61 protein-coding genes (2 of these 61 only partly in view) are annotated in these 53,968 nt (G+C 63.9%); 43 read left to right on the forward strand and 18 right to left on the reverse strand.

Features of this window, described 5'->3' with window-relative positions; translation table 11 throughout:
* The 7 genes from ASD12_RS12220 to ASD12_RS35880 form a co-directional block, all read left to right on the forward strand.
* Window positions 1-1,054: the 3' end of a 2-oxoglutarate dehydrogenase E1 component gene (locus ASD12_RS12220; protein ID WP_056585746.1), read on the forward strand. 1,934 nt of this gene lie to the left of the window's left edge; the window shows 1,054 of its 2,988 coding nt (coding positions 1,935-2,988); the start codon falls outside the window, past its left edge; it ends in the stop codon at window positions 1,052-1,054.
* A 49-nt stretch (window positions 1,055-1,103) separates the two neighbouring features.
* The gene (odhB, locus tag ASD12_RS12225; RefSeq protein ID WP_056585748.1) at window positions 1,104-2,390 is read left to right on the forward strand and encodes a 2-oxoglutarate dehydrogenase complex dihydrolipoyllysine-residue succinyltransferase; all 1,287 of its coding nucleotides are present in this window, start codon (window positions 1,104-1,106) and stop codon (window positions 2,388-2,390) included.
* Between the two features lie 58 nt (window positions 2,391-2,448).
* Window positions 2,449-2,967, forward strand: a complete 519-nt coding sequence (locus ASD12_RS12230; protein WP_056585750.1) for a hypothetical protein — start codon at window positions 2,449-2,451, stop codon at window positions 2,965-2,967.
* On the forward strand, window positions 2,964-3,719 hold the full coding sequence (locus ASD12_RS12235; RefSeq protein ID WP_056585752.1) for an SDR family oxidoreductase: 756 nt from the start codon (window positions 2,964-2,966) through the stop codon (window positions 3,717-3,719). Before ASD12_RS12230 ends, ASD12_RS12235 begins: the two co-directional genes overlap by 4 nt.
* A 24-nt stretch (window positions 3,720-3,743) precedes the next feature.
* Window positions 3,744-5,150: a dihydrolipoyl dehydrogenase gene (lpdA, locus tag ASD12_RS12240; protein ID WP_056585755.1), complete on the forward strand. Its 1,407-nt coding sequence runs from the start codon at window positions 3,744-3,746 to the stop codon at window positions 5,148-5,150.
* Window positions 5,151-5,782: 632 nt separating this feature from the next.
* Complete coding sequence (locus tag ASD12_RS35875) at window positions 5,783-6,208, forward strand: hypothetical protein (protein WP_320410785.1); 426 nt, start codon at window positions 5,783-5,785, stop codon at window positions 6,206-6,208.
* 20 nt (window positions 6,209-6,228) lie between these two features.
* On the forward strand, window positions 6,229-6,486 hold the full coding sequence (locus ASD12_RS35880; protein WP_320410784.1) for a DUF2867 domain-containing protein: 258 nt from the start codon (window positions 6,229-6,231) through the stop codon (window positions 6,484-6,486).
* 10 nt (window positions 6,487-6,496) lie between these two features.
* Here ASD12_RS35880 and ASD12_RS12250 read toward each other — a convergent pair whose 3' ends face one another.
* On the reverse strand, window positions 6,497-7,567 hold the full coding sequence (locus tag ASD12_RS12250; RefSeq protein WP_056585757.1) for a TraB/GumN family protein: 1,071 nt from the start codon (window positions 7,565-7,567) through the stop codon (window positions 6,497-6,499).
* Between the two features lie 61 nt (window positions 7,568-7,628).
* The gene (locus ASD12_RS12255; RefSeq protein ID WP_056585760.1) at window positions 7,629-8,567 is read right to left on the reverse strand and encodes a tyrosine recombinase XerC; all 939 of its coding nucleotides are present in this window, start codon (window positions 8,565-8,567) and stop codon (window positions 7,629-7,631) included.
* Window positions 8,568-8,696: 129 nt separating this feature from the next.
* On the opposite strand from ASD12_RS12255, the gene rimM reads away from it, so the two are divergent.
* Window positions 8,697-9,296 carry a ribosome maturation factor RimM gene (gene rimM / locus ASD12_RS12260; RefSeq protein WP_056585762.1) on the forward strand — a complete coding sequence of 200 codons (600 nt, stop codon included), beginning with the start codon at window positions 8,697-8,699 and terminating at the stop codon, window positions 9,294-9,296.
* Entirely contained in the window at window positions 9,293-9,994 is a 702-nt protein-coding gene (gene trmD, locus ASD12_RS12265) for a tRNA (guanosine(37)-N1)-methyltransferase TrmD (protein ID WP_056585764.1), read from the forward strand. Before rimM ends, trmD begins: the two co-directional genes overlap by 4 nt.
* Here the strand turns inward: trmD and ASD12_RS12270 are convergent.
* Window positions 9,976-10,728 (reverse strand): sulfite exporter TauE/SafE family protein, encoded by a 753-nt coding sequence (locus ASD12_RS12270; RefSeq protein ID WP_056585766.1) that lies wholly within the window; start codon window positions 10,726-10,728, stop codon window positions 9,976-9,978. The genes trmD and ASD12_RS12270 overlap by 19 nt on opposite strands.
* Before the next feature lie 328 nt (window positions 10,729-11,056).
* Between ASD12_RS12270 and rplS the strand changes: the two genes are divergently transcribed.
* From rplS to ASD12_RS12315, 9 genes are all read left to right on the forward strand, one after another.
* Complete coding sequence (rplS, locus tag ASD12_RS12275) at window positions 11,057-11,605, forward strand: 50S ribosomal protein L19 (protein ID WP_056585769.1); 549 nt, start codon at window positions 11,057-11,059, stop codon at window positions 11,603-11,605.
* A 139-nt stretch (window positions 11,606-11,744) separates the two neighbouring features.
* Window positions 11,745-12,179, forward strand: coding sequence for an organic hydroperoxide resistance protein (locus ASD12_RS12280; RefSeq protein ID WP_056585771.1), 435 nt, complete (start codon window positions 11,745-11,747; stop codon window positions 12,177-12,179).
* Window positions 12,176-12,676, forward strand: coding sequence for a MarR family transcriptional regulator (locus tag ASD12_RS12285; RefSeq protein WP_056585772.1), 501 nt, complete (start codon window positions 12,176-12,178; stop codon window positions 12,674-12,676). The genes ASD12_RS12280 and ASD12_RS12285 overlap by 4 nt, the downstream gene beginning before the upstream one ends.
* A gap of 176 nt (window positions 12,677-12,852) precedes the next feature.
* Window positions 12,853-13,650 (forward strand): transporter substrate-binding domain-containing protein, encoded by a 798-nt coding sequence (locus ASD12_RS12290; protein ID WP_056585774.1) that lies wholly within the window; start codon window positions 12,853-12,855, stop codon window positions 13,648-13,650.
* A 119-nt stretch (window positions 13,651-13,769) separates the two neighbouring features.
* Window positions 13,770-14,582, forward strand: coding sequence for an amino acid ABC transporter permease (locus tag ASD12_RS12295; protein ID WP_056585776.1), 813 nt, complete (start codon window positions 13,770-13,772; stop codon window positions 14,580-14,582).
* Between the two features lie 53 nt (window positions 14,583-14,635).
* Window positions 14,636-15,271, forward strand: coding sequence for a class I SAM-dependent methyltransferase (locus ASD12_RS12300; protein ID WP_056585778.1), 636 nt, complete (start codon window positions 14,636-14,638; stop codon window positions 15,269-15,271).
* 270 nt (window positions 15,272-15,541) lie between these two features.
* Window positions 15,542-16,951: a 3-isopropylmalate dehydratase large subunit gene (gene leuC, locus ASD12_RS12305; protein ID WP_056585783.1), complete on the forward strand. Its 1,410-nt coding sequence runs from the start codon at window positions 15,542-15,544 to the stop codon at window positions 16,949-16,951.
* Window positions 16,952-17,112: 161 nt separating this feature from the next.
* Window positions 17,113-18,309 (forward strand): GGDEF domain-containing protein, encoded by a 1,197-nt coding sequence (locus ASD12_RS12310; RefSeq protein ID WP_056585785.1) that lies wholly within the window; start codon window positions 17,113-17,115, stop codon window positions 18,307-18,309.
* Between the two features lie 76 nt (window positions 18,310-18,385).
* Window positions 18,386-19,594 carry a GGDEF domain-containing protein gene (locus ASD12_RS12315; RefSeq protein WP_056585787.1) on the forward strand — a complete coding sequence of 403 codons (1,209 nt, stop codon included), beginning with the start codon at window positions 18,386-18,388 and terminating at the stop codon, window positions 19,592-19,594.
* Here ASD12_RS12315 and ASD12_RS12320 read toward each other — a convergent pair.
* Complete coding sequence (locus ASD12_RS12320) at window positions 19,578-19,940, reverse strand: hypothetical protein (protein ID WP_056585788.1); 363 nt, start codon at window positions 19,938-19,940, stop codon at window positions 19,578-19,580. The genes ASD12_RS12315 and ASD12_RS12320 overlap by 17 nt on opposite strands.
* Before the next feature lie 260 nt (window positions 19,941-20,200).
* On the opposite strand from ASD12_RS12320, the gene ASD12_RS12325 reads away from it, so the two are divergent.
* The 9 genes from ASD12_RS12325 to ASD12_RS12365 all read left to right on the forward strand — a co-directional run bounded on the left by ASD12_RS12325 (window position 20,201) and on the right by ASD12_RS12365 (window position 28,050).
* Window positions 20,201-20,626 (forward strand): hypothetical protein, encoded by a 426-nt coding sequence (locus tag ASD12_RS12325; RefSeq protein WP_056585790.1) that lies wholly within the window; start codon window positions 20,201-20,203, stop codon window positions 20,624-20,626.
* 246 nt (window positions 20,627-20,872) lie between these two features.
* On the forward strand, window positions 20,873-21,292 hold the full coding sequence (sdhC, locus tag ASD12_RS12330; RefSeq protein WP_056585792.1) for a succinate dehydrogenase, cytochrome b556 subunit: 420 nt from the start codon (window positions 20,873-20,875) through the stop codon (window positions 21,290-21,292).
* A gap of 2 nt (window positions 21,293-21,294) precedes the next feature.
* On the forward strand, window positions 21,295-21,690 hold the full coding sequence (gene sdhD, locus ASD12_RS12335; RefSeq protein ID WP_056585795.1) for a succinate dehydrogenase, hydrophobic membrane anchor protein: 396 nt from the start codon (window positions 21,295-21,297) through the stop codon (window positions 21,688-21,690).
* A 1-nt stretch (window position 21,691) separates the two neighbouring features.
* On the forward strand, window positions 21,692-23,527 hold the full coding sequence (sdhA, locus tag ASD12_RS12340) for a succinate dehydrogenase flavoprotein subunit (protein WP_056585797.1): 1,836 nt from the start codon (window positions 21,692-21,694) through the stop codon (window positions 23,525-23,527).
* Between the two features lie 9 nt (window positions 23,528-23,536).
* On the forward strand, window positions 23,537-24,316 hold the full coding sequence (locus ASD12_RS12345; protein ID WP_056585799.1) for a succinate dehydrogenase iron-sulfur subunit: 780 nt from the start codon (window positions 23,537-23,539) through the stop codon (window positions 24,314-24,316).
* 241 nt (window positions 24,317-24,557) lie between these two features.
* Window positions 24,558-25,949 carry a PLP-dependent aminotransferase family protein gene (locus ASD12_RS12350; RefSeq protein WP_056585801.1) on the forward strand — a complete coding sequence of 464 codons (1,392 nt, stop codon included), beginning with the start codon at window positions 24,558-24,560 and terminating at the stop codon, window positions 25,947-25,949.
* Between the two features lie 158 nt (window positions 25,950-26,107).
* Window positions 26,108-26,542 (forward strand): DUF983 domain-containing protein, encoded by a 435-nt coding sequence (locus ASD12_RS12355; protein ID WP_056585803.1) that lies wholly within the window; start codon window positions 26,108-26,110, stop codon window positions 26,540-26,542.
* 66 nt (window positions 26,543-26,608) lie between these two features.
* A complete protein-coding gene (locus tag ASD12_RS12360) occupies window positions 26,609-27,424 on the forward strand; it encodes a nucleotidyltransferase domain-containing protein (protein WP_056585805.1) in 816 nt (271 codons plus the stop codon).
* Window positions 27,421-28,050, forward strand: a complete 630-nt coding sequence (locus ASD12_RS12365) for a DUF480 domain-containing protein (protein WP_056585807.1) — start codon at window positions 27,421-27,423, stop codon at window positions 28,048-28,050. Before ASD12_RS12360 ends, ASD12_RS12365 begins: the two co-directional genes overlap by 4 nt.
* 106 nt (window positions 28,051-28,156) lie before the next feature.
* Here the strand turns inward: ASD12_RS12365 and ASD12_RS12370 are convergent, their stop codons facing one another.
* On the reverse strand, window positions 28,157-28,582 hold the full coding sequence (locus ASD12_RS12370) for an OsmC family protein (protein ID WP_056585810.1): 426 nt from the start codon (window positions 28,580-28,582) through the stop codon (window positions 28,157-28,159).
* Window positions 28,583-28,819: 237 nt separating this feature from the next.
* On the opposite strand from ASD12_RS12370, the gene ASD12_RS12375 reads away from it, so the two are divergent.
* From ASD12_RS12375 to ASD12_RS12385, 3 genes are all read left to right on the forward strand, one after another.
* Window positions 28,820-29,047: a hypothetical protein gene (locus ASD12_RS12375; protein WP_056585811.1), complete on the forward strand. Its 228-nt coding sequence runs from the start codon at window positions 28,820-28,822 to the stop codon at window positions 29,045-29,047.
* Complete coding sequence (locus ASD12_RS12380; protein ID WP_056585813.1) at window positions 29,044-29,400, forward strand: YciI family protein; 357 nt, start codon at window positions 29,044-29,046, stop codon at window positions 29,398-29,400. Before ASD12_RS12375 ends, ASD12_RS12380 begins: the two co-directional genes overlap by 4 nt.
* Before the next feature lie 141 nt (window positions 29,401-29,541).
* A complete protein-coding gene (locus ASD12_RS12385; RefSeq protein ID WP_056586797.1) occupies window positions 29,542-30,069 on the forward strand; it encodes a hypothetical protein in 528 nt (175 codons plus the stop codon).
* A gap of 10 nt (window positions 30,070-30,079) precedes the next feature.
* Here ASD12_RS12385 and ASD12_RS12390 read toward each other — a convergent pair whose 3' ends face one another.
* Entirely contained in the window at window positions 30,080-31,357 is a 1,278-nt protein-coding gene (locus ASD12_RS12390) for a ubiquinone biosynthesis hydroxylase (protein WP_056586800.1), read from the reverse strand.
* A 99-nt stretch (window positions 31,358-31,456) separates the two neighbouring features.
* On the opposite strand from ASD12_RS12390, the gene tesB reads away from it, so the two are divergent.
* The 4 genes from tesB to ASD12_RS12410 all read left to right on the forward strand — a co-directional run bounded on the left by tesB (window position 31,457) and on the right by ASD12_RS12410 (window position 34,820).
* Window positions 31,457-32,332, forward strand: a complete 876-nt coding sequence (tesB, locus tag ASD12_RS12395; RefSeq protein WP_056585816.1) for an acyl-CoA thioesterase II — start codon at window positions 31,457-31,459, stop codon at window positions 32,330-32,332.
* 217 nt (window positions 32,333-32,549) lie between these two features.
* A complete protein-coding gene (locus tag ASD12_RS12400; RefSeq protein WP_056585818.1) occupies window positions 32,550-32,888 on the forward strand; it encodes a P-II family nitrogen regulator in 339 nt (112 codons plus the stop codon).
* Between the two features lie 205 nt (window positions 32,889-33,093).
* Window positions 33,094-34,275: an ammonium transporter gene (locus ASD12_RS12405; protein WP_244482843.1), complete on the forward strand. Its 1,182-nt coding sequence runs from the start codon at window positions 33,094-33,096 to the stop codon at window positions 34,273-34,275.
* 269 nt (window positions 34,276-34,544) lie between these two features.
* On the forward strand, window positions 34,545-34,820 hold the full coding sequence (locus ASD12_RS12410; protein ID WP_056585821.1) for a hypothetical protein: 276 nt from the start codon (window positions 34,545-34,547) through the stop codon (window positions 34,818-34,820).
* 126 nt (window positions 34,821-34,946) lie between these two features.
* Here ASD12_RS12410 and ASD12_RS12415 read toward each other — a convergent pair whose 3' ends face one another.
* The gene (locus tag ASD12_RS12415; protein WP_244482829.1) at window positions 34,947-35,282 is read right to left on the reverse strand and encodes a hypothetical protein; all 336 of its coding nucleotides are present in this window, start codon (window positions 35,280-35,282) and stop codon (window positions 34,947-34,949) included.
* A 201-nt stretch (window positions 35,283-35,483) separates the two neighbouring features.
* On the opposite strand from ASD12_RS12415, the gene ASD12_RS12420 reads away from it, so the two are divergent.
* The 3 genes from ASD12_RS12420 to ASD12_RS12430 all read left to right on the forward strand — a co-directional run bounded on the left by ASD12_RS12420 (window position 35,484) and on the right by ASD12_RS12430 (window position 39,956).
* Window positions 35,484-38,147 (forward strand): DNA translocase FtsK, encoded by a 2,664-nt coding sequence (locus ASD12_RS12420; RefSeq protein ID WP_056585823.1) that lies wholly within the window; start codon window positions 35,484-35,486, stop codon window positions 38,145-38,147.
* A gap of 151 nt (window positions 38,148-38,298) precedes the next feature.
* On the forward strand, window positions 38,299-38,982 hold the full coding sequence (locus tag ASD12_RS12425; RefSeq protein WP_056585825.1) for an outer membrane lipoprotein carrier protein LolA: 684 nt from the start codon (window positions 38,299-38,301) through the stop codon (window positions 38,980-38,982).
* Window positions 38,983-39,149: 167 nt separating this feature from the next.
* Window positions 39,150-39,956 carry an exodeoxyribonuclease III gene (locus ASD12_RS12430; protein WP_056585827.1) on the forward strand — a complete coding sequence of 269 codons (807 nt, stop codon included), beginning with the start codon at window positions 39,150-39,152 and terminating at the stop codon, window positions 39,954-39,956.
* 191 nt (window positions 39,957-40,147) lie between these two features.
* Here the strand turns inward: ASD12_RS12430 and ASD12_RS12435 are convergent, their stop codons facing one another.
* The 4 genes from ASD12_RS12435 to ASD12_RS12450 all read right to left on the reverse strand — a co-directional run bounded on the left by ASD12_RS12435 (window position 40,148) and on the right by ASD12_RS12450 (window position 43,126).
* A complete protein-coding gene (locus tag ASD12_RS12435) occupies window positions 40,148-41,242 on the reverse strand; it encodes a glycosyltransferase family 9 protein (RefSeq protein WP_082525395.1) in 1,095 nt (364 codons plus the stop codon).
* A gap of 104 nt (window positions 41,243-41,346) precedes the next feature.
* Window positions 41,347-41,811, reverse strand: coding sequence for a GNAT family N-acetyltransferase (locus ASD12_RS12440; protein WP_244482830.1), 465 nt, complete (start codon window positions 41,809-41,811; stop codon window positions 41,347-41,349).
* A gap of 55 nt (window positions 41,812-41,866) precedes the next feature.
* The gene (locus tag ASD12_RS12445) at window positions 41,867-42,322 is read right to left on the reverse strand and encodes a Crp/Fnr family transcriptional regulator (protein WP_056585833.1); all 456 of its coding nucleotides are present in this window, start codon (window positions 42,320-42,322) and stop codon (window positions 41,867-41,869) included.
* A 120-nt stretch (window positions 42,323-42,442) separates the two neighbouring features.
* The gene (locus ASD12_RS12450) at window positions 42,443-43,126 is read right to left on the reverse strand and encodes a response regulator transcription factor (protein WP_013528898.1); all 684 of its coding nucleotides are present in this window, start codon (window positions 43,124-43,126) and stop codon (window positions 42,443-42,445) included.
* Between the two features lie 165 nt (window positions 43,127-43,291).
* Here ASD12_RS12450 and ASD12_RS12455 point away from each other — a divergent pair, with 165 nt between their 5' ends.
* The gene (locus ASD12_RS12455; protein WP_056585836.1) at window positions 43,292-43,807 is read left to right on the forward strand and encodes a L,D-transpeptidase; all 516 of its coding nucleotides are present in this window, start codon (window positions 43,292-43,294) and stop codon (window positions 43,805-43,807) included.
* A 24-nt stretch (window positions 43,808-43,831) separates the two neighbouring features.
* On the opposite strand, the gene ASD12_RS12460 is transcribed toward ASD12_RS12455, so the two are convergent.
* A complete protein-coding gene (locus ASD12_RS12460; RefSeq protein ID WP_056585838.1) occupies window positions 43,832-44,092 on the reverse strand; it encodes a hypothetical protein in 261 nt (86 codons plus the stop codon).
* Between the two features lie 130 nt (window positions 44,093-44,222).
* On the opposite strand from ASD12_RS12460, the gene gcvA reads away from it, so the two are divergent.
* Window positions 44,223-45,143 (forward strand): transcriptional regulator GcvA, encoded by a 921-nt coding sequence (gene gcvA, locus ASD12_RS12465; RefSeq protein WP_056585840.1) that lies wholly within the window; start codon window positions 44,223-44,225, stop codon window positions 45,141-45,143.
* 16 nt (window positions 45,144-45,159) lie between these two features.
* Here gcvA and ASD12_RS12470 read toward each other — a convergent pair whose 3' ends face one another.
* The 6 genes from ASD12_RS12470 to tsaD all read right to left on the reverse strand — a co-directional run bounded on the left by ASD12_RS12470 (window position 45,160) and on the right by tsaD (window position 49,182).
* Window positions 45,160-45,513, reverse strand: coding sequence for a DUF1761 domain-containing protein (locus tag ASD12_RS12470; protein WP_056585842.1), 354 nt, complete (start codon window positions 45,511-45,513; stop codon window positions 45,160-45,162).
* 55 nt (window positions 45,514-45,568) lie between these two features.
* A complete protein-coding gene (locus ASD12_RS12475) occupies window positions 45,569-46,267 on the reverse strand; it encodes a methyltransferase (RefSeq protein WP_200951040.1) in 699 nt (232 codons plus the stop codon).
* Window positions 46,222-46,647, reverse strand: coding sequence for an EVE domain-containing protein (locus ASD12_RS12480; RefSeq protein WP_056585846.1), 426 nt, complete (start codon window positions 46,645-46,647; stop codon window positions 46,222-46,224). Before ASD12_RS12480 ends, ASD12_RS12475 begins: the two co-directional genes overlap by 46 nt.
* A 103-nt stretch (window positions 46,648-46,750) precedes the next feature.
* Window positions 46,751-47,047 (reverse strand): YciI-like protein, encoded by a 297-nt coding sequence (locus tag ASD12_RS12485; RefSeq protein WP_056585848.1) that lies wholly within the window; start codon window positions 47,045-47,047, stop codon window positions 46,751-46,753.
* 36 nt (window positions 47,048-47,083) lie between these two features.
* A complete protein-coding gene (locus ASD12_RS12490; RefSeq protein WP_056585850.1) occupies window positions 47,084-48,100 on the reverse strand; it encodes an NAD(P)H-dependent glycerol-3-phosphate dehydrogenase in 1,017 nt (338 codons plus the stop codon).
* Window positions 48,097-49,182 (reverse strand): tRNA (adenosine(37)-N6)-threonylcarbamoyltransferase complex transferase subunit TsaD, encoded by a 1,086-nt coding sequence (gene tsaD, locus ASD12_RS12495; protein ID WP_200951041.1) that lies wholly within the window; start codon window positions 49,180-49,182, stop codon window positions 48,097-48,099. The genes ASD12_RS12490 and tsaD overlap by 4 nt, the downstream gene beginning before the upstream one ends.
* Before the next feature lie 157 nt (window positions 49,183-49,339).
* On the opposite strand from tsaD, the gene hemC reads away from it, so the two are divergent.
* The 4 genes from hemC to ASD12_RS12515 form a co-directional block, all read left to right on the forward strand.
* Complete coding sequence (hemC, locus tag ASD12_RS12500) at window positions 49,340-50,266, forward strand: hydroxymethylbilane synthase (RefSeq protein ID WP_056585857.1); 927 nt, start codon at window positions 49,340-49,342, stop codon at window positions 50,264-50,266.
* A 2-nt stretch (window positions 50,267-50,268) separates the two neighbouring features.
* On the forward strand, window positions 50,269-50,985 hold the full coding sequence (locus ASD12_RS12505) for a uroporphyrinogen-III synthase (protein ID WP_056585859.1): 717 nt from the start codon (window positions 50,269-50,271) through the stop codon (window positions 50,983-50,985).
* 110 nt (window positions 50,986-51,095) lie between these two features.
* Window positions 51,096-52,580 (forward strand): COG4223 family protein, encoded by a 1,485-nt coding sequence (locus tag ASD12_RS12510; RefSeq protein ID WP_056585861.1) that lies wholly within the window; start codon window positions 51,096-51,098, stop codon window positions 52,578-52,580.
* Between the two features lie 10 nt (window positions 52,581-52,590).
* On the forward strand, window positions 52,591-53,968 hold the 5' portion of the coding sequence (locus ASD12_RS12515) for a heme biosynthesis protein HemY (RefSeq protein WP_056585865.1). The gene runs 224 nt beyond the window's last position; only the first 1,378 of its 1,602 coding nucleotides appear in the window; it begins with the start codon at window positions 52,591-52,593; its stop codon lies beyond the right edge, outside the window.

Here is a 53,968-nt window from a genome sequence, read left to right on the forward strand (position 1 = left end):
GGCCGAGGCGCTGGCCTTCGGCGCCATCCTGCTCGACGGCAATCCGATCCGCCTGTCGGGGCAGGATTCCGAACGCGGCACCTTCTCGCAGCGCCATTCCGTGCTCTACGACCAGCGCGACGAGACCCGCTACATCCCGCTCAACAATCTCTCGGCCGCTCAGGCCGGCTATGAAGTCATCAACTCGATGCTGTCGGAAGAGGCGGTGCTCGGCTTCGAGTATGGCTACAGCCTGGCCGAGCCGAAGGCACTGACACTGTGGGAAGCGCAGTTCGGCGACTTCGCCAACGGCGCCCAGGTGGTGTTCGACCAGTTCATCTCCAGCGGAGAACGCAAGTGGCTCAGAATGTCGGGCCTCGTCTGTCTCTTGCCGCATGGCTATGAAGGCCAGGGTCCGGAACATTCCTCGGCCCGGCTCGAACGCTTCCTGCAGCTTTGCGCCGAAGACAACATGCAAGTGGCCAACTGCACGACGCCGGCCAACTACTTCCACATCCTGCGCCGGCAGCTGAAGCGAGACTTCCGCAAGCCGCTGATCCTGATGACGCCGAAGTCGTTGCTGCGCCACAAGCGGGCGGTGTCGACGCTGCCGGAAATTTCGGGCGAAAGCTCGTTCCACCGTCTGCTGTGGGACGACGCCCAGCTGCTCCCCAACCAGGCGATCAAGCTCACCAAGGATTCAAAGATCCGCCGCGTCGTGCTGTGCTCGGGCAAGGTCTATTACGACCTTTACGAGGAGCGCGAGAAGCGCGGCATCAACGACATCTATCTGCTGCGCGTCGAACAGCTCTATCCGTTCCCGGCCAAGGCGCTGATCACCGAACTGTCGCGCTTCCGCAATGCCGAGATGGTCTGGTGCCAGGAGGAGCCCAAGAACATGGGCGCCTGGTCGTTCATCGACCCCTATCTGGAATGGGTGCTGGCGCATATCGACGCCAAGCATCAGCGGGTGCGCTACACTGGCCGTCCGGCGGCCGCCTCGCCGGCGACCGGACTGATGTCGAAGCATCTCGCCCAACTCGCCGCCTTGCTTGAAGACGCGCTTGGTGAATAGAACAGAACTCGGCTGACAAAACAGAACCGACAAGAAACGGACAGGCACAATGGCTACCGAAATCCGCGTTCCCACTCTCGGCGAATCCGTCACCGAAGCGACCATCGGCAAATGGTTCAAGAAGGTTGGCGACGCGATCGCCGCCGACGAGCCACTGGTCGAACTCGAGACCGACAAGGTGACGGTTGAAGTGCCCGCCGCCGCCGCGGGTATCCTTTCGGAGATCGCGGTCAAGGAAGGCGAGACTGTCGGCGTCGGCGCTTTGCTGGGGTCGATTTCGGCAGGTGGCGCGGCCGCCGCTCCCGCGACCAAGCCGCAAGCGGTATCGCAGGCCTCGTCGCCGGATGCGGCATCGACCGGCAAGCAGGCCGCGGCCGAGACCGCCAAGATTGCCGGCGACGCCGGCGCGGTCGAGCCGCGCAGCATGCCGCCGGCGCCAGCCGCGGCCAAGCTGATCGCCGAAAGCAATCTCTCGGTCGACCAGGTTTCCGGTTCCGGCAAGCGCGGCCAGGTGCTGAAGGGCGACGTGCTCGACGCCATCTCCAAGGGCGCGCCGTCGCAGCCGGCCGAGACGCCCAAAGCCGCGCCGGCACCTGCATCGGTTGCCGTCCGCGCACCGTCCTCGGGCGACGATGCGTCGCGCGAGGAGCGCGTGCGCATGACCAAATTGCGACAGACCATCGCGCGCCGCCTCAAGGAAGCGCAGTCGACCGCCGCCATGCTGACCACTTTCAACGAGGTCGACATGTCAGCGGTGATGGCGCTGCGGACCAAGTACAAGGACGTGTTCGAGAAGAAGCACGGCGTGAAGCTCGGCTTCATGGGCTTCTTCACCAAGGCCGTCACCCACGCGTTGAAGGAAATCCCCTCGGTCAATGCCGAGATCGACGGCACCGACATCATCTTCAAGAACTACGCCCATATCGGCGTCGCCGTCGGTACCGAAAAGGGCCTCGTCGTGCCGGTCGTGCGCGATGCCGACCAGATGTCGATCGCCGAGATCGAGAAGGACATCGGCCGGCTGGGCATCGCCGCGCGTGACGGCAAGCTGTCGGTCGCCGACATGCAGGGCGGGACGTTCACGATTTCCAACGGCGGCGTTTACGGCTCGCTGATGTCGACGCCGATCCTCAATGCGCCGCAGTCGGGCATTCTGGGCATGCACAAGATCCAGGACCGGCCTGTGGTGGTCGGCGGGCAGATCGTGATCCGGCCGATGATGTATCTGGCGCTCAGCTACGATCACCGCATCGTCGACGGCAAGGAAGCGGTGACCTTCCTGGTCCGCGTCAAGGAAAGCCTGGAGGATCCGGAGCGGCTGGTGCTCGATCTCTAAGGTTGGTGCTGATCCGGCTGTTGGAATGCGTGCCGGAAGAAGGGATCTGTGCGGCAGGATGACGACCCGTTCCCTTGGCTTTTCCAGGCTGCTTTCGACGGCATCGATCGTTGTTGGCGCGATGCTGGCCGCGACCGGCGCCTTTGCTGCCTGCCCGATCGAGCTTGCCGTCTATGGCGACGCCCAGAGCGGCAGCGAGATCGATTTCACGCCGACCGGCACCTCGGCGACCGTCACCAACACCTTCCGCATGATCCTCGACAACAATGTGGTGCTGAACGGCATCGTCATGTGGAACGAGGGCGTGTCGCGGCCGAACGGCGCGCTGATGTCCAAATGCCCCGAGGGCGACGTCACCGGCGAGGAGCTTGCCGCCTGTACGCCCTGGCACGGCGTCATCTACACGTCGGATGACAAGGGCAACATCGGGCTGCTGCCGGCCGAAGGCGTCGAGGCGCCGAAGATGCTGATCCTGCCGGACCTCGGCCCGTCGCTGCGGCAGTCCAGCGCCTATGGCGGCATCGGATTTTCGAAAGTGCCGTGGGATGTGTTTGCCTTGAAGGGATGCCAGGAATGAGCGGGACCCAAAAGGTGTTGCTGGTCACCGGCGGCAGCCGCGGCATCGGCGCCGCGATCTGCCGGCTCGGGTCGAAGGCAGGCTATCGCGTCGCGGTAAACTACGCTTCGAACCAGGACGCCGCCAATGCACTGGTCGCCGAGATCAAGGCCGCCGGGGGCGAGGCCTTTGCCGTCAAGGGCGATGTCGGCGCTGAGTCCGATGTCGTGGCCATGTTCGAGGCTGTCGACAGCGCCTATGGCCGGCTCGACGCCTTCGTCAACAATGCCGGCATCGTCGACGTCAAGGCGCGCGTCGACGAAATGGATGTCGCGCGGCTGGAGCGCATGATGCGCATCAATGTGGTCGGCTCGTTCCTCTGCGCCCGTGAGGCGGTGAAGCGCATGTCGACCCGTTATGGCGGGTCGGGCGGATCGATCGTCAACATCTCGTCGGCGGCAGCGACATTGGGCTCGCCGGGCGAGTATGTCGACTATGCCGCCTCCAAGGGCGCCATCGATACGTTCACCATCGGGCTCGCCCGCGAGGTGGCGCTGGAAGGCATCCGCGTCAATGCGGTGCGGCCAGGCATCATCGACACGGACATCCACGCCTCCGGCGGGCAGCCGGAGCGGGTAGAGCGGTTTCGCGACCTGCTGCCGATGAAAAGAGCGGGCAAGGCTGATGAAGTCGCGGGCGCGGTTCTCTATCTTCTCTCCGACGCCGCGTCCTATACGACGGGCGCGATCCTGAATGTAAGCGGCGGCCGCTGAGCCCCAATCAAGAAGGACAGTATCATGGCTTATGACGTCGTTATCATCGGATCGGGACCGGGCGGCTATGTTTGCGCCATCAAGGCAGCGCAACTCGGGCTAAAGGTTGCGGTGGTCGAGAAGAACGCGACCTTCGGCGGCACCTGCCTGAATATCGGCTGTATCCCGTCCAAGGCACTGCTCCATGCCTCCGAGATGTTCGCCGAGGCAAGCCATTCCTTCGACACACTCGGCGTCGAGATATCGGCACCGAAGCTGAACCTGAAGAAGATGATGGCGCATAAGGATGCGACGGTGTCGTCGAACGTCAACGGCGTCGCCTTCCTGTTCAAGAAGAACAAGATCGACGCGTTCCGCGGCGCCGGCAAGGTGATCGCCGCCGGCAAGGTCTCGGTGACCGGCGAGGACGGCAAGGTCGAGGAGATCGAGACCAAGAACATCGTCATCGCCACCGGCTCGGATGTCGCCGGCATTCCCGGCGTCAAGGTCGATATCGACGAGAAGGTGATCGTGTCGTCGACCGGCGCATTGTCGCTGGACAAGGTGCCTGGCCACCTGGTGGTGGTCGGCGGCGGTGTCATCGGGCTTGAACTCGGCTCGGTGTGGGCGCGGCTCGGCGCCAAGGTCACCGTGGTCGAGTTCCTCGACACCATCCTGGGCGGCATGGACGGCGAGGTCTCCAAGCAGTTCCAGCGGCTTTTGGGCAAACAGGGTTTCGAGTTCAAGCTCGGTGCCAAGGTCACCGGCGTCGCCAAGGCCAAGAAAGGTGCCGCCGTCACCTTCGAACCGGTCAAGGGCGGTGCCGCCGAAACGATCGAGGCCGATGCCGTGCTGATCGCGACCGGCCGCCGCGCCTATGCGGACAGTCTTGGCCTGAAGGAAGCCGGCGTCGAGGTCGACGAGCGCGGCCGGGTGAAGACCGACGGTCATCTCAGGACCAACGTCCCCGGCATCTTTGCCATCGGCGATGTCATCGCCGGGCCGATGCTGGCGCACAAGGCCGAGGACGAGGGCGTGGCGGTGGCGGAAACCATTGCCGGCCAGGCCGGCCATGTGAACTATGACGTCATTCCCAGCGTCGTCTACACCAGCCCGGAAATCGCCTCGGTGGGCAAGACCGAGGAAGAGCTGAAGAAGGCCGGCATCGACTACAAGGCGGGAAAGTTCCCGTTCAGCGCCAATGGCCGGGCGCGCGCCATGCTGCACACCGACGGCTTTGTGAAGATCCTCGCCGACAAGACGAGCGACCGCGTGCTCGGCGTGCATATCGTCGGCTTCGGTGCCGGCGAGATGATCCACGAGGCGGCGGTGCTGATGGAGTTCGGCGGTTCGTCCGAGGATCTCGCCCGCACCTGCCACGCGCATCCGACGATGTCGGAAGCGGTGAAGGAGGCGGCGCTGGCGACGTTCTTCAAGCCAATCCACATCTAAAGCCCTTTCATAAACTCCGGCGGCCATCTGGCGAGGTTTTGCCCGCTTTCACAGCGCCGCGCGTCTCTCTTGGACGCGCAAAGGACGCTGTGACACTTTTTGATTGGCGCATGATCCTTTCCGAAAATCGGACTGATTTTCGGGGTCATGCGCGGCTCACGGACCCAAATGTCCGCTGCGCTCCGGTTCTCGAAAACCACACCAGCTGACTCACCGGAGCGAGTTTCTGGAAGGCCTTTCAGGGGACATTGCCCAAAACAAAACGGCCCGCTTTTCGGCGGGCCGTTCGTATTTGATATCGAGCCGATCAGTTGGCCGGTGCGGGTGCCGGCGCAGGGGCCGGTGCGGGCGCAGGTGCAGGGGCCGGTGCGGGCGCAGGTGCAGGGGCCGGTGCGGGCGCGGGCGCGGGCGCCGGTTCTGCAGGTGCAGGTTCGGCGGGTTTCATCGGTTCTGCCGGTGCGGGCGCGGGGGCCGGTGTGCTGGCCGCCGGCGGCTCGGCAGGTGCCGGATGCTCACCACTTCTTCCAAAAACATAATACGCGACAACCGCCAGAATAACGACGACCAGTGCAATCAGCCAGCCACTACCGCCGCCGCCACTCTGCTTGATGGTGGTGTTGGTGGTGTTGGGATTGAACGGATCGTTTGGATTCGGTGCGTTCGCCATAAAAGTGTCCTCCGTGGATGAAAAATATCAATCAACACCATTCAACGCGCAATCATTGAACTGGTTTCACGCTAGGGTTGGAAAACGCCAAAAACAAGGAAAATCCTGCCTTTCCGTAGCCGGAATGGCGTCGTTTCGCCATGCAGCGCGCCAGATGCGCGCCTGCTATGCCGATTCAGAGGATTTTGCCGTTATGAACTCCACAGCGCAGATTGTCCCCAACCCTCACGACGCTCTTGCCGGCGCCCAGTTCGCCGACAGCTATGTGCTGGTCACCGAAGGTCTTTCGTTGACCGCACTCGGCGCGGCAGAACGGGCTTTGGGGCGAACGCCGCGCTGGGTCGGCAGGCTCGTGGCGCTGCCAACCTTGCCGTCAGGCCATTCCGGCTGAAGACGGGCCTGGAACCTGCGGTGTTGCCGGCTGGACGGTTCGGGATATTTCCGCTCATCAGCCAGTTTCCCGGCAAGGTCGTGCTTGGCCTCGATGACCGGCATCTCGATTTCCGGGTCTTGGTCGAAGTCAGGGATCTCGGCATGGGCCGGCAGGAAGTGGCCGCGTCGACGATCGTAAAAACGCACAATTGGCTCGGACGCGCCTATCTCGCGATCGTCATACCGTTTCACCGGATCGTCGTTCCGGCGATGCTGGCTCAGATCCTGGCGAAGTAAGCTGAAGTAGCTAAAGCCCAACAGGCGTGACGGTGTAACCTGCCTTGCGAAAATCCTCGACCAGGCCTTCGGGGCCGGGAAGGTGGAGGGCGCCGACCGCCATGAAGGCATTGCCCCTGGCAAGGATCGGCCCGGCATGCTCAACCATCACCTTGTTGCGGCTGGTGATCATGGTTTCCTCGAACGCCGCATAGCCCGCGGGGTCGTCCTGCCCTTCCGGCATAGCCGCACGAAACAGCGGCCAGAACATGCCGGTGTCGCCGCGCTGGTAGAGTACGATCATGGTTTCGTTGATGTCGTTGACCTTGTCGCCGAGCTTCAGCGTGTCGACGAGGCCCTTCATGTGAAAGGCCAGCGGCAGCGAGGCCATCGCGCGCAGCTGGCTTTCGGCCGTCTCCAATCCTTCTACCGGCTTGCCGGCAGCCTTTGCACCCTCCGCCAGCTTGACGTCGAGCACTGGTGCGCCACCGGACTGACGGGCCAGTTCGCAGGCCGGCAGTGCCATCATGGCCGACAGCATCCACGGCTTCATCTTGGCAACGGTCGCCGGCGGGATGCCGCGCGCGTCGAGCGCTGAGTTCATGGCCGCCGCATCGTCGGGCGACAGCAACGACGCCAGCGTCGTGCTATCGGTGAACATCATCAGGTCCGGCTCCTTGAGCATCGCGACCATCATCTTCTGCTTGTCGAGCACGTCGGTGGTTTCGATGACAATGGTGCCGGCAGCGTCATAGGCCTTCTGCGCGTCCGGCGGCAGCGTGGTGACGCGCGGGTCGGTCATGTGCATGGTGCCGAACAGGAAGGATGGCTTTTCGCCTGGCTTTTCCAGCTTCCACAACAGGCCCTTGCCGTTCGGTGTTGCGGCCGCTTCCGTCTCGATCTTGCGGTAGGCCGCCGGGTCGTCCTTCTGCAAGGCTGACAGCATGTCGGCGCCGGTGCAGGTCGGGATTTCGGCATGCGCCCTGCCGGCCGCGAACAGCAAGACGGCGAGGAACGACAGGAAAAACAGGACGTTGAGCGCAACAAGCAGCTTCAGCGATACGGACGCTGCGCGGTCGGCGATGGCAATGATGCGCTTCATGACCCTTTCTTAGGACCGAAAAGCGGCAAAACGGTTAACCGGCACTGCGAAATTGAAGGCTTCATGCCCGCGGATGGGCGGATTCGTAGATTTCGAGCAGCCTCGCGGTGTCGACGCCGGTGTAGATCTGGGTCGTCGACAGGCTGGCATGGCCGAGCAGCTCCTGGATGGTGCGCAAATCGCCGCCGCGGCCGAGCAGATGCGTGGCGAAGGAATGGCGCAACGCATGCGGCGTCGCGGTATCGGGCAGGTTGAGCGCCGAGCGCAGCTTGGCCATGTCGCGCTGGACGATGGCCGGGTTGAGCGGGCCGCCGCGCGCGCCACGAAACAACAGGCCCTTCGGCTCGAGATGATAGGGGCAGAGCCGGCGGTATTCGGCAATTGCCCGCAGCGCCACTGGCAGCACCGGCACCAGCCGCGTCTTGCCGCCCTTGCCGGTGACGCGTAGCACGGTATCGGCCGCCGATGCCAGATCGGCGCCGGCCAGACCAAGTGCTTCGGAAATGCGCAGGCCCGATCCGTAGAGCAGCGTCAGCACGGCGGCGTTGCGGGCCGCGATCCAGGGTTCTTCCGCCAGTTGGCCCTCGATCGAAACGACATGTTTTGCATCGCTCGCCGTCAGCGGCTTGGGCAGCGATTTGGGCTGGCGCGGCGCGCGAAGGGCTGCCGCACCCGCCGCATTGGCAAGGCCGCGCCGCTCGAGGAAACGCAGCAGCGAGCGGATGCCGGCCAGGCCGCGGCCGAGCGTGCGGGCGCCGGCACCGTCGTTGCGCCGCGCCGCGAGGAAGCCGCGCAGGTCGGCCGGGCGCAGATTGGCGATGTCCGAAATGCCGGGCGAGCCGCCGCAATGGCCGGTGAGGAAATGCAGGAACTGGCGCGTGTCCCGCTCGTAGGCCTCGACGGTTTCCGGCGACAGCCGGCGCTCGCGGGCGAGCATCTTCAGCCAGCTTTCGCGTGCCGCCTGCAGATCGGGTTTGGCCGGGATGAGGAATTCCTGCATGGCGTGCCTCCGATCTTCGTTTCCTGCATGCCCGGCCATTTTCCGGCAGCCGGGTTAGGAAGCGGTGAAGAGCGCGTCATTGAAATGACAATCGGGGAGCGTTAGAGCAAAGCCAAAGGATGTCCCGCCATGAGCAAGCCCCAGAACCCTGTCCAGATGGCCGTGATCGGCGCCGCCCATGGCATCAAGGGCGAATTGCGGGTGAAGACCTTCACCGGTGAGCCGCTGGCGCTGGCCGATTACGGCCCGCTCTACGCCAGGGACGGCCGCGCCTTCCAGATCATCGACATCAGGCCGGCCAACACCGTCGTCGTGGTCCGCTTCAAGGGCGTTGCCGACCGCAACGCCGCCGAGGCGCTGGCCGGCACGGAGCTGTTCGTCGACCGTTCGATGCTGCCGGACGACGGCGAGGAGGATGAATTCTATCATGCCGACCTCGTCGGTCTCGAAGTCCGGGACGACACGGGTGCTGCGCTCGGCAAGGTCGTCGCGGTGCACAATTTCGGCGGCGGCGACATTCTCGACGTGACATTGGGTGGGCGCAAGGGCGTGCTGATCCCGTTCACACAGGCCGCGGTGCCACAAGTGTCGATCGCCGAAGGCTTCGTACGTGTCGACCCGGCGGCGGCCGGGCTGGTCGAAGACGAGGACGGCGATGGCCCGCGCGAGGAAGACTTCGACCCGAAGGGCAGGCCGCGCGGACCGAGCGATGCCGGGGGCAACCGGTGACGTTCAAGGCCTCGGTGCTGACGCTTTACCCGGAAATGTTTCCCGGCGCGCTCGGCCTGTCGTTGGCCGGGCGGGCGCTCGAGGCCGGCACGTGGTCACTGGAGGCGATCCAGATCCGTGACTTCGCCACTGACCGCCATCGCACCGTCGACGACACGCCGGCCGGCGGCGGCGCCGGTATGGTGATGCGCGCCGATGTTCTGGCGAAAGCCATAGACCATGCTTCGCCGGAGGGCGATGTGAGGCCTCGGCTGCTGATGAGCCCGCGCGGCAAACCGCTGACCCAGGCGCGTGTGCGGGAACTGGCCGCCGGGCCGGGCGCTGTCATCCTGTGCGGCCGCTTCGAAGGCGTCGACCAGCGGGTGATCGAGGCGCGGGGATTGGAGGAAGTCTCCATCGGCGATTTCGTCCTCTCAGGTGGTGAGCCGGCGGCGCTTGTGCTGCTCGACGCGGTGGTGCGGCTGTTGCCCGGCGTGATGGGCAACGCGGTGTCGGGCGAGGAAGAGAGTTTCGAAAACGGCCTGCTCGAACATCCGCACTATACGCGGCCGCAGGAATTCGAGGGGCGCGAGATTCCCGAGGTGCTGATTTCCGGCAATCACAAGAAGATCGCTGCATGGCGGCGGGCGGAGTCAGAAAGACTGACAGCCGAGAGGCGTCCGGACCTGCTAGCCGCTGCTCAGCCCTTGGCAAAATAGTAGAAGGCGAGGAACAGGCCGACGGCAACGACAAAGCCGCGCACCGCGTTTTGCGGCACGCGCTTGGCGATCCAGACGCCGGCATAGCCGCCCAGCGCGCCGCCCGGGATCATGATGATCGCCTGTGGCCAGGCGACGACGCCACCCGAGACGAAGACGACGATCGCGACAGCGGCGATGACCATGGCCAGCATGTTCTTCAAAGCGTTCAGCCGGTGGTAGTCGCCGGCTTGCGTGAGGCCGAGCGTCGCCAGCATCATCACCCCCATGCCGGCACCGAAGAAGCCGCCATAGATGGCGGTGACGAACTGCGCGAGCGAACCGGCGAGTGAGCCGACGGAAGCTTCGTGTCCCGGTTTTGGCGCCGGCTTCAGCCAGGGGCCGGCGGCAAACAGCGCTGTCGCGGCCAGCAACAGCCACGGCACCAGGGCGCGAAACGACGGATTGTCGAGCGCCAGCAGGATCAGCGCACCGGCCAGCGCGCCTGCCGCCGAGATCAGGCACAGCAGCAGCGCGCCGCGCCAGAAATGCCTGATGTCGGCCGAGTAGGCGAGCGTCGAGGTTATGTAGCCTGGAAATTGCGTCACCGAGGAGGTGGCGTTGGCGACGATCGGCGGCAGGCCGACCAGCGTCATGGCGCCGAAGGTGATGAAGGTACCGCCACCGGCGACCGCATTGGCGGCGCCTGACAGAAAGCCCGCCAGAAACAGCAGGATGGCATCGAAGACAGACATGGGATGTGGCCGCTCAAAACTGTGTTATATCAGGCTTAGGAAGCCTGCAGGACCGACGCAACCCGGCACGGCAGGATTACGATGGTGCCATGCAAGCAGAAAATGCGCGGCCAAGGCGTGACAAAGCGGCGAAATAGCTGTATGTGCCCGCCCGTACCGGCCAGAAAGAATCTGCCGGACCCGTCAACAATGACGGTGTAGTCGCCCCTGCCCGATGTTTCAAAGACAAATGTCTCAGAGACAAAGGGCATAGTCGAGCGGTCATTGGAACTGCAAGGCGAGTGTCGGACGCTCTGACTGTCGGAAGAACAAGAAGTGGATTTTTGAGATGGATATCCTCCGTCAGCTCGAGGCCGAACAGGCCGCCAAGATCGAAGCCAAGCGCAAGCTTCCTGAATTCCAGCCCGGCGACACCGTGCGCGTCATGGTCCGCGTGACCGAAGGCACCCGCACCCGCGTCCAGGCTTATGAGGGCGTCGTCATCGCCCGCGCCGGCGCCGGCTTCCAGGAGAACTTCACCGTTCGCAAGATTTCCTACGGCGAAGGCGTCGAGCGCGTGTTCCCGGTCTATTCGCCGATGGTCGAAGGCGTCGAGATCGTTCGCCGCGGCAAGGTGCGCCGCGCCAAGCTCTACTATCTGCGCGATCGTCGCGGCAAGTCGGCCCGTATTTCGGAAAACACCGGCGTGCGCGCCCGCAAGCTGAACGACGAGGAGCGCGATGCGCTGAACGCCGAGAAGGCCCGCATCGAGGCCGAGAAGGTGGCAGCCGCCGAGGCTCTGGCCGCCGAGAAGGCCGCCCAGGACGCCGCCGAGAAGAAGGCCGCCGCCGAGGCAGCCGAAGCCGCCAAGGCAGCGGAAGCAGCCACCGCCGAATAAGGTTTTCGACCAGCATGTTCAAAAAGGCGGCTTCGGCCGCCTTTTTTCGTTTCCGGAAAAGGCTTGGGAAGGAAATCTGAATTGACTCGATTTGCATCGTGTACTAAAAAATCGTGAACGATTTAAATGGAGAAGCGAGATGCCTGCATTGTATTCCACCCAAGCCCGCGCCGTCGGCGGCCGCGCCGGCCATGTCCAGAGTGATGATGGCCTGCTCAGCCTCGACCTTGCCATGCCGAAGGAACTGGGCGGCAAGGGTGGCGCCACCAATCCCGAGCAGCTGTTCGCCGCCGGTTATGCCGCCTGTTTCGAAAGCGCCATGCGTTTCATCGCCGGCAAGCAGAAACTGCCGCTGCAGGATGCTTCGGTGACGGCCAATGTCAGCCTGCACAGCATTGCGCAGGGCGGATTTGTGCTTGGCGTTTCCCTGGCGGCAGAAACGAAAGGTCTTGATCAGGCGGCGACGGAAGCGCTTTTATCGGCGGCGCACCAGATTTGCCCCTATTCCAACGCCATCAAGGGCAACATCGAAGTGACGCTATCGGCCAGGGCACTTCCGGCAAAGGCAGCATGACCACGAAGCAGACAAGCGATGTCATCGACGTCCCGGCGGGTTTCGCCGGGATACCGAAGCTCGACCAGCATCTGTGCTTCGCGCTCTATTCGGCAAGCGGGCTGATGACACGGCTCTATCGACCGCTGCTCGAGCCGCTCGGCCTGACCTATCCGCAATATCTGACCATGCTGGCGCTGTGGGAGCATGCGCCGCGCACCGTCGGCGAACTCGGCGATGCGCTGGGGCTCGATTCGGCAACGCTGACGCCATTGCTGAAGCGCCTGGAAGGCAATGGCCTGGTGACGCGCCGGCGTGACGCCGCCGACGAACGCCGGGTGCTGGTCGAACCGACACAGCAGGGCCGGGCGCTACGCGAGGGCGCCAAGGCGGTGTCGGCCGCGATGCGCTGCCACTCGCCGCTCGATGGCGACGAGTTGAAATCCCTGCATCACACCTTGACCCGGCTGATCGATGGCTTGCGTGAAGCCAGCGCCGCGGCGCCGGACCGAGATTGACGGCGGATCGCAAGGATCGTCCTGGAATCCCGGAATTGGCGGCACAGGAATCCGTTTTCGCATGCGCTGACGCAGCGGACCGTCTTGCATGACGCTTGCGGAAAGCTAAAGTCGGCGCCGGATTTTCCTGCAAGCCCGGCCATGCCCGGGTCCTTCAATTTTCCGGGGAGTGTGTCATGACCAAATCGAAACTGCTTCTGGCAGGCCTGCTTGCCCTCGTCTTGGCACCCGTTGCCGCCTTCGCGCAGGCTTTGCCCGACCTCGGCGGCAAGAAGGTGGTGGTGGTGACCGAAAACGCCTATCCGCCGCTGCAGTTCATCGACGCCAAGACCGGCAAGCAGATCGGCTGGGAATATGATGCGATGAATGAGATCGCCAAGCGGCTGAATTTCACCGTCGAGTACCAGAACACCTCCTGGGACGCGATGATCCAGGCGGTTTCCGACAACCAGTACAACATCGGCATGACCGGCATCACCATCAAGGACGACCGCAAGGAGAAGGTCGATTTCTCCGACCCCTATATGCGCTCGGAACAGTTCATGCTGGTGCGTGGCGATGAAAGCCGCTTCACCGATGCCAAGACCTTCGGCGCCTTCAAGGACGGACTGATCGGCGCGCAGGCCGGCACCACGCCATTCTATACCGCCGTCTACAGCGTGCTCGACGGCAATGAGCAGAACCCGCGCATCAAACTCTTCGAGACCTTCGGCGCGACGGTGCAGGCGCTGAAATCCGGCGACGTCGATGTCGTGCTGACCGACGGCACCGCCGGCAAGGGCTATGTCGACGCCTCCGAGGGCAAGCTGAAGCTGATCGGCGGACCGCTCGGCACAGAGGATTTTGGCTTCATCTTCCCGAAGGGTTCGGACTTGGTGAAGCCGGTCAACGCGGCGATCGCCGCGCTCAAGGCGGATGGAACGCTCGATGCGCTCAACAAGAAGTGGTTTCTTGACTACAAGATGGGGCAGTAGTTCGTCTTGTCGCGAGGGTTGCGTGACGGACAGGAATTTGCGCTGACCCTGCGCTCGCACACCCCCCTCTGTCCTGCCGCCTTGGAACGCTCCGACATCTGCTTGGCCGGCCTCGCCTGATGGCAACGCCTGCCTCTTCCTCCAAGGCCGACTTCCCCTGGTGGCTTGTCGTTGCCGTAACCATCGCGATTGCGGTGGCCGTCTTCGTGGCCACCAGCAACCTCTATGCCCAGGTGTTCGCCACCGTCGCCAAGGGCATCGGTATCACCATCTTCGTCACCGTGATCGCCTTTGTGCTGGCGTCGGCCATCGGGCTCGGCATCGCGCTGATGGGAATGTCCGGTTCGCGCTTCATGCGCCAGATCGCGCGCTTCTATGTCGAGATCATCCGCGGCGTGCCGATCCTTGTGCTGCTGTTCTGGATCGCCTTTGCCGGGGCACCGGCCTTCGTCGCGGCCTGGAACGCGCTGACCGCGCCGCTGCAAAGCGCCGGCCTGTTCGGCGAGCTGCTGGTGCGCGACGTGTCGCTGTTGTGGCGCGCCATCATGGCGCTGACCATCGGCTATTCAGCCTTCATCTCGGAGGTGTTTCGAGCCGGCATCCAGGCGGTGGAGAAAGGCCAGATCGAAGCGGCGAAGGCACTGGGGCTCAGCCGGGCACAGCGCTTCCGGCTGATCGTGTTCCCGCAAGCGATCCGTACCATCCTGCCGCCGCTCGGGAACGATTTCGTCGCTTTGGTCAAGGATTCCTCGCTGGTCTCGGTGCTCGGCGTCGCCGACATCACCCAGATGGGCAAGGTCTATGCCGCCGGCTCGTTCCGCTTCTTCGAGACCTATTCGATCGTCGCCTATGTCTATCTGATCCTGACGGTAGGCCTGTCCCTGGCCTTGCGGGCGCTGGAACGGCGGCTGCGCCGTCAGCACGAGGAATAGTTTTTCGGCGAAGACAGCGCTACGATCCTCGGTATTCTCGTGAAGGAGGTCCCATGATCGTCGACAAAGCCAATGCAGCGCTGGATTCCGTCTATACGGCCGACACGCCGGAAGCGCTTGAAGAGGCCTATGCGGCATGGGCCGCGACCTACGACAGCGAGACCGCCTCGCTCGGTTATCTCCTGCCGTTCCTGATCACCGCCTGGGTAGCGCGCCATGTGCCGGCGGGCGATGGCCCCTTGCTCGATGCCGGCTGCGGCACCGGCCTGTCGGGTCCGTCGCTGAAGGCGCTCGGCTACCGCGACATTGCCGGGCTCGATCTCTCGGACGACATGCTGAAGATCGCCGGCAGCCGCAATGCCTATAGCGAGTTGAAACAGGCGATGCTCGGCAGGAATCTGCCATGGTCGGATGGTCATTTCCGCGCTTTCTTCTCGACCGGCGTGTTCACCATCAGCCATGCGCCGGCCTCCGGCCTGCACGAACTGGTGCGCATAACCCGCAAGGGCGGCCATGCCATCTTTACCGTGCGGGACCAGGTGTTCGAAAGCGGCGGCTTTCAGGCCGTGTTCGACGATCTGGCGCAAGCGGAGAGATGGCGACCGGTCGAGGAGAGTCCCTGGTTCCGCTGCTATGCGATCGCGGAGCCAGATGCGCTGGTGAAGACGTTTGTGTTTGAAGTGATCTGAGTAGAGAGGCTTGGATTCTGCTAAGACACGCCGCAATTGCCGGCAAGCCAAAACATTGGTATGAGCCACGCCATGGAAGAGCTTTTTGGCGATCCGGCCTACAAGGGGTTCGTGCTGCAGGACAGGAAACGCCTGCCGTCGCGCTTCTCCGCGCGCGTGTCCGGCGCGTTGACCAGCCGACTATCCTAGGCCGACCTGTCCAGGTCGTTTCGCCGGGCCGAAAGTCAGGCGTCTGCTCTTTCCCATTCTCATATCGACGGATTTACGCACATGAGCGCACCGCGCACCCTCTACGACAAGATTTTCGACGACCATGTCGTCGACCGCCAGGACGACGGCACCTGCCTGCTCTACATCGACCGTCACCTCGTCCATGAAGTGACCAGCCCGCAGGCCTTCGAAGGCCTGCGCATGACCGGCCGCAAGGTCCGGCATCCGGAAAAGACGCTGGCCGTGGTCGATCACAATGTTTCGACCTCGCCCGAGCGCAAGTTCGGCATCAAGAACGAGGAAAGCCGCATCCAGGTCGAGGCGTTGGCCAAGAACGCCAAGGATTTCGGCGTCGAATATTATTCCGAGAACGATATCCGCCAGGGCATCGTTCATATCATCGGTCCGGAGCAGGGCTTTACCCTGCCCGGCATGACCATCGTCTGCGGCGACAGCCACACCTCGACCCATGGCGCTTTCGGCGCACTGGCGCATGGCATCGGCACGTCCGAGGTCGAGCATGTGCTGGCGACGCAGACGCTGATCCAGCGCAAGGCCAAGAACATGCTGGTGCGTGTCGACGGCCAGTTGCCGGAAGGCGTTACCGCCAAGGACATCATCCTGGCCATCATCGGCGAGATCGGCACCGCCGGCGGTACCGGCTATGTCATCGAATATGCCGGCGAGGCGATCCGTGCGCTGTCGATGGAAGGCCGCATGACGATCTGCAACATGTCGATCGAGGGCGGCGCGCGTGCCGGGCTGATCGCCGCGGACGAGACGACATTCGCCTATGTCAAGGACAAGCCGCGCGCCCCGAAGGGTGCGGCCTGGGATGCGGCACTCGAATACTGGAAGACGCTGCAGTCCGACGAGGGCGCGCATTTCGACAAGGTGATCGTGCTCGACGCGGCCAAGCTGCCGCCGATCGTCTCCTGGGGTTCCTCGCCCGAGGACGTCGTGTCGGTGCAAGGCATCGTGCCGAACCCGGAAGACATCACTGACGAAAACAAGCGTACCTCCAAGCAGCGCGCGCTCGACTATATGGGGCTGACGCCGGGCACCAAGATCACCGACATCACGCTCGACCGCGTCTTCATCGGTTCCTGCACCAATGGCCGTATCGAGGATCTGCGCGCCGTCGCCAAGGTGGTCGAAGGCAAGACGGTCAGCCCGCATGTCGATGCGATGATCGTGCCGGGCTCCGGCCTGGTCAAGGAACAGGCCGAAGCCGAAGGCCTCGACAAGATCTTTGTCGCCGCCGGCTTCGACTGGCGCGAGCCGGGCTGTTCGATGTGCCTGGCCATGAACGATGACCGGCTGAAGCCACATGAGCGCTGCGCCTCGACCTCGAACCGCAATTTCGAGGGACGCCAAGGTTTCAAGGGCCGCACCCATCTGGTGTCGCCAGCGATGGCGGCGGCTGCGGCGATCGCCGGGCATTTCGTCGACATCCGCGAGTGGAAGTAACTCTGGAGCGCCGAGCTTCGAACACATGCCAGGCCCCGGACCGCTTTGCGGCTCCGGGGCCTTTTTCATCCGGTTCGTCGACATATTCGCTTTCGCTTAACCGCTTGTTTGCGCTTGCGCTCTAAGGTCTTCCCTGACGTAAGCGGGGAAATTACAGTCGTTTGGATACGGGTCTGCTCATAGCGCTGCTCAACCCGACGATCGCGTTGGCGCTCGGCGCCGCGTTCCTCGTGCTATGGTCCTATCAACGCCACCGCCCCTATCTGGCCGTGCTGGCGATCAGCTACAGTCTCTCGGCAATCGGCTTCCTGCTGCAGTATTTCACCTTGCCGATCGGCATGCAGCTGACCAAGCTGGCGTCGAACATCTGCTTCACCATCGCCGGCTGCTGCCTGTCCAGCGCCATCGTCCACCGCTATGGCCGCAAGGTGCCCTATATGGGGATCGGCGTGCTCGGGGGCGGCGGCCTGGCGTCGTTGTGCTGGTTCCTGTTCGTCGCGCCGGATCTCACCTGGCGCATCCTGGCGATGAATTTCGCTTTCGGCGGCATCAGCGTTCTGGTCGCTGCCGAACTGCGCCCGGTGCGCAACAACGGTCCGACCGAGAAAATCCTGTTCGTGCTGTCGCTGCTGTCGGGCTTGAATTTCTTCGTACGCACTTTGGTCGTCGTCATCGCGCACGGACCCTTCACCAGCTATGACGGCTTCTATGGCTCGTCCTACTGGACGACAGCGCTTCTCTCGCAGGCATTGCTGTCGCTGCTCATCGCGCTGTGCCTGTTCTCCGCCGCGGCACTCGACGTGATGAAAGCGTTGAAGACCGAGACCTATACCGACCCGCTGTCGGGCCTGCTCAACCGGCGTGGCTTCGAGGAGCGCGGCATGCTGCTGCTGCGGCACTGCGCCTCGGCCCGGTTCCCGGTCGCGCTGGTGCTGGCGGACCTCGATCATTTCAAGGCGCTCAACGATGTGCACGGGCATGCGGCGGGCGATCGCGTGATCGCCGACTTCGCCGCGAAGCTTCGGTCGGCGGCCGGCGCGCGCGGTGTTGCCGGGCGCATCGGCGGCGAGGAGTTCGCCGTGCTGCTGCCGCTCAGCGATCTCGCCGCCGCGCGGCTGTTTGCCGAGGCGGTGCGCACGCTCTATTCGGCCGGCCATGTCGACGGGCTTCCCGCCGGGACGAAGGTGACAGCCAGCTTCGGCGTGGCGGCTCGCAGCGGCGACGAGGCCCTGGAGCCGCTGATGCGCCGTGCCGACGACGCGCTCTACAAAGCCAAGAAGAACGGCCGCGACAGCGTGCGCCTGTCCTATGAGCGGCCGGAAACGGCGTTCGTGCCGGAGCCGCTCAAGACCGGCTGATCCGATCGGGTCGGGACGGCGTTAACGTCTTCTTCGCCCGTCGATGCTTAGCTGTCAGCGTGGGTGCGGGAAGAATATGAGCGGTGCCAACTTCATCCTGTTGATCAATTTGTCGGTCGCCGGCCTGCTGGCGGCATCCTTCATGGCGGTCGCTTTCCACGATGTCGGCCGCGCGCCGGCGCGCTGGCTGGGATTTGGCTATCTGCTGGGCATGGCCTATTCGGCCATCGAATTCAGCATTCCCGCTTTCACCGACGCGCGGCTCCCGGTCGTTGCCGCCTTCGCGGTCTTCCTTGGCGCCACCATTGCATTCAATGGCGGGCTTGCCCGTAAATACGGCGTGGCACCGCCCTGGAAGCCGATGCTGTTGTTCCTGGTCGTCACCACTGTCGCTGTGTATTTCGTGCAGGATCTGCCGCGCCAGTCGCTGGTCCGCATGATGGCCTACCAGCTTCCCTATGCCGTCATGCAGTTCGTCGGGCTGGCCATCGTCTGGTCATCTAGGCAAAGGCTCGCCCGTCTTGACCGCATCCTGATGGCAGTGCTGGCGGCCAGCGGCCTGCAGTTTGCCTCCAAGCCGTTCATCGCGCATGCGCTTGGCGGCTGGGGCGCCAATCCGCAGGCCTATCTGCAAAGCAACTACGCGCTGGTGTCGCAGTCGCTCGGCACTGTCTTTGCGCTGGCGCTGGCGCTGCTGATGCTGGCCATCCTGGTTCGCGACGTGCTCGCCGAAGTAACGTCGAAATCGGAGATGGACACGCTTTCGCGCCTGCTCAACCGCGGCGGCTTCACCCGCCATGCCGAGCTGGCGGTGCTTGGCGCGATGCGGCAAGGCGTGCCAGTCGCGCTGGTCATCGCTGACCTCGATCATTTCAAGAGCGTCAACGACAGTTTTGGCCATGCGTCCGGCGACCGGGTGATCGAAACTTTTGCAGGCTTCCTGCGCGAAGCCGCCACCGGGCATCATGTCGCCGGCCGCATCGGCGGCGAGGAGTTCGCCATCATCCTGCCGGGAACCAACCTTGCCGCCGCGCGGCTGTTCGCGGAGGGCACGCGTAGCGCTTTCGGCGCGCTGCCAATCGACGGATTGCCGGCGGGCAACCGCTGCACCGCGAGCTTCGGCGTCGCCGAACTTCATCCGAGCGAAGACTTTGCCGATCTGATGCGGCGCGCCGACCAGGCGCTCTATCAGGCCAAGAATGCCGGGCGCGATTGCGTGCGCGTCTCCGCCGGGCCGGCCGGCAACTGGTCGTCAGCCGGAATGGAAGCTAGCGGCAGGGGCTGAGTTCGGGCATCTCGCCGTCGGAGAGACCGTACATATAGGAGCGGCCCTTCACCAGCACGGGCGGCCGGTAGCAATCGCCGTATCCCGATATCTCGTCGGCCTCGTTCTCGTAGATCACCTTGGGCTGGCCGGCGCTGGTGTAGTCGGACAGTTGCTTGGCCAGCCTGCCTTCGCCGACGAGGATGCGCTTGTAGCCGGCGGCGCTGTCGATGACGAGATTGCCAAAGGAATCGGCGTAGACGCGATCCTGATGCCGCGCGCCGGCGACCGCTGGCGCTGCCAGGCCAACGACCGAAGCCGCCACTATGAGCGCCGCAAGGCGCGATCTGCCCGAATTCGAACGCATGGCGTCCTCCGTGTCTTGAGGAAAGCCTCCTCGAATCGGAAATTAACGTTTTCTTAATCTTTGTTAAGAGGCTGACGTGCTTCGCGGCGATGTCTCGGTAAACATGGTTAATATCCATTAATATCCGACTGGATGGAAAACCCGGTGGCCATCATTCGGCCATGCTTGACCGCACCATCGCGCCGTATCCGTCTCGACGTCGGGATGACCTTGATCTTGGCAAAGCATCGCGGCTGACTTGCCGCGCGGGAGGACAGCATATGGCGCTACGCCGGCCGATTTGGGTGTCCGTTTTCCCGTTGCTCGTTATCGTTGCTGCCTGTGTGCCACAGGGCAGCGCGCCGGAGGCGGCCAATACCGTCGTCTCGCCTGCGCCGGCTCGGCGGTCCATCACAGCCGCGGCGGCGCCGGCAGATGCAACCAAGATCATCACCGACCTTACTGCGCCGCGATTGGGCATAGGCACGGCCACCTACAGATGCGGCAATAACGGTATGATTACCATCCAAAATCTCGGCAGGTCGTTGCGTGTGGTCGGGTCCGACGGCGCGACCGAGGAGTTTGCGGCGTCGCCGGCCAACCAGAGCAGCCGCTACCAGGCGGTCACGCATGACGCAATCGTGATCGACGGACGCGAGGCGCTGGTGATGAAGAAGGGGTCGACGCCGCAGACCTGCAAACGCTAACGCCAATCTCAATACGGCTAAACATGCTGCACTGCAGCGACGTCGAGCCGGCTTCGGGCCATGAGTCCCTAATCGATTGAAGCCCGAGCCCGCCTTTTAGTCAGACTAAATTACGTTTTCAAAACGGTTTTCTGGCTTTGACGCGGTGCAAAAAGAGCATTAGAAACCGGCTGTCCGAAGTCGCAACCGGAAGCGGCAATGCCGCATTTCCACCTGAGGCTCCAGAGACGCCGAACTGGGGGAGCCATGAGCAAATCACCAGCCACCCGCGAATTTGCCAGACGTGAACGGCCGCTTTCGCCGCATCTGAGCGTGTACCGGCCGCCGATCACGATGACGATGTCGATCATCCATCGCATCACAGGCGGCGCGCTGTATTTCGGCACGCTGCTGGTCGCTCTGTGGCTGATGGCGGCGGCAAGCTCACAGGCGACCTTCGACTGGGTCAACTGGGCCTTCGGCACCTGGCTCGGCCGGTTGATCCTGTTCGGCTACACCTGGGCGCTGATGCATCACATGCTGGGTGGCGTGCGCCATCTGGTCTGGGATACCGGCGCCGGCCTCGAGAAGCACACGGCCTCGAAGATCGCCTGGGCGACGCTGGTTGGCTCGATCCTGCTCACATTGCTGATCTGGATCGCCGGCTATATGGCGCGGGGGGCCTGATCATGAGCGGCAACAACTCCGACATGCGCACGCCGCTGGCGAAGGTTCGCGGCCTGGGTTCGGCCCGCGAGGGCACCGGACATTTCTGGCGCCAGCGCCTGACCGCGATCGCCAACATCCCGCTGACGCTGTTCTTCGTCGGTTTCCTGATCGCGCTCAACGGCGCCGGTTATGAGCATGTGCGGGCAGCCCTTGCCAATCCGTTCGTTGCGCTGGTGATGGCCCTGGTGCTCGTCTCCGGGCTCACCCATATGCGGCTCGGCATGCAGGTGATCATCGAGGATTACGTGCATGGCGAGGGCATGAAGCTGGCGCTGATAGCGCTCAACACATTTTTCACCATAGCGGTCGGCGTCGCCTCGATCTTCGCCCTGCTCAAGCTGACATTCGGAGGCTGAGTTGGCCAAGGACGCAAAACAAGCCAACACGGCGGGCTATACCTTTGTCGACCACAAGTTCGACGTCGTGGTCGTCGGCGCCGGCGGCGCCGGCCTGCGCGCCACGCTCGGCATGGCCGAACAGGGCCTGCGCACCGCCTGCATCACCAAGGTGTTCCCGACCCGCTCGCACACCGTGGCGGCGCAAGGTGGCATTGCCGCTTCGCTTGCCAATATGGGTCCCGACAATTGGCAATGGCATCTCTTCGATACAGTCAAGGGTTCGGACTGGCTGGGCGACATCGACGCGCAGGAATACATGGTCCAGCAGGCACCCGCCGCGGTTTATGAACTCGAACATTACGGCGTGCCGTTCTCGCGCACCGAAGAGGGCAAGATCTATCAACGGCCGTTCGGCGGCATGATGATGAATTTCGGTGAAGGCCCGCCCGTGCAGCGCACATGCGCCGCCGCCGACCGCACCGGCCATGCCATGCTGCACACGCTCTACGGCCAGTCGCTGAAGCACAATGCGCAGTTCTTCATCGAGTATTTCGCGCTTGACCTGATCATGGAGCCGGACGGCACTTGCACCGGCGTCGTCGCCTGGAATCTCGACGACGGCACCATCCACCGCTTCTCGGCCAAGATGGTGGTGCTGGCGACGGGCGGCTATGGCCGGACCTATTTCTCGGCCACTTCGGCGCATACCTGCACCGGCGACGGCGGCGGCATGGCCGCGCGGGCGGGGTTCCCCCTTCAGGACATGGAGTTCGTGCAGTTCCACCCGACCGGCATCTATGGCGCCGGCTGCCTGATCACCGAGGGCGCGCGCGGCGAGGGCGGCTATCTCGTCAATTCGGAGGGTGAGCGCTTCATGGAGCGCTACGCGCCGTCGGCCAAGGACCTTGCCTCGCGCGACGTCGTTTCGCGTTGCATGACGCTGGAAATCCGCGAGGGCCGCGGCGTCGGCCCGAAGAAGGACCACATCTTCCTGCATCTCGACCACCTCGATCCGGCCGTCCTGCATGAGCGGCTGCCGGGCATTTCGGAATCGGCCAAGATCTTTGCCGGCGTCGACCTGACCAAGGAGCCGATCCCGGTGCTGCCGACGGTGCACTACAATATGGGCGGCGTGCCGACCAATTACTGGGGCGAGGTGCTCAACCCGACGGCGCGAAGCCCGGACAGGGTATCGCCCGGACTGATGGCGGTCGGCGAAGCCGGCTGCGCCTCCGTGCACGGCGCCAACCGGCTCGGCTCGAATTCGCTGATCGATCTGGTGGTGTTCGGCCGCGCGGCGGCGATCCGGGCCGGCCAGGTGATCGACCGCAGTTCGGCGATCCCTTCGCCCAACGAGGCCTCGGTCGAAAAGATCATGGACCGCTTCGACCGGCTGCGCCACGCCAACGGCTCGACGCCGACGGCGGTGCTGCGTGAGAAGATGCAGAAGGCTATGCAGGAAGATGCGGCGGTGTTCCGTACGCAGGAATCGCTGGACAGTGGCTGCAAGCGCATTTCGCAGATCTGGGGCGAGCTCAAGGACATAAAAGTGTTCGACCGCTCGATGATCTGGAACTCCGACCTGGTCGAGACGCTGGAGTTGGAAAACCTGATGGCCAACGCCATCACCACGGTCTATGGCGCGGCGGCGCGCAAGGAGAGCCGTGGCGCGCACGCGCGGGAAGATTTTTCCGCCCGCGACGACGCCAACTGGCGCAAGCACACGCTGGCGCGGCTCAGCGAAGACGGCAAGGTGACGCTCTCCTATCGGCCGGTGCACACCGAGCCGCAGCTGGCGGAAAAGGACGGCGGCATCAGCCTCGCCAAGATCGCGCCGAAGGCCAGGGTGTATTGAGGATCAAACATGGTTGAACTCACGCTCCCCAAGAACTCGCAGATCAAGGCCGGAAAGACCTGGCCAAAGCCGGAAGGCGCCACCAATCTGCGCGAGTATCGCATCTACCGCTGGTCGCCGGACGACGACGAGAACCCGCGCATCGACACCTATTTCGTCGACATGGACGATTGCGGGCCGATGGTGCTCGACGCGCTGCTTTGGATCAAGAACAAGATCGACCCGACGCTGACCTTGCGGCGCTCCTGCCGCGAAGGCATTTGCGGCTCCTGCGCCATGAACATCGACGGTTCCAACACCCTCGCCTGCACCAAGGGCTGCGACGACATTTCCGGCGCCGTCAAGGTCTACCCGCTGCCGCATATGCAGGTGGTCAAGGACCTGGTGCCCGACCTCACCAATTTCTACGCCCAGCATGCCTCGATCCAGCCATGGCTGAAGACGGTGTCGCCGGAGCCGGCCAAGGAATGGCTGCAAAGCCATGAGGACCGCGAGAAGCTCGACGGGCTCTACGAATGCATATTATGCGCCTGCTGCTCGACCTCGTGCCCAAGCTACTGGTGGAACGGCGACCGCTATCTCGGCCCTGCAACGCTGCTGCAGGCCTATCGCTGGCTGATCGATAGCCGCGATGAGGCCAAGGGCGAGCGGCTCGACAATCTCGAAGACCCGTTCCGGCTCTATCGCTGCCACACCATCATGAACTGCACGCAGACCTGCCCCAAGGGCCTCAACCCGGCCAAGGCGATCGCCGAGATCAAGAAGATGATGGTGGAGCGGCGCGTCTGACGGCACTCGTTTTTTCTTTTGCGCCTTCGACGACACGGCTGCCGACATGAAGAAGATGATGGCCCAACGGCACGTCTAAGTTCGCTGCTTTTGCGCGCTTCAGAACGGGGCTGGCATATCGGCAAGCGCGGATAGTTCAACCTCTGGCGATGTTCCGCCGTAAGCCCGCTACCGAGCCCCTTGCATTTGGCTACCGCGACATACAATATCCATACATCTGGATAGCGGGGGGGCGAAGACGATGGACGACAATCAGGCTTCATGGACGCCGGTCATCCGCAAAAGCGACGGACCGGTCTATCTCGCCATTGCCGACGCCCTGTCGGCCGACATCGTCTCGGGCCGGCTGGCCGGAGGGTTCAGGCTGCCGCCGCAGCGCACGCTCGCGGATGCGCTCGGCATCGATTTCACAACGGTCAGCCGCGCCTATGCCGAGGCGCGCAAGCGCGGGCTGATCGATGGACGGGTCGGGCAGGGCACCTATGTCCGAGCACGACGACCGGCCGAAGGACGAAATGTTTCGACCGGCCTTGTCGACATGAGCATGAACCTGCCGCCCCGCTTCGAGGATGCCGTGCTGGTCGCACGGATGTGGGACGGAATTGCCGATCTGCGGGCGGATGACGGGCTGGACCTGCTCCTGCGCTACCAGGAGGCCGGTGGAACCGGGCGCGACCGGGCCGCCGGCGCGCGCTGGCTTTCGCCGAGGCTTGGGGTCATTCCGGCGGAGCGGCTTCTGGTCTGCCCCGGAGCGCAGGGAGCGCTGCTGGCGCTCGCCGGCGTGCTGGCCGGGCCCGGGGAGACGATCTGCACCGAAGCCCTGACCTACCCCGGTTTCCGGTCGCTAGCCGCGCATCTCAGGATCAATCTCGTCGGGGTTCCAATCGACGAGCATGGACTTGTTCCCGAGGGATTCGAATCCGCCTGCAGGGAATACAAGCCAAAAGCGCTCTATTGCACGCCGACCCTGCACAATCCGACGACTGCGACCTTGCCCCTCGACCGTCGCGAGGCCTTGATCGGGATTGCCCGCCGCCATCAGGTGCCGATCATCGAGGACGATGCCTATGGAGCCTTGCCGACCGCCCCGGTGCCGCCGCTGGCCGCCCTCGCGCCGGACCTCGTCTACCATGTCGCGGGGCTGGCGAAATGCCTGTCCCCTGCGTTGCGGATCGCCTATCTCGTGCTTCCGGACGGCCGCTCGGCCGCCAGGGTGGCGGGCGCCATAAGGGCGACCGCTTCCATGGCCTCGCCGCTGACGGCCGCCATCGCGACCCGCTGGATCGAGGACGGAACCGCCGATGCGGTTCTTGCCGCGATCCGCGAGGAGTCGCGCCGCCGGCAGGCCATCGCCACGGCCATCTTGCCACCCGGCTCCTGCCAAGCCGATCCGCAGGGTTTCCATGCCTGGCTGCGGCTGGCCGGACCCTGGACGCGAGGCGAATTCACCGCTCGGCTGCGCTCGGCCGGCATCGGCGCGGTGGCAAGCGATGCCTTCGCCTTCACGTCGCCTCCCGAGGCCGTCCGCCTGGGTCTCGGCGCGGCCGCGAACCGCGACGATCTGCGCGACAGCCTGTGCATCGTCGCGGATCTCCTGTCGCAGTCGCCTTCCGTATCGTCGATGGTGGTTTGATCTTGTAGGGATTGCTCTTGACAATGTATGTATTCATATCGCATACATTGTGCAATCAATGACGCGCGTGGAGATGAGCAGACTGCGCCATCACACGCAGACAGCCGGGCGCGACCCCCGTAGCGTTCCCTGGGCGTCACAGACAAGGACTGGTCAAGATGACTCCGGATCGTGAATGGGCTCCCCTCTCGCCGATTGAAACGGGCATAAGGGGGCGTTGTCCGCGCTGTGGCGAAGGACATCTGTTCGAAGGCTTCCTGAAGCTGCGCAAGGGCTGCGAAGTCTGCGGCCTCGATTATTCCTTCGCCGATCCGGCCGACGGTCCGGCTTTCTTCGTGATCTGCTTTGCATGCGTGCCGAGCGTGGTGCTGGCACTCTGGATCGAGGTGCGCTTCGAAGCGCCCTACTGGATGCATCTCGTCACGACCTTGCCGTTCATGCTGCTGACGTGCATCCCGCCATTGCGGCCGCTGAAGGGATGGCTGGTGGCCAGCCAGTATTTCTACAAGGCGGAGGAAGGCCGGATGGTGACGCCTCTGATCCCGTCGGCATCCGCCGTGACAGCCGGTTTGCCAAGCGACGACAGGCAGTGACGAATGTCGCCGCGGCCGCCAAGATGAGGGTTGAACGGCTGGTCCAGCCACGGCTATAGGCACTGGATGGAATGGCCCCTGCCTGCTGATTTTTCGCCTGAGGCCGTCGCGGCAATCCGGACGCGACTCGATCTGGCGCGGACCCACGGGGTGACGATCCTGTTCGCCATCGAAAGCGGCAGCCGCGCCTGGGGTTTCCCGTCCCCCGACAGCGACTACGACTGCCGCTTTGTCTATGTCAGGCCTGTTGCGGACCATCTCGTGCTGGAGCAGGCGCGCGACGTAATCGAGTTTCCGATCGAAGGCGAGATCGACGCTGGCGGTTGGGATCTACGCAAAGCCCTGCGCCTGGCGCTCGGCGGCAATGCCGTCATCGTGGAATGGGCAAAGTCACCAATCGTCTATGAGGAAGTCGCCGGGTTTCGCGGGCGCCTTCTCGACGTTCTGGCTCAAATCGTCGATCCGGCAAAGGTGACGCATGACTATCTTGGGCTCGCGCGCTCGCATGTCGCCAAGATCGGCAGTTTCTCCGGCGAGGTGAAGCTGAAGAAGCTGTTCTACCTGATCCGCCCGCTGGTGGCACTCGACTGGATGGAGCAGCGCGAGTTCACCGGCCTGCCGCCGATGAACCTTGGCGAATGTCTCGATCAGACCGAGATTCCCGCGCCGGCAAGCACGGAAATCCGTCACCTGATCGAGCGGAAAAGCCGGACGCGGGAGATGGGGTCCGGTCTCATCCCGACCGCAATCGCGCACTATCTCGAAGCGCGCTATGGCCATCACCAGATGAACCTTGCCGGCGTGGTGCGCGATAAGGTTCGCCAGGCGCGCGCCAATGCGCTCGCAACAGAGTTCTACCGCCAGGAGGCTGAGCGTCAATGAGCGATGACCTACCCGTCCTTTCCCCTGTCGAGGCACGCGTACTCGGCTGCCTGATCGAGAAGAAGGAGCTGACGCCGGATGTCTATCCGCTGACGCTCAATGCAGCACTGGCCGCCGCCAACCAGAAGACGGCGCGCGAGCCGGTGATGGCGCTGGAACAGGTCGAGGTGCACCGGGGGCTGAAGCTGCTCGAACAAAAGGGGTTGGTGCGGCAGATGTTCGGTTCGCGTGTCGAGCGCTACGAGCACCAGATGGCGCAGCGTTTCTCGCTGACCACGCCGCAGACCGCCTTGCTCGGTCTGCTCCTGTTGCGCGGGCCGCAGACGGCGCATGAGCTTCTGGCACGGGCCGAGCGCATGGCGCGGTTTTCGTCGATCGAAGACCTGCGCGCCGAACTCGATATGCTCATCGGCCGCCGACCACCGCTGATCCAGGAAATTCCGCGCGGCCCGGGGCAGCGCGAGGACCGCTACGTGCACCTCCTCGCCGGAGCTGTCGACGTTGCGGCTCTGTCGGCGCAACGCAGTGCGCCAGCCATGCCTCAATCCGACCTCGAAGCGAGATTGGAGGCGCTGGAGCAGGAAGTCGCTGCACTGCGCGCCCGGCTTGACGCGCTGGGCGGCTGACGCCGTCAGCGGTCATTCAACGCGTTATCGCCCAGGGTCCCTGCTATCCGAAATGAAAACGCCGGCGTTCGGGCCGGCGTTCGTTACTCAGCTCACCCGTTTCGGTTCAGCCAAGCCTGGCGTCGAGCGACACCTTGATCGCGCCAAGTGCCTTCGAAACCGGACATTCGGCCTTGGCTTTATCCGCCAGTTCCTTGAATTTTGCCTCGTCGATGCCAGGCACCTTGCCAACCAGTGTGATGGCGCTGCCGGTGATGCCGGTGCCGGGAACCAGCGTCACCACCGCCTTGGCGTCGAGCTCGGTGGCGGGCGTGCCGTTTTCGGCCAGGAAATGCGACAGCTGCATGGCATAGCAGCCGGCATGCGCGGCTGCGATCAGCTCTTCCGGGTTGGTGCCGGATTTGCCGCTCTCGTCCTCGAAGCGCGCCTTGAACGAATAGGGCGTGCCCTTCAGGGTTCCGCTCTGGGTGTCGAGCGTGCCCTTGCCCTCTTTCAGATTGCCTTTCCAGACGGCGTTTGCGGTGCGGTCCATGAATTTCTCCTTGGTTGTCGTGGCTGGGGTTGTGGTGACTTGTTGTCGGGCTGAGCCTGGCTTCCGGTCAACTATAGCGCGCTCGGGCGCGAAGGCCACTGCGCACTTTGAACCACAGCACGGTGTCGGCGATGGGGTTCAAATTTTTTCTGAAAATGCCGATGCAAAAATGTCGACTTTAGTTCCCCTCGCCCGTCCTGCGGGCGGCCACGGGTTTGTGGCCGAATGGAGATTCACATGGACAATCTGTTTTTCGCACTGTGGAAAGGCGCAGGCTGCAAGGCCGGGCGGCGAGAAGACTTCTGGCTGCATCCGCCGGCGTCCGGCTTTGGGCGGCTGCTGGCGGCGGTTGCCATTATCGGCATCGCGGCATGCCTTCTCGACCATGCAGCCGCGGTAAAGGACAACGCTGACACCCTCGTCACCGCATCGTATGGGTCGTCGCAGCAAGGGAGCTGGAAATGAAATATGTCTGTCTGGTCTATGGCGAGGAAAAGGATCTTCACGCGCTGACCCCGGCGGGGGCGGCCAAGCTCGACGCCGATTCGCTGGCCTACGACCGATCGCTGGAGGAGAGGGGCCTGCTGATCGTCGCGCAGGCGCTGCAATCGGTGACGACAGCCAAGACCGTGCGGCGGCGCAAGGGCAAGCGGCTGGTCATCGACGGCCCCTTCGCCGAAACAAAGGAGCAACTGCTTGGGTTCGTCATGATCGAGGCAAAGAATCTCGAAGAGGCGCTGGATATTGCCGCCGATATTCCGCTGGCCGAACTCGGCACGATCGAGGTCCGGGCCATCTACGACATACCGGGGTCATAGAGCCTGCCACGCGTTGCGGCCGCTTCGAACCAGGGCGTCTGGCTGAGCCGACGTTCTGGGTTCGGTTTCGTGCGCAACTTTTGCGTGTTGAAGCCTGCCAAGAGTTCTCCTATCGTCGCCGGGATTTTGGGGGATGTCGGCATGCCATTCTTGATTGCTATCCTTGGCGTGTTGGGCGCGGCGGCGTTCTGGTGGTACCGGATGAAGGCGATGAACGACGCGGCTCGCGAGGTTGCGGACGTCGTCGGGCGCGTGCAAGGCAACATCCGCCGCAAGAAGCTGCGCAATCAGGCGGCCCTGTCGCCGCTGACGGCGATCGATGATCCGGTCGTAGCGGCGGCAACGCTGATCACCGCCATCGTCTCCGAGAATGGGCCCATCCTGCCGCAGCGCGAGGCTGTCATTCGCGCGGTGATTTCCGAGATTGCCGACAAGAAGAAAACGGACGAAGCGGTGGTCTATGCCAAATGGGCGGCGTCACAGATCGACGACACCACTGTTGTCATCGACAAGCTGGCGCCGTTCCTGCGCGAACGTCTCGATGTCACCGAGCGAAACGATCTGCTGCAGATGGTCAACCGCGCCGCCCAGGGCGGCGAGAAACGCCTGCAGATATCCGACCAAAGGATATTGCGGCTGCGGCAGAAGCTCGGTTTTGAGGTGAACTGAGCGACAGCGCTCAGATCGCCTCGCCTTTCAGCAGCCTTGGCGTTCCTGCGGACAATCCTGACGCCTGCCGGATAAAAAACTCCTTCAGGCGCGGCATGCGTTCGACCAGCCCGAGGCCGATGTCGCGGACGGTACGCAGCGGGCCGATGTCGTTGGAAAACAGCCGGTTCAGCACATCTGTCGTGACGCCCATCTGTACCGTGTCGAAACGCCGCCACTGCTGGTAGCGTTCGAGCACGTCGAGCGCACCGATGTCCTGGCCGAGCCGGTCGGCCTCGACGATCACCTCGGCAAGGGCCGCAACATCCTTGAAGCCGAGATTGAGGCCCTGGCCGGCGATCGGGTGGATACCGTGGGCGGCATCGCCGGCGAGCGCGATGCGCGGCGCGACGAAGGCACGCGCAATGGTCAGGCCGAGCGGCCAGGCGCGCGGCTTGTCAGCGACGCGGAGCTCGCCAAGCTTCAGGCCAAAGCGCTGTTCGAGTTCGTGTTCGAAGACGAGATCGTCACCGGCCACCAGCTTGTCGGCATCCTGCGTGCGTTCGACCCAAACGATCGACGAGCGATTGGTGCCGTCCTCGCCGGGTTTGAGCGGCAGTGTGGCGAAGGGCCCCGCCGGCAGGAAATGCTCCTCGGCGCGGCCATGGTGCGGGCGTTCATGCGCCACGGTGCAGACGATGCCGGACTGGCCATATTCCCACTTCACCGTCTTGATGCCGGCCATGTCGCGCAGCTTGGAGTTGACGCCGTCGGCGGCGACCAGCAGCCGCGCCTTCAGCGTCGCACCGTCGGCGAGATGCACGGTGATGCCACTGCCGTTGGTCTCGAAGCCCTGCACGGCGACGCCTTCGATGATGTCGATGCCGAGCTTTTCCGCATTGGCCCGCAAGGCGCCGTTCAGCACCCTGTTGGCGACCATATGCGCAAAGGGCTCGCCCGGCGCCACTTCGCCGTCGAAGGTCAGGAACACCGGACGCACCGGATCGGAGGTGCGCGAATCGGTAATGATCATCTCGGTGATCGCCTGCGCCTGCGGTGCGATCTCGCCCCACACGCCGAGCTGGTCGAGCATGCGGCAGGCGGCGGCGGCAATGGCCGACGCGCGGCCATCCCTTTGCCAGACGCCAGCGGGCGCGGCATCAACGAGCGCGATGGCGAGGCCCGGGCGCGCCTGCTTCAGGGACACGGCGGCGGCCAAGCCGACATAGCCGGCGCCGGCAACCAGAACATCGAGCCCAGACCTGGTTTTCGCGCTTGGCCTGGTTTTCGCGTCCGCCTTGCGTTCCATCATCTTCGCTCCTTGCGCGCCGGCCGGGTCTTGCGCCCTTGACTGCCTGTCCGTCCTGTCGGAAACCGCCATACCACTTCTGCGGCGAGGGCGCGAAATATGACGGCAGCCATGGACGAGCTTCTCGGCATTCTCGACCTCGAGAAGCTGGAACACAATCTGTATCGTGGTCGCAGCCCCCAGCTCGACTGGCAGCGCGTCTTCGGCGGCCAGACCATTGCCCAGGCGCTGGTGGCGGCGCAGCGAACCGTCGATCCCGATCGCCATGTGCATTCGCTGCACGGCTATTTCATGCGGCCCGGTGACACCAAGGTGCCGATCGTCTACGAGGTCGACCGCATCCGCGATGGCGGCTCCTTCACAACGCGACGCGTGGTGGCGATCCAGCACGGCCAAGCGATTTTTTCGCTGGAAGCCTCGTTCCAGCAGGACGAGGTCGGCCTCGAGCACCAGGTGCCGATGCCGCAGGACGTTCCGGGGCCGGACACGTTGCTGTCGCAGCGCGAATTGCTGGGCAAGTTCGGCGAGGCGGTGCCCGAAGGCATCAAACGCTACTGGGTGCGCGACCGGCCGATCGAGATGAAGCCAGTGATGCTGAAGCATTACACGAGCCGCGAGAAGCTGGAGCCGAAACAGAACATCTGGATCCGCACCACCGGTCCGGTGCCGGCGGATCGCGCCATCCAGGCAGCGGTGCTTGCCTATCTTTCCGACATGACACTGCTCGACACATCTACTTTCGCGCATGGCCGCGCCATTTTTGACCGCGATATCCAGGCGGCGAGCCTCGACCACGCCATGTGGTTCCATCGCAGCCATGCGCTCGACGACTGGATGCTCTACACGCAGGACAGCCCGTCGACGCAGGGGTCGCGCGGCTTTACGCGCGGGTCACTGTTTGCCCGCGACGGCAGGCTGATCGCCTCGGTTGCGCAGGAAGGGCTGATCCGGCTCAAGCGATCGCCTCCAGAGTAGGCATTTTCGGAAAATTGCCTAATTTTTAAGCATATGGATCGCCGCAGCTGTGAGCAGGTTGCGTCGGAACGCTCCTCAATCTCTTTGTTTACAACGAGTTAACACCCAGCTTCGGCACTTGGCACGGAGCTTGAATCCTCGTGGGCACTCTCCGGCTCTTTGGGATCGGTGAAGGTGTGCAAACGCGGGGGACCGCAACAGCAAAGGGTGAAACCTTATGAAAATCGTGATGGCAATCATCAAGCCGTTCAAGCTCGACGAGGTACGCGAAGCGCTTACCGCCGTCGGCATCCAGGGCCTGACCGTCACCGAAGTCAAAGGCTACGGGCGTCAGAAAGGGCATACGGAAATCTATCGCGGGGCGGAATACGCGGTCAGCTTCCTGCCGAAGATCAAGATCGAAGTCGCGGTCAGTACCGACATGGTCGACAAGGCCGTCGAAGCCATCACCGCCGCCGCCAAGACAGGCCAGATCGGCGACGGCAAGATCTTCGTTTTCGGCATCGATCAGGCGGTGCGCATCCGCACCGGCGAAACAGACACCGACGCGCTCTGAGCGGCGATCACGTATTCCAATGGAGAGTTCAATGAATATTCCTTCCACCTTGAAGACGACGGGACGGGCCGCCTTTTTGGGTTCGCTCGTTCTCGCAGCATTGGGCACGGTCGCCGCCTTCGCGCAGGAAGCGGCTCCTGCCGCAGCCGCGGCCGCGCCGGCTGCTGCCCCGATCCCGGTGCTCGACACCGGCAACACCGCCTGGATGCTGACCTCGACGGCGCTCGTGCTGATGATGACCATTCCGGGCCTTGCGCTGTTCTACGGCGGCATGGTGCGCAAGAAGAACGTGCTCGCCACCATCATGCAGAGCTTTGCCATCACCTGCCTGGTGACGGTGCTGTGGTTCATGTTCGGCTATTCGCTGGCCTTCTCGGACGGCGGCGGCGTGAACAGCTATATCGGCGGCACCTCGAAATTCTTCCATCACGGCATCACCACTGCCTCGCTGTGGCTGCCGGGCGTCGCGAATATTCCTGAATTCGTCTTCTCGATGTTCCAGATGACCTTCGCCATCATCACCCCGGCACTGATTGCCGGTGCCTTCGCCGAGCGCATGAAGTTCTCGGCGCTGCTGATCTTCATGGCGGTGTGGCTGCTGGTCGTCTACGTGCCGATCGCGCATTGGGTCTGGGGCGGCGGCTTCCTCGGCACGGCTGGCGTGCTCGACTTTGCCGGCGGCACGGTCGTCCACATCAACGCCGGTGTCGCCGGTCTCGTCTGCGCACTGGTTCTCGGCAAGCGCGAAGGCTACGGCACCACCAACATGGCGCCGCACAACCTGGTCTATTCGGTGATCGGCGCTTCGCTGCTGTGGGTCGGCTGGTTCGGCTTCAATGCCGGCTCGGAACTGGCTGCCGACGGCCTTGCCGGCGCTGCCATGCTCAACACCCAGGTTGCCACCGCCGCGGCGGCTCTGGCCTGGATGTTCGCCGAATGGATTGTCGCCAAGAAGCCTTCCGTGCTCGGCATCATCTCGGGCGCCGTCGCCGGCTTGGTCGCGGTGACGCCGGCTTCCGGCTTCGTCAACCCGACCGGCGCCTTCATCGTCGGCATCGTTGCCGGCGTCGTCTGCTACCTCTCGGCGGTCAAGGTCAAGCACATGTTCGGCTATGACGACTCGCTCGATGCCTTCGGCGTGCATGGCGTCGGCGGTATCATCGGCGCCCTGCTCACCGGCGTGCTCGCCGACCCGGCGATCAACAGCCTCGGTGCAGGCGCTTCGCTCGGCAAGCAGATCTACGGCGTTGCCGTCACCATCGTGTGGACGGGCATTGCCACCTTCGTGATCCTCTACATCGTCAAGGCGCTGGTCGGTCTGCGTCCGACGACACAGGAAGAGGTCGAAGGCCTCGACATCTCCCAGCATGGCGAAGTGGTGCCGTAAGGCCAGCTTGGCCACGGGGCCGGCGGAACCCTCCTCCCGCCGGCCCCAAGAATCCCGTCGTGACACTCCCGAAAGGAGTTCACGCATTGAGGCCCGGATCACGTCCGGGCCTCTTTTTTTGGTACAATCACCCTGCCAATGCCGGGATACGGACAATCACGTTCGTGTGATCAAGATTTTTGAGGAAACATCGACCGCTCTGGTTCCGAACTGTGGGGACGATCGTCGTTTTGATGCTCGTGCCAAACAACAGGGAAGGAAACCATCTCATGAACCTCAAGACCATCTGCCTCGGAGCGCTCGCTCTTGCCATGGTCAGCGGCACGGCATTTGCCGGTGCTCTCGATGAGCCCGACAACATGGCGCCGTTCTTCACGGATTCCAGCATGAAAACCATGAAGCCGATGGCGGACTTCAAGACAGCTTTCATGGCCATGCCGATGGAAAAGCAGGAAGCGATGAAGAAGGAATGCAACGACGCGGCGATGAGCAAGCCGCACGCCGAATTCTGCGCGAATGTCCAGGCGCTCGGCGGCGCCAACTGATCTTGCCGTGATCGGGCCGAGGCCCGATCTTTGTTGCCAAACGACCAATGGCGGGCTCGCAGGCTCGCCATTGTTTGGTTCAGCGGCAGCTCTATCCGCCGGCACCGTCGTCCATCATGGTGCCTGTCAGCGCCTCATAGGCACTGCTGCACGTCCGGGACTGAGGCAATTCCTGACAATCAGCACGGGCGCCACCGTCAGGACTGCGGCGATCAGAATCTGCAGGCCGAGGCCCGGCACTCCAAATCCCTTGCCGAAAAGACCTTTGCACAGAAAATACAGGCCTTGTGCCAGGCAGGCTGTGGCGAGGATGTGCAGGAGCGGGCCGGTCGCTCTGGCAAAGGGCGTCACGTAGCCATCCGGGAAGCCCACCATGCCCAGTTCGACAAACCAGTGCAGGGCGAGCAGGAGACTGAGCACCGCCCAGGCCAGAGCCGCCACGCGAAGGACGACGGATTGCATGCCTCTCCCCAAATTGGTGACCCCTGCGGCCCGCTCTCGGCTATTCCTCGGGCAGCAAGCGGCTCAACCGGCGGTAACGAGGTTTGATCATCTCAACCTCTTATAGTTAATGCGCCCTTAACCTTCCCGCCGATAGTCTGACACCCGAATCTGCCGAAGTGCGCCACGCACCCGGCGAGTCCATGACAGACGGGGAAGAGCATGCGTTCAGGGGCTTCAGCACCGCTTGCGCTGGCCGATACGGGGCACGGCATCCAGGCGTTTGCGCGGCGTCAGGTCGGGCGGCTGGTCGGCGCCGGCCTGTTTGTGCTGGCCGCCTTTGGCGTGGCCAGCCTTGCCACCTGGAACGTCGCCGATCCGAGCTTCTCGCACGCGACGAACAACACCGTCACCAACGCCATGGGCTATGCGGGTGCTGTGTTCTCCGACCTGGCCATGCAGTTCTTCGGCCTCGCCGCTGTCGCGGCCCTGGTTCCGGCCGTCATCTGGGGCTTCCTGCTGTTTTCCGCGCGCGGCGTCGACAGGCTGCCCAAACGCGGGCTGTCCTGGTTCGGCTTCGCGCTGCTGGCGGCTGCAATGGCCGGCTGCGTTGTGCCGCCCAAGACCTGGCCGTTGCCCACCGGCCTCGGCGGCGTGTTCGGCGACATGGTGCTGAAGATCCCCAGCGTCATCATCGGCGGCTATCCAACCGGGCTGATCGCCAGCATCATCGCTGTTCTGCTGGCCGCACCCGCGCTGTGGCTCTTTGCCCTTGGCTCGGCGCTGATCGGACGCAAGAACGGCTTCGCCGTCATGGAGGACGAGCCTGCCGCCGATCCGCGCGAGGACGACCTTTTGTTCGACAATGACGAGGATGAAGGCGACGAGGGCATCCTGGCGCTCGGGGCAATTACTCATTGGTGGCTCTCGTTCCGCGCGTGGATGCACCGCCACGCCGTGCGCCGCAGGCAGGAGCGGGACGAGTACGAACCGGAGATGGAGCAGCGCTCCACTGCCTGGCGGCGCGCCGCCGAACGGGTCGAATCGGCCGAGTTCGCCGAGCAGCGGATGAGCCAGGATGGCCGCGCCCGCGTCGAGCCCGAATTCTTCGCCGCCATGGTCAATGACCGCAGCGCTTCGCTCGACCCCGACGATGCCGATATCTTCGACGTCGACGACGACATGGATTTCGAGCAGGAGGAGCCCGCCATCCAGCGACGCGCGGCGCCGACCGCCAAGGTCCAGCCGTTCCGCTCCGATGCCGCCACCCGTGTCGAGGCGCCGGCGGCGCGCCCCGTGCCGGGCGCCCGCGTGCAGCGCGAGGCGCAGACATCGCTGATCGGCTCGGAAAAGTTCGAAATGCCGTCGCTGCATTTCCTGTCGGAACCGAAGAACGTGGTGCGCGACGCCAGCCTGTCCAAGGATGCGCTGGAGCAGAATGCCCGCCTGCTCGAAGGCGTTTTGGAGGATTTCGGCGTCAAGGGCGAGATCATCGCCGTCCGTCCGGGTCCGGTGGTCACCCTCTATGAGCTCGAACCGGCGCCTGGTATCAAGTCGTCGCGGGTCATCGGCCTGTCCGACGACATCGCCCGCTCAATGAGCGCCATCGCCTGCCGCGTCGCCGTGGTGCCGGGCCGCAACGCCATCGGCATCGAACTGCCGAACGCCAAGCGCGAAACCGTATATCTGCGCGAGATCCTGGCCAGCCGCGACTTCGAGACGACGAAGGCCAAGCTGGCGCTGGCGCTGGGCAAGACCATCAATGGCGAGGCGGTCATCGTCGACATCGCCAAGATGCCGCACGTGCTGGTCGCCGGCACCACCGGCTCGGGCAAGTCGGTCGCCATCAACACCATGATCCTGTCACTGCTCTACCGGCTGACGCCGCAGGATTGCCGGCTGATCATGATCGATCCGAAGATGCTGGAACTCTCGGTCTATGACGGCATCCCGCATCTGCTCACGCCTGTCGTCACCGATCCGAAGAAGGCGGTGGTGGCGCTGAAATGGACCGTGCGCGAGATGGAGGATCGCTACCGCAAGATGTCCAAGGTCGGCGTGCGCAACATCGACGGTTTCAATGCCCGTGTCACCCAGGCTGACAAGAAGGGCGAAAAGATATCGCGCACCGTGCAGACCGGCTTCGACCGCCAGACCGGCGAGGCGATCTACGAGACCGAGAACCTCGATCTCGAGCCGATGCCCTATATTGTCGTCATCATCGACGAGATGGCCGACCTGATGATGGTCGCCGGCAAGGACATCGAGGGTGCCGTGCAGCGCCTGGCGCAGATGGCGCGCGCCGCCGGCATCCATGTCATCATGGCCACGCAGCGCCCGTCGGTCGACGTCATCACCGGTACCATCAAGGCCAATTTCCCGACCCGCATCTCCTTCCAGGTGACGTCGAAGATCGACAGCCGCACCATTTTGGGCGAGCAGGGCGCCGAGCAGCTGCTCGGCATGGGCGACATGCTCTACATGGCCGGCGGCGGCCGTATCCAGCGCGTGCACGGCCCGTTCGTCGCCGACGAAGAAGTCGAGAAGATCGTCGCGCATCTGAAGCTGCAGGGCGTGCCCGAATATCTCGATGCCATCACCGAGGATGACGGCGAGGACGACGACGAACCGTCAGGCAAGGGTGGAGCCAGTGGCGGTGGCGGCAACAGCAATTTCGAGGATTCCGACGATCCTTACGATCAGGCGGTTTCCGTGGTGCTGCGCGACGGCAAGGCCTCGACCAGCTATATCCAGCGCCGGCTGGGCATCGGCTACAACCGCGCCGCCTCGATCATCGAGAAGATGGAGAAGGAAGGTATCGTCGGCCCGGCCAACCATGCCGGCAAGCGCGAGATCCTGGTGCCGACCGAAGAGGACAAGTTCTGACCAGAAGGCCTGACACTTGTGACATCCCGGTCTGGCAACCTTGAACCTTTCAAGACGTTGAAGCGACTGAGGAACGCCTGACCCGCCAAACTTCAGCCTAACTGGGGGTCCAAGCACAGAACAACTCAGGAATCAGATGAGAGTGACCGACATGAAAAATGATCCTTCAGCGCTCAGCAAATTTGCTCCCTCCCGGCGTCAGTTGCTGGGCCTCGGCCTGGCGTTTGCAGGGGCGGCAGCCTTCAACGCGGTGCCCGGCTTCCAGGTGCTGGCTTCGGCGCAGGCGGCCGTGCCGGCCGCGGCACAGAAGATCGCCGACCATTTTTCCTCGGTGAAATCGATGAGCGGCGAATTCGTGCAGTTCGGCCCCAAGGGCGAGCAGACCGGCGGTAAGTTCTTCCTCGAACGGCCGGGCAAGATCCGCTTCAACTATGACGGCTCTTCGAACTTCCGGGTGATTTCAGACGGTGAGTCGGTGGTCATCCTGAACAAGAAGCTCAACACGTCCGATCTCTATCCGCTGTCGAAGACGCCTCTGAAGCTGCTGCTCGACACCAGGATCGACCTCTCTGGCGACCGCGTCAAAAGCGTCAAGCAGGAGGATGACCTCACCACCATCCAGCTCGCCGACAAATCGGTGTTCGGCAATTCGAAGATCACGATGATGTTCGACCCTAAAACCTTTGATTTGCGACAGTGGACGATCACCGACGCGCAGGGCAAGGACACAACGGTGATGATCTTCAACACCAAGGAAGGCGTCAGCTTCGCCCCCGATACTTTCGCCATCGACTACACGGCGAATCGCGAGCTCAACACCAACAAGTCGCGCTAACCCTGCCGTTATAGCTGTGGAAAGCACCGGGCCGCGCCTCGTCGCGCGTTGGCCGGCTTGTCTTTGCGGCTTGCGGCTGGCAGTTTCCCGGACTGACTCCGTCAAAAGGCGTCTTCCCCGTCAGGGCCCATCGGTTCTGGCCGGCCGCACGCTGTCCTGGATTGCCAATGCCCTTCTCCATCGCCACCTGGAACATCAACTCCGTTCGGCTGCGCATGCCGATCGTCGAGCGCCTGCTTGTCGAGCATGCGCCTGACGTGCTCTGCCTGCAGGAAACCAAGGTTCCCGACGAACTGTTTCCCGAAAAGGCCTTCCGCAAACTCGGCTACGAGCACATCGCCTTCCATGGCCAGAAGGGCTACCACGGCGTCGCGACGGTGGCGCGGCGGCCGATCGCGGTGGTTGAGAAGCGGCGTTTCTGCGAGATCGAGGACAGCCGGCACCTCTCGGTGAACGTGCGGGCCGGCGGCAAGGCGATCCTGCTGCACAATTTCTACGTTCCGGCGGGCGGCGACGAACCGGATCCCGTCATCAACAGGAAGTTCAAGCACAAGCTCGATTTCGTCGCCGAGATGAATGCCATCCGGGCGGAGCATGACGATGTGTCCGGCTCGGTGCTGGTCGGCGACCTCAACATTGCCCCACTCGAACACGACGTCTGGTCGCACAAGCAATTGCTCAACGTGGTCAGCCATACGCCGGTCGAGACGGAAAATTTCGAGGCGATGCGCCTCGCCGGCAACTGGGTCGACCTGATGCGGCTCAATGTGCCGCATGAGCAGAAGCTCTACACTTGGTGGAGTTACCGCGCGCAGGATTGGCAAGCGTCGGACCGCGGCCGGCGGCTCGACCATGTTTGGTCGTCGCCGAATCTGGTTCCCGATTTTGCCGGCTACGAGATTCTGCGCCTGGCGCGCGGCTGGGAGCGCCCGTCGGACCATGTGCCTGTTATCGCGCGGTTCGATCTGGATTAGGTCTGTCGATATTCAGGTGAGGCCGGCCTGCAAATGACGGCCTCCTGCGCTTCCTCGTTCTACCGCGTCGCGGTAGAACTGTGCTCACATACCCAAAAGTACGCTCCGCTCCGGTTCTCTGTATCAGCCATTTTCGGCTCGGCCTGACCTGAATCTCAACACACCTTAAGCTGCGCTGGGTCCAAAGGGGTTCAAACGACGCGCTTCAAGTCTTTGTGCAGGTCGTTGTCCCAAGACGGCTGCGCGGACAGGGGTCCTGTCTTGTTCGCGTGATCCAGCAGATGGGGGTGGTCGCGGTGGCGCGTCGCCAACATCCGTTGCGCCGCTTCGATGATTTTGGGCGCTGGGACATTTGCGACCAGGCCGGTTGGACTTGCATGGCGGGATTCGACTACGTCCACGCAGTTCGAAAGCGGCCGCCAGCGCGCCATGCTGGCACCGCCACTGACGATTATCATCGGTGTCATCACCGTAGCCATCAGATGCGCCGTACCGCCTTCGGCGCCAATGTAGAGATCGGCAAACTCTCCGAGCGCAAGTAGAACGTCGCTGACATTGACGCCCTCGACCGTAGTGGAATCGACAAGCCGCAACTTCGGCACGCGTTGGGCCAGTTCAGCCATATCGGGGCCATCACCAGGTGTTTTCACATAGATGAGGTTTGCCCCGTCGGCGATCATGCTGGCGGATACCGCGACAACCTGATCCGCGGTCAATCGCTTGCCGCCATCGCCATGCGCCGCGATGACGATCAATGGAGCATGCTTGCCGCCCGCCAGGGTCCTGGCCGCCGCCCGCGCGGCCGGGATGGGTTCCAGCCGATGGTCGAAAGGCAACCGTCTGCCGGCAAGACGCTCAATGAGGCGGTGGTAGCGCCATGCATTGCGCTCGGGCCGTGCTTCGGGTTTCTGACCGGGGCGCCAGGAAAGAGCGAAGCCCGGGAAGTTCGCTTCATAGGCGATGCCGCGGCCGAGCAGCGAGGCCCAGGTCTGGATCAGCCAGCGCCCCGAGATGCGGAAATCGACGACGGCCAACCGCTCCTTGCCCTTACGGTGGCTGGCCACCAATTGCATCAGAGGCGTCCGAACATTGATCGCATCGACCAGGTGGTGGACATGGCGATTGAGCACATGCTCAAGGGTTGATGACCCGGTGGTTCCGTAGACGATAAAACTGTCGGGGAAAGCCGTTCTGGCGGCGCGCAAAGCCGGAATCCGGACCAGTCCGTCGCCGAACGCGTCGTTGCGGGAATACAAGATAATCGTCTCGTACCGAGCTGACAGCATGCCTCGCTCCCCCCAGGAGCTTGGTGGTGGCGGTGCCTGCTAGGCCGCCCGCCTTCGAGGTTCTGTAGGATTTCACCTCTAGCCTGTCAACGGAACCTCGCCGCTCAGGTCCGGGCAGTGGGATGACCAACCCGTCGGCGATCCTCCCACTCCGGCCGCAGTTGCGCCATGACCAGCTCGTCGCGGTGCACGCCTTTGAAAAAGGCGCTGCCGCGCGAAATGCCCTCAGCCGTGAAGCCGACAGCTTCGTAGGCGCGCCGGGCGCGATGATTGTCCGGGAAAAGGCCAATGCAGAGCCGATAGGCGTCGGTCTCGACGAAAACCCGATCAACCGTCGCCGCCAGCAGCATTCTGCGGTGGCCTTGTCCTGGTGCACCGACGGCGATGCGCTTGACCAGCGTCACGCGCTCGGCAGAGGCCCATTGGCGAAGGATGACGAAGCCGATCGGCGCTGAACCGTCGACGCCGACAAAATAGGCATGACTGTCGTCGAAAAGGGTCTCGCGATGACGCGTTTCGTCCCAGCGCCCGACAAGGGCGTCGTAGCCCTCGCGCCGTTCGGTCGCCATGACGAAGGGCAGGTCATTTTCGGTAGCGCGTACAAGCTGAAAGTCTATGTGCGCCTTAGCCCGAGAAGCGTGGCGCCAGTTCCTCGATGCGGCGGATCATCGCCTGAAATTCCTCGGAGATGCGCTGGTGGAGCTTGACCGCGACCTCGGGGTATTCCTCCAGGATGCGGCGGAACATCTTGCGGCTGAGCCGGATCACTTCCGAATCGATCTCGGCCGACGCGCTGGTCAGCCGGTTGGTATCGGCGATCAATGCCAGCTCGCTCAGGATCGTGCCGGGGCCGGCCGTGCCTATCGGGATGCGTTCGCCATCGTGCTCCCGGTAGAGCACGATGCGTCCGCTGACGACGATATAGGCCGAATCGGCCTCGTCGTCCTCGCGGTATAGCTTGTGGTTGGCGCTCAGCCTGGTGTTCTCGGCGCCGAAGGCGAGCAGGCGCAACTGTTCCTGCGTGAAGCCCTCGAAGAGCCTCACGGCGGACAGGATGCGGATGTCGTCATCCAACGCCATCTAGCTGTGTCCCCGAACGGTCAGTCCAATCCCTCCTCTGCGGGTCGATCCAAACCCCCCTCCAACTGGATCGTACCCGAAAGCGGCCCCGCCCCGGCCGCTCATTGGATAATGAAATGTTTAAGGAACCAGCTTGTAGCCACCGCTTTCTGTCACAAGAATTTCCGCATTGGAAGGATCGCGCTCAATCTTCTGACGCAGCCGATAGACATGGGTTTCCAGCGTGTGCGTGGTGACGCCGGAATTGTAGCCCCACACTTCCTCGAGCAGCACATCGCGCGTCACCACTTTCTGGTCGGCGCGATAAAGATATTTGATGATCGAGGCCTCCTTCTCTGTCAGTCGCACCTTGCCTCCGCGCGGGTCGAGCAACAGTTTCTGGCTGGGCTTGAAGGTGTAGGGCCCGACCGAGAATGTGGCGTCCTCGCTCTGCTCATGCTGGCGCAATTGCGCCCGAATGCGCGCAAGCAGCACGGCGAAGCGGAACGGCTTCGTCACATAGTCGTTGGCGCCGGCCTCGAGACCGAGGATCGTATCCGAATCGGTGTCGTGGCCGGTCAGCATGATGATGGGCGCCTTGTAGCCGCCCTTGCGCAGGATCTTCACCGCTTCGCGGCCGTCCATGTCGGGCAGCCCGACATCCATGATGAGCAGATCGATGAGGCCGCCGCGCGCCGCGGCGACACCTTTTGCCGCGGTCGATTCCTGCAGCACATCGAATTCCTCATAAAGGGATAATTGCTCGACCAGCGTGCCGCGCAGGTCGTCATCGTCGTCGACGATCAGAATGGTGCGTGAAGTCATGGATCAATCCGTTGTTTTGAAAAGAAAATTCAGTTGACCGCTGCCTGTTTATGCGGAAGCTGACCGGCACAACAGCCGATCACAGTGATTTGTTCCGTGGCACGATCATACAAGAAAAAACACGATCGCAATGCAGCCGGCGCAATTTTGCGAAAAGGGCTGCGCGTGCTGACCGTGCGGGCCCGGCCCGGCCATCCAAGCCAAGGTCTGCTGCAGGCCGGCAAAACGGTGTTTGCGTGTGCGCTGGGGCGGGGCGGCATCTCGGCGGACAAGCGCGAAGGCGACGGCGCCACGCCGCTGGCCTCGATGCGGATACTGTCAGGATATTTCCGGGGAGACCAGTTCTCCAGCGGCCGCAAGACCCGATTGGCGATGACGCCGATCGGACCCGACCTGGGCTGGTGCGAAGTGCCCGACGATCGCAATTACAACAGGCCGGTCAAGATTCCCTATGGCGCCAGCCACGAACGCATGCGGCGCGACGACCGGCTCTACGACGCCTGCCTAGTGCTCGACTGGAACCTGTCGCCACGCCGGCGCGGGCGCGGCAGCGCCATCTTTTTCCATCTGGCGCGCCCCGGCTTCACGCCGACGCAAGGCTGTGTGGCCGTCACGGCGCAAACAATGGCGCGGCTGCTGCCGCTGCTGTCGGATCGGACTGTGGTGAGGGTGGTGAGGTAGGCAGTAGGCAGTAGGGGCGCTGACTTAATTTTCCCACTGCCTATTCCCTGACCTTCGCGGCTGCTGCCAGCCGATGTCGAGAAGGCCGAGGCGGCCCATCTCACGGTCCATGGCGCGTGCGATGTCCTTGCGCCTGGCGCCGACGTCGCGCAGTTGCCGGTCCGAAAGGTCTTCGACATTCTGGTGCGGGAGATTGATCGCGACCCGGGCGTGACGCAGCCAGTCGAGGCTCTCGGCCAGCCAGTTCGGACGGGGTTTGGACGAATTCAAAGCGATGATGGACATGGTGTGATCCGCGCTCTCCGGATATCAAATCCGGCTTGTTGATGTATCGATGACTGGATCATGCCAGATTGAAATCCCTGCGAGAAACGAGTAGTTTTCTCTGGATCATCAAGTTTTATTTGAGGATAGCGTGGCCCGCCTTCTGCCAGGAACTCGCGCCTTGAGGACGCTGGAAGCAGCGGCCCGGCACCTCAATTTCACCCGTGCCGCCGACGAGCTGGGCTTGACGCCAGCCGCCGTCAGCCACCAGATCAAGGAAATCGAGGATCAGCTCGGACTGGTGCTGTTTACGCGCACCAGCCGCACCATCCGGCTGACCGAGGCTGGCACGGTGCTGTTCGAGGCCTCGATCGACGCGCTCGACCTGCTTGGCCGGGCCGTTTCGCGGGCGCAAAAGCTGACGCGCGGCACCGCGCTGCTGAAAGTGACGCTGGATGCACAGTTCGCGTCAAAATGGCTGATGCGGCGCGTCGACGATTTTCGCAAGCATCACCCCGCTATCGAGTTGCGATTCGACATCGCCTATGAAGTGCGGGATTTCGAACTCGATGACGTCGATGTCGGCATCCGTTTCGGCGCCGGCAAATATCCGGGCCTGCGCGCCCACCGGCTGTTCGACAACATCCTCATTCCGGTGTGCAGCCCGAGCCTCTTGACCTCCGGTCCGCCGCTGCGCGAGCCGCGCGATCTTTTCAATCACACGCTTGCACATATCGAATGGTCGCGACAAGGCGTGACATGGCCGAACTGGCGGATGTGGATGGCGGCGGTCGGCGTCAACGATTTCGACGACAGCCGGACCGTCGTGTTCGGAAACTCCACGGACGCCGTCCAGGCAGCGCTCGACGGCAATGCCGTCGCGCTCGCCGATTTCGCCATGGTGGCGAACGACCTTTCCCAAGGAAGGCTGGTGCAGCCTTTTGAACTCGGCCTGCGGATAGCTCCCGAGTTCGCCTATTTCCTGGTCTATCCAGAGAGTGCGGCCGACGATCCGCGTATCGTCGCCTTCCGCGAATGGATTCTCGAGGAAGTCGCCAAGACGCGGACCTGACGATCGCGGGAAGCGGTCAGCTTGCCGCGGCGCCGAACCAGCCGATCACGGCGCCGATGATCAGCAGTACGCCAAGCCAGTGGCCGCTGTCGATGAGGGTCAGGTCCCAGCCGAAATTCTCGTAGCGATGGTTGACCGAGAGCGTCGTGGCGACGAAGCCCAGCCAAAGCACGAAACCGATGACCAGGTCGGCAAGCAGTGTCGGCTCGCCACCCGTCATCGCGCCGACAACCAGGGCCATGATGTAGGCCATGACCAGTTCGGCGATGAAGCTGATGACGAAGGGCAGCGGCGATTTCTTCATCGTGGCCGGGTCAAGCTTTGCGGCCTTCAGCCAGGGCTCACGGCCAGCCAGTTTACTGCCGAAAATCCATCAGCTTCCCCCTCCGATGCGGCTGTGATGGAACGCCTGTTCGGCGTTGGCGTCAAGCAAACCGCCAGACAGTCGTGCGCTTGACCAGGGAATCCTCCAGTGCCCGCGTGACTGCCACTTCATAGACCGCAAGCGGCTCCAGCCCCGCCTTCGGCATATATGACCGGCCGGGATCGCCGACGAGGATTTCGGCGCCACGCGCCTTCAGGGTTGCGAACCACGGCATCAGCCGGTCGGCGAAGGATTTGTCATAGAAAACGTCGCCGGCCAGGATCACGTCCCAACCCCCATCGGTGCCGATACAATCCGTGCCGAGAAATTCGATCGCGACATCGTTGGCCTCGCTGTTGAGGCGGATCGCGGTCGCGCAGAACGGGTCGATGTCGGTGGCTATCGCCCTGGCAGCACCTGCCTTGGCGGCGGCGATGGCGACGAGGCCTGAGCCGGAGGCGAAGTCGAGCACGCGCTTGCCCCGCACCGTGCCGGGATTGTCCAGGACATAGCGGGCAAGGCCCTGGCCGCCGGCCCAGGCAAAGGCCCAGAAGGGCGGCGGCAGGCCGATCTCGACCAGCTCGTCCTCGGTCCGCTGCCACAGATCATGCGCCTCGTCGGCAAGATGAAGCAGGATTTCGGGCACGTGCGGCGACGTCATCAGCGCCGTGTTGTCGAGAATGAACTGCTTCGCGCTGTTGGGCGTCAGCGCCGTCACGGAGCCGGCGTCAAGCCGCCCATGCGGCAGACTTCCTTCCATTCGGCCGGCGTCACCGGCTGCACGGAAAGCCGCCCGAGCCGCACCAGCGCCATGTCGGCAAGCTTTGGATTGGCCTTGACCTCTTCCAGCGTCGGCGGGTTGGGCACATCCTGGACCGCGCGGATGTCGACGCATTCCCAGCGCGGGTCATCCGACGTGGTGTCGGGATGGGCCAGCGCGCAGACTTCGGCGATGCCGACCACGTTCAGTCCCTCGTTGGAATGATAGAAGAAGCCGAGATCGCCGACCTGCATCGCCTTCATGTTGTTGCGTGCGGCGTAGTTGCGCACGCCGTCCCATTGCGTGCCGGCCTTGCCCTTGGCCTTCAGCATCTCGAAGGAGAACTTGAATGGCTCCGATTTGAACAGCCAGTAGTTCATGTCCTTGCTCCTCCTAGGCTCTTTGTTTAACGCAATTCCGGACGGAAAACCGTTTCACACTTTTCCTGGAATTGCTTTAGCGTTCGCGCGCCGACGACCGGGATTAACTAGCCGCCGGCTTGTTGAACGTCCAGTTCCACGGGCGGATTTCGACACTTTCGAACAGCCCGGCCTTGGCGTAGGGGTCGGCAGCCGCCAGGGCCCGAGCCGCTGCCATATCCGGAGCCTCGATGACGGCGAGAGTGCCGTTCGGCTTGCCGTCGGCGTCGAGGAAAGGACCGGCGAAGGCCAGCTTCCCTTCGCTGTTCAGGCCTTCGATGAAGACGACATGGGCGGGCCGGGTGTCGAGGCGTACCTGCAGGTTTCCTGGCTTGTCCTTGCAGATCAAAGCAAACAGCATGATCGTTCTCCTGGTCGTTGAATCAAGTCGTGGGGATCAATCGTTGGTTTCGGTCTTCAGCGGCCGGGTCATCAGAGCCGTCACTGCCTGCCGGATGGTGATGGTGCCGTCCAGTATCGCGGCGACGGCGGCAATGATCGGCGCGTCGATGTGGCGCTCGGTGGCGATGCGGGCAGCAATCGCCGCCGTCGGCACGCCCTCGGCCAGCGGCAATCCGGCCAGCGGTTTGCCTTGCCCGAGCGCCAGCCCGTAGGCGAAATTGCGCGACTGGGTCGACGAGCAGGTCAGCAACAGGTCGCCAAGGCCGGAAAGCCCCATCAAGGTCTCCGGCCTGGCGCCGAAGGCGGCGCCGATGCGGCGCAGTTCGACAAAGCCGCGCGTCACCATGGCGGCCTGGGCGCTGGCGCCGAGACCGGCGCCGGTGACAGCACCTGCGGCGATGGCGAAGACGTTCTTCAAGGCGCCGCCGATTTCGACGCCGATCAGGTCGTCGCTCGAATAGCAGCGCAGGTTCTCGGCGGAAAAGCGGGCAGCGAGATCGGCAGCCAATGCCTCGTCGCGGGCGGCGACCACAACGGCCGTCGGCAGGCCGCGGGCGACATCGGTGGCGAAGCTCGGGCCGGACAAAGCGGCGACCGGATTTTGCGGCAGGATCTCTTCGACGATTGCCGACAACAAGGCGCCCGTGTCGCGCTCGATGCCCTTGGCGCAGAGAACCAGCGGGATACCGGTCGGCATATGGGCTTTGGCGACCGCCAGCGTTGCCCGAAGCGCTTGCGCCGGCGTCACCGCCAGCACGCAATCGGCGCCGGCAAGTGCCACCTTGATGTCGCTCGTCGCCTCGATGCCGGGCGCAATAGTGATGCCGGGCAGATAGCGAGGGTTCTCGCCACGCCCGATCGAAGCGACGGTTTCCGGGTCGCGCGCGAACAACCGGACCGAATGACCGGCGCGCAGCATCGCCAGCGCCAGCGCGGTGCCCCAGGCGCCGCCGCCGAGCACGCTGACACACCAGCCGCTCTTGTCTGGACTGTTCATATCCTGGTCAGTCATGCCTTGGCCCCGCGCCGGCCGGAACCGACCATCGGTGTCGAGATGCTGTCCAGCGGCCAGCGCGAGCGCGGCACGAAATCGAAGCCGTTCTCCTGCGTCATGCCGGCGCGTAGCCGCTCGACGCCCGCCCAGGCGATCATCGCTGCATTGTCGGTGCAAAGTTTCAGCGGCGGCGCAATAAAGGTGAAGCCGGTCTCGCCGCAGAGTCGCTCCAGCATCGCCTTGATCGTGCGGTTGGCGGCGACACCGCCGGCAACGACCAGCGCCGGGTTCCTGGTGCCGGGAAATGTCTCGCGAAAGCGCGTCAGCGCGCGAGAAACGCGGTCGGCCAGCGCATCGGCGACCGCCGCCTGGAACGAGGCGCAGATGTCGGCGACATCCTGGTCGCTCAAGGGCTCAATGGCAGTCGCTGCCTGGCGCACGGCGGTCTTGAGGCCGGAGAAGGAGAAGTCGGGCTGCGCCGAGCCCTTCATCGGACGCGGAAAGGCAAAGCGTGAGGCATTGCCGGCCCGTGCCGCCTTCTCGACATTCGGTCCGCCAGGATAGGGCAGGCCGAGCATCTTGGCCGTCTTGTCGAAGGCTTCGCCGAGCGCATCGTCAATGGTCGTTGCCCAGCGCTGATAGTCGCCGACGCCACGCACGGCGAGGATCTGCGTGTGACCGCCCGAGACCAGCAGCAGCAGATAGGGAAAGTCGAGGCCGTCGGTCAGCCGTGCGGTCAAGGCATGGCCTTCGAGGTGGTTGATGGCGATCAGCGGCTTGTTTGCCGCCGCGGCGATCGCCTTGGCCGTCATCAGCCCGACGATCAGCCCGCCGACCAGGCCGGGACCGGCGGTGGCGGCAATCGCGTCGATGTCGGCGAGCGACACGCCCGAATCGGCAAGGGCCGCCTCGATGATGCCGTCCAGCGCCTCGACATGGGCGCGCGCCGCGATCTCCGGCACGACACCACCGAATGCGGCATGTTCCTCGATCTGGCTGAGCACGATGTTGGAGAGGATTTTTGGCGCGGCGTCGCCGTCCAGCGCCACGACACTTGCGGCGGTCTCGTCACAACTCGTCTCTATGCCCAGCACGCGGATCAATTCGTCGCTATCCCAAGAGATTGTCTGTCGGGCCTTTCCCCGTTAGGAGAAAGGCCGGAAAGGCCTCGGTTATTTTAGCCGCATTCCTGCGACGCCAAGTGGTTCCACTTGGCTGCAAAATGCTCAGGCCGGGGGTTATCACGGACCGCGCGCCATGCAAACAATCTTGAGAATTGGAACACGCGGCAGCCCGCTGGCGTTGGCACAGGCGCAGGAGACGCAGGCGCGGCTGATGGCCGCGCATGGCATGCCGGCGGAGGCCTTTGAGATCGTCGTCATCTCGACCAGCGGCGACCGCATCCAGGACCGGCCGCTGTCGGAAGCCGGCGGCAAGGGCCTGTTCACCAAGGAGATCGAGGAGGCGCTGCTGGCGGGCCGGATCGATATCGCCGTGCATTCGTCGAAGGACATGCCGACGCAACTGCCCGACGGTCTCGAACTCTCGGCCTTCCTGCCGCGCGAGGACGCGCGCGACGCTTTTGTCGGCAGGGCGGCGAAGACGATTGCCGACTTGCCGCAGGGAGCGAAAGTCGGCTCGTCGTCGCTGCGGCGGCAGGCGCTGATCCGTCGCATGCGGCCGGATCTCGACGTGGTGATGTTCCGCGGCAATGTGCAGACACGACTGCGCAAGCTCGACGAAGGTGTCGCCGCCGGCACGATCCTCGCCTATGCCGGGCTGAAGCGGCTCGGGCTCGAACATGTCCTCACCGACCTGATACCGCTCGACATCTTTCCGCCGGCGCCGGGGCAAGGCGCGATCGGCATCGAGACCCGCATCGGCGACAGCGATGTCGAAAAGATGCTGGTGGCAATCCATGATGTTCCGACCGGTCAGGCGCTGGCCTGCGAGCGCGCCTTCCTCGCAGCGCTGGATGGTTCCTGCCGCACCCCGATCGCCGGCTATGCGGCGATCGTGGCCGGGATGCTTTCTTTTGCCGGGCTGATCATCTCGCCCGACGGCACGCAGTCGCATGCGGTCGAGCTGCAGGGACCGGCGCAGGACGCCGCCCGTATCGGCGCCGAATCAGCCAGGACGGTGCGAGCCAGGGCCGGCGAAAAGTTCTTCGACGGCTGGCTCTGAAAATGCTTCGCGTTCTGGTGACGAGACCGGAACCGGGCGCCGCGCGCACAGCGCGGCAGCTTCGGGAGACAGGGTTTCAGCCGATCCTTCTGCCTCTGACCGAAACGGTGGCGTTGCCGGTCGATGCCGGACTGGTTCCAGACGAAGCCATCGCCGTTGCCGTCACCAGCGCCAATGCCGTGCGCCATGCGCCGGAAGCAATTATAGCGGCGCTCGCCGCCTTGCCCTGCCATGCCGTCGGCAAAAGGACGGCGGAGGCCGCACGCAAAGCGGGATTCTTGTCGGTCAGCGAAGGCCCAGGCAATGCCGAAGGTCTCGCCGACAGACTTGCTGGCGGCCTCTCGGGCAAGACCATTGTCTATCTCTGTGGGCGCGTGCGCTTTCCGGCCTTCGAACAGGAGCTCAAGACGGCAGGCGTTCAGGTCCACGCCGTCGAGACATATGACACGCTTGCGGTGCGCCATTCGGACAAGGCCATTGTTGCGCTGTTGTCGGGCCAACCTGTCGACGCGGTGCTGCTTTATTCAACCAAGGCGGCTGGCGCGATGCAGGTCTTGGCCAGACGGCCCGCTCTGCAAGGCCTGTTTGAAAGAACACGGTTTTTCGCTCTTTCCGCCCGCATCGCGGCAGCCCTCGACGATACCGCCAACGAAAGAATCCGCATTGCCGCACAGCCCGACGAGAAAGCGCTGCTGGCGCTTTTGCGAGACGTGAGCTGAGCCGCGTCATCACACCGCCCCTTTTCACCGCTTGGTGATGTGCTAGACCCTTTCTGAACCATCACGCGCCGCAAGGCGTTGAGACGAAGCGAATTGTGCGGAGCCCAGGCATGGTCAAGACGCCGAAGATGCGACACTCGAAAAGCCGCCGCGAGCCGGTGACCATCGATCTGGAGCCGGGCGCCGTCTCACGTATCGCCGACGAGGACGCCGCCAAGACGCAAGCCAGCGCCGATGAAGCTCCCGTGGAGGCCACGGAAACCTCTCAATCCGAAGTTCCCGACGAGCCGGTTCATGCCGACCAGACCGATCTCGAGCCCTGGGAGCATGCCGATGCCGCCGCAGGGGCAGCGGAGGCGCAAGCGCCGGCGGGTGCCGGAGCCAAAGCCGCCGAACCAGAGCTCCCTTATCCCGGTTCGGATGCTCCGCCCAACCGCGCCAAAGCCTTCGACTACAGTTTCGAGGATGCGTCGGCAAAGCGCACACAGACCGACAGCAGCAAGGCCAAGACCGAGACACGGGATGACAGAATGGCGCCGACCCCTCCCCTTGAAAAGCGCGGCGGCATCAACGGCATTGCTGCCGGCATCATCGGCGGTGTCATCGCGCTGGTCGGCGCCGGCGGGCTGCAATTTGCCGGCCTGCTCGGTGCGCCGGGCTCCGGCGCCAGTGTCTCGCTCGATGGCATCAACGGCGACATCGCCTCGCTGAAGACCGAAATCGCCGGCTTGAAGGACTCTGGCGGCAACAGCGATGCAGCGGCCAAGGTGGTCGGGCTGTCCTCGGGCCTGGAGCAGGTCAAGGCCGATGTCGCGTCGCTGAAATCGGCGATCGAGAAAGGTGGAGCAGGCGACACGGCTGGGCTCGCCGCACTGGTCGACAAGGTCGCGCAGATCGAAACGGCGGTCGCCGCGCTCGGCAAGGCCGGCAGCACGGCCCCGGTCGATCTCGGCCCGCTCAACGAAAAACTGGCTGGTCTCGACGCGCAGGTCAAGTCGGTCGGCGAGGCGACGACGGCGCAGGATGGCCGGCTCACCGCGCTGGAGCAGTCGGTGTCGCAGCTTTCCGGCAAGGTCGAGGCCGCGGCAGGACAACCGAAGATCGCGCTCGCCATTGCGGCCTCTGCGCTCAAGGCGGCGCTTGAGCGTGGCGCGCCGTTCTCGGCCGAACTCGAAACCTTTGCCGCGATTTCGCCGGACGCGCCGCAGCTTGCGACCTTGCGCACCTATGCCGAAAAGGGCGTGCCCACCCGCGCCGAGATCGCAGCGCAAGCGGATGCCGCCGCCAGCGCCATGGTGACTGCGGCGACGCCTGTCGATGAGAATGCCGGCTTCCTGCAGAACCTTTTGTCGAGTGCCGAATCGCTGGTCAAGGTCAGGCCGATTGGCGCCGTCGAGGGCGCCGGTGCGCCGGAAACCGTCGCGCGCATGGAGGCGGCGGTCAACCAGGGCGACTACGCCAAGGCGCTCAGTGAATACGACACGCTTCCCGAAGCCGCCAAGGCTGCCGGCGCCGACTTTGCCGGCAAACTGAAGGCACGCATCGAGGTCGAAACCCAGGTCGACGCGCTGATCTCCAGCGCGATGAAGGCATGAGGGCAACACAATGATCCGGCTGCTCGCCTTCCTCATCGTCGTTTTCGCGCTCGGGCTGGGCTTTGCCTGGCTGGCCGACCGGCCGGGCGACATGGTCGTCACCTTCAACGGTTATCAGTACCAGGTCAGCCTGATGGTGGCTGCTGTGGCTGTCGTTGCCGTGGTCGCCGCGTTGATGATCCTGTGGTGGCTGCTTAAGTCGCTGTGGAACAGCCCCTACACCATCTCGCGCTATTTCCGTGTCCGTCGCCGCGACCGCGGCTATCAGGCGCTGTCGGCCGGCATGATCGCTGCCGGCGCCGGCGACGGCGCGCTGGCCCGCAAGAAGACCAAGGAAGCCACCAAGCTGATCCGCTCCGACCAGGAACCGCTGATCCATCTGCTCGAGGCGCAGGCGTCGCTGCTCGAAGGCGATCATGAAGGGGCGCGGCAGAAATTCGAGAGCATGCTGGACGATCCCGAAATGCGGTTGCTTGGCCTGCGCGGGCTCTATCTCGAAGCCGAACGGCTCGGCGACCGCAATGCCGCCAGGCACTATGCCGGCCGTGCTGCCGCTGTGGCGCCGCAGCTGGCCTGGGCGGCCGAATCGACGCTGGAAGAGCTGACCGCTCGCGGCGACTGGGACGGCGCCTTGAAACTGGTCGACGCGCAGAAGTCGACACGGCAGATCGAACGCGATGCCGCCACCCGCCGCCGCGCCGTGCTGCTGACCGCCAAGGCGCAGGCGCTTGCCGACAGCGATCCCGCTGCCGCCAGAACCGCGGCGATCGAGGCCAACCGGCTGCGGCCGGACTTTGCGCCCGCTGCCGTTGCCGCCGCCGCGGCGCTGTTCAAGCAGAACGATGTGCGCAAGGGCTCAAAGATCCTCGAGGCGGCGTGGAAGGCCGAGCCGCATCCAGAGATCGCCGAACTCTATACCCATGCCAGACCGGGCGACGCCGTGCTCGACCGCCTCAACCGGGCGAAGAAGCTGCAGGAGATGAAGAAGAACCACGCCGAGTCGTCGATGACGGTGGCGCGCGCCGCGCTCGACGCGCACGATTTCGCGACCGCTCGCCGCGAGGCCGAGGCCGCGATCCGGATGGATCGCCGCGAGGGCGCCTATCTGCTGCTCGCCGATATCGAGGAGGCCGAGACCGGCGACCAGGGCAAGGTGCGGCAGCTTTTGTCGAGGGCGGTGCGGGCGCCGCGCGATCCGGCCTGGGTCGCCGACGGCGTGGTGTCCGAACGTTGGGCGCCGGTGTCACCGATTACCGGCCGGCTCGACGCCTTCGAATGGCGCGCGCCGATGGAGCGTCTCGGCCAGTTGATCGACAGCCACGACGATGCACCAGCCAGCGCGGCGCCGGTCATTGAAGCACTGGCAAAGCCGACGAGCGAGAAAAAGC

This window comes from Mesorhizobium sp. Root102 (assembly GCF_001425625.1).
GTDB lineage: Bacteria > Pseudomonadota > Alphaproteobacteria > Rhizobiales > Rhizobiaceae > Mesorhizobium.

What these genes read in the sequence shown, in the direction of transcription:
- ASD12_RS12385 (WP_056586797.1), top strand. Translation starts at nt 29,542, where the DNA reads ATGCCATTCTTGATTGCTATCCTTGGCGTGTTGGGCGCGGCGGCGTTC.
- ASD12_RS12435 (WP_082525395.1), bottom strand. Translation starts at nt 41,242, where the DNA reads ATGCTGTCAGCTCGGTACGAGACGATTATCTTGTATTCCCGCAACGAC.
- ASD12_RS12420 (WP_056585823.1), top strand. Translation starts at nt 35,484, where the DNA reads ATGCGTTCAGGGGCTTCAGCACCGCTTGCGCTGGCCGATACGGGGCAC.
- ASD12_RS12390 (WP_056586800.1), bottom strand. Translation starts at nt 31,357, where the DNA reads ATGGAACGCAAGGCGGACGCGAAAACCAGGCCAAGCGCGAAAACCAGG.
- ASD12_RS12325 (WP_056585790.1), top strand. Translation starts at nt 20,201, where the DNA reads ATGGCGCTACGCCGGCCGATTTGGGTGTCCGTTTTCCCGTTGCTCGTT.
- ASD12_RS12320 (WP_056585788.1), bottom strand. Translation starts at nt 19,940, where the DNA reads ATGCGTTCGAATTCGGGCAGATCGCGCCTTGCGGCGCTCATAGTGGCG.
- sdhC (WP_056585792.1), top strand. Translation starts at nt 20,873, where the DNA reads ATGAGCAAATCACCAGCCACCCGCGAATTTGCCAGACGTGAACGGCCG.
- ASD12_RS12445 (WP_056585833.1), bottom strand. Translation starts at nt 42,322, where the DNA reads ATGGCGTTGGATGACGACATCCGCATCCTGTCCGCCGTGAGGCTCTTC.
- ASD12_RS12405 (WP_244482843.1), top strand. Translation starts at nt 33,094, where the DNA reads ATGCTGACCTCGACGGCGCTCGTGCTGATGATGACCATTCCGGGCCTT.
- ASD12_RS12415 (WP_244482829.1), bottom strand. Translation starts at nt 35,282, where the DNA reads ATGCAATCCGTCGTCCTTCGCGTGGCGGCTCTGGCCTGGGCGGTGCTC.
- ASD12_RS12295 (WP_056585776.1), top strand. Translation starts at nt 13,770, where the DNA reads ATGGCAACGCCTGCCTCTTCCTCCAAGGCCGACTTCCCCTGGTGGCTT.
- tesB (WP_056585816.1), top strand. Translation starts at nt 31,457, where the DNA reads ATGACGGCAGCCATGGACGAGCTTCTCGGCATTCTCGACCTCGAGAAG.
- ASD12_RS12380 (WP_056585813.1), top strand. Translation starts at nt 29,044, where the DNA reads ATGAAATATGTCTGTCTGGTCTATGGCGAGGAAAAGGATCTTCACGCG.
- ASD12_RS12400 (WP_056585818.1), top strand. Translation starts at nt 32,550, where the DNA reads ATGAAAATCGTGATGGCAATCATCAAGCCGTTCAAGCTCGACGAGGTA.
- ASD12_RS12285 (WP_056585772.1), top strand. Translation starts at nt 12,176, where the DNA reads ATGACCACGAAGCAGACAAGCGATGTCATCGACGTCCCGGCGGGTTTC.
- rplS (WP_056585769.1), top strand. Translation starts at nt 11,057, where the DNA reads ATGGATATCCTCCGTCAGCTCGAGGCCGAACAGGCCGCCAAGATCGAA.
- sdhD (WP_056585795.1), top strand. Translation starts at nt 21,295, where the DNA reads ATGAGCGGCAACAACTCCGACATGCGCACGCCGCTGGCGAAGGTTCGC.
- ASD12_RS12235 (WP_056585752.1), top strand. Translation starts at nt 2,964, where the DNA reads ATGAGCGGGACCCAAAAGGTGTTGCTGGTCACCGGCGGCAGCCGCGGC.
- ASD12_RS12300 (WP_056585778.1), top strand. Translation starts at nt 14,636, where the DNA reads ATGATCGTCGACAAAGCCAATGCAGCGCTGGATTCCGTCTATACGGCC.
- ASD12_RS12430 (WP_056585827.1), top strand. Translation starts at nt 39,150, where the DNA reads ATGCCCTTCTCCATCGCCACCTGGAACATCAACTCCGTTCGGCTGCGC.
- ASD12_RS12370 (WP_056585810.1), bottom strand. Translation starts at nt 28,582, where the DNA reads ATGGACCGCACCGCAAACGCCGTCTGGAAAGGCAATCTGAAAGAGGGC.
- ASD12_RS12450 (WP_013528898.1), bottom strand. Translation starts at nt 43,126, where the DNA reads ATGACTTCACGCACCATTCTGATCGTCGACGACGATGACGACCTGCGC.
- rimM (WP_056585762.1), top strand. Translation starts at nt 8,697, where the DNA reads ATGAGCAAGCCCCAGAACCCTGTCCAGATGGCCGTGATCGGCGCCGCC.
- ASD12_RS12250 (WP_056585757.1), bottom strand. Translation starts at nt 7,567, where the DNA reads ATGAAGCGCATCATTGCCATCGCCGACCGCGCAGCGTCCGTATCGCTG.
- ASD12_RS12280 (WP_056585771.1), top strand. Translation starts at nt 11,745, where the DNA reads ATGCCTGCATTGTATTCCACCCAAGCCCGCGCCGTCGGCGGCCGCGCC.
- ASD12_RS12290 (WP_056585774.1), top strand. Translation starts at nt 12,853, where the DNA reads ATGACCAAATCGAAACTGCTTCTGGCAGGCCTGCTTGCCCTCGTCTTG.
- leuC (WP_056585783.1), top strand. Translation starts at nt 15,542, where the DNA reads ATGAGCGCACCGCGCACCCTCTACGACAAGATTTTCGACGACCATGTC.
- ASD12_RS12375 (WP_056585811.1), top strand. Translation starts at nt 28,820, where the DNA reads ATGGACAATCTGTTTTTCGCACTGTGGAAAGGCGCAGGCTGCAAGGCC.
- ASD12_RS12270 (WP_056585766.1), bottom strand. Translation starts at nt 10,728, where the DNA reads ATGTCTGTCTTCGATGCCATCCTGCTGTTTCTGGCGGGCTTTCTGTCA.
- ASD12_RS12255 (WP_056585760.1), bottom strand. Translation starts at nt 8,567, where the DNA reads ATGCAGGAATTCCTCATCCCGGCCAAACCCGATCTGCAGGCGGCACGC.
- ASD12_RS12315 (WP_056585787.1), top strand. Translation starts at nt 18,386, where the DNA reads ATGAGCGGTGCCAACTTCATCCTGTTGATCAATTTGTCGGTCGCCGGC.
- ASD12_RS12475 (WP_200951040.1), bottom strand. Translation starts at nt 46,267, where the DNA reads ATGGAAGGAAGTCTGCCGCATGGGCGGCTTGACGCCGGCTCCGTGACG.
- hemC (WP_056585857.1), top strand. Translation starts at nt 49,340, where the DNA reads ATGCAAACAATCTTGAGAATTGGAACACGCGGCAGCCCGCTGGCGTTG.
- ASD12_RS12365 (WP_056585807.1), top strand. Translation starts at nt 27,421, where the DNA reads ATGAGCGATGACCTACCCGTCCTTTCCCCTGTCGAGGCACGCGTACTC.
- ASD12_RS12510 (WP_056585861.1), top strand. Translation starts at nt 51,096, where the DNA reads ATGGTCAAGACGCCGAAGATGCGACACTCGAAAAGCCGCCGCGAGCCG.
- ASD12_RS12360 (WP_056585805.1), top strand. Translation starts at nt 26,609, where the DNA reads ATGGAATGGCCCCTGCCTGCTGATTTTTCGCCTGAGGCCGTCGCGGCA.
- odhB (WP_056585748.1), top strand. Translation starts at nt 1,104, where the DNA reads ATGGCTACCGAAATCCGCGTTCCCACTCTCGGCGAATCCGTCACCGAA.
- ASD12_RS12485 (WP_056585848.1), bottom strand. Translation starts at nt 47,047, where the DNA reads ATGCTGTTTGCTTTGATCTGCAAGGACAAGCCAGGAAACCTGCAGGTA.
- ASD12_RS12355 (WP_056585803.1), top strand. Translation starts at nt 26,108, where the DNA reads ATGACTCCGGATCGTGAATGGGCTCCCCTCTCGCCGATTGAAACGGGC.
- ASD12_RS12425 (WP_056585825.1), top strand. Translation starts at nt 38,299, where the DNA reads ATGAAAAATGATCCTTCAGCGCTCAGCAAATTTGCTCCCTCCCGGCGT.
- ASD12_RS12480 (WP_056585846.1), bottom strand. Translation starts at nt 46,647, where the DNA reads ATGAACTACTGGCTGTTCAAATCGGAGCCATTCAAGTTCTCCTTCGAG.
- lpdA (WP_056585755.1), top strand. Translation starts at nt 3,744, where the DNA reads ATGGCTTATGACGTCGTTATCATCGGATCGGGACCGGGCGGCTATGTT.
- ASD12_RS12490 (WP_056585850.1), bottom strand. Translation starts at nt 48,100, where the DNA reads ATGACTGACCAGGATATGAACAGTCCAGACAAGAGCGGCTGGTGTGTC.
- ASD12_RS12345 (WP_056585799.1), top strand. Translation starts at nt 23,537, where the DNA reads ATGGTTGAACTCACGCTCCCCAAGAACTCGCAGATCAAGGCCGGAAAG.
- ASD12_RS12440 (WP_244482830.1), bottom strand. Translation starts at nt 41,811, where the DNA reads ATGGCGACCGAACGGCGCGAGGGCTACGACGCCCTTGTCGGGCGCTGG.
- ASD12_RS12410 (WP_056585821.1), top strand. Translation starts at nt 34,545, where the DNA reads ATGAACCTCAAGACCATCTGCCTCGGAGCGCTCGCTCTTGCCATGGTC.
- ASD12_RS12230 (WP_056585750.1), top strand. Translation starts at nt 2,449, where the DNA reads ATGACGACCCGTTCCCTTGGCTTTTCCAGGCTGCTTTCGACGGCATCG.
- ASD12_RS12350 (WP_056585801.1), top strand. Translation starts at nt 24,558, where the DNA reads ATGGACGACAATCAGGCTTCATGGACGCCGGTCATCCGCAAAAGCGAC.
- ASD12_RS12460 (WP_056585838.1), bottom strand. Translation starts at nt 44,092, where the DNA reads ATGTCCATCATCGCTTTGAATTCGTCCAAACCCCGTCCGAACTGGCTG.
- ASD12_RS12505 (WP_056585859.1), top strand. Translation starts at nt 50,269, where the DNA reads ATGCTTCGCGTTCTGGTGACGAGACCGGAACCGGGCGCCGCGCGCACA.